55 protein-coding genes and 1 pseudogene (2 of these 56 cut by a window edge) are annotated in these 55,703 nt (G+C 67.5%); 34 read left to right on the top strand and 22 right to left on the bottom strand.

What is annotated here, in order from left to right; genetic code table 11:
• Positions 1-725 carry the 3' portion of a pentapeptide repeat-containing protein gene (locus ACP696_RS07065; protein WP_426010935.1) on the top strand. 547 nt of this gene lie to the left of the window's left edge, so the window shows 725 of its 1,272 coding nt (coding positions 548-1,272); its start codon lies beyond the left edge, outside the window; it ends in the stop codon at positions 723-725.
• 294 nt (positions 726-1,019) lie between these two features.
• Here the strand turns inward: ACP696_RS07065 and ACP696_RS07070 are convergent, their stop codons facing one another.
• On the bottom strand, positions 1,020-1,874 hold the full coding sequence (locus ACP696_RS07070; RefSeq protein ID WP_426010933.1) for a crotonase/enoyl-CoA hydratase family protein: 855 nt from the start codon (positions 1,872-1,874) through the stop codon (positions 1,020-1,022).
• A gap of 99 nt (positions 1,875-1,973) precedes the next feature.
• On the opposite strand from ACP696_RS07070, the gene ACP696_RS07075 reads away from it, so the two are divergent.
• Entirely contained in the window at positions 1,974-2,765 is a 792-nt protein-coding gene (locus ACP696_RS07075) for an SH3 domain-containing protein (RefSeq protein ID WP_426010931.1), read from the top strand.
• A 131-nt stretch (positions 2,766-2,896) separates the two neighbouring features.
• Here ACP696_RS07075 and odhB read toward each other — a convergent pair whose 3' ends face one another.
• The 7 genes from odhB to ACP696_RS07110 form a co-directional block, all read right to left on the bottom strand.
• The gene (odhB, locus tag ACP696_RS07080; RefSeq protein WP_426010930.1) at positions 2,897-4,132 is read right to left on the bottom strand and encodes a 2-oxoglutarate dehydrogenase complex dihydrolipoyllysine-residue succinyltransferase; all 1,236 of its coding nucleotides are present in this window, start codon (positions 4,130-4,132) and stop codon (positions 2,897-2,899) included.
• Between the two features lie 60 nt (positions 4,133-4,192).
• Positions 4,193-7,156, bottom strand: coding sequence for a 2-oxoglutarate dehydrogenase E1 component (locus tag ACP696_RS07085; RefSeq protein ID WP_426010929.1), 2,964 nt, complete (start codon positions 7,154-7,156; stop codon positions 4,193-4,195).
• A 168-nt stretch (positions 7,157-7,324) separates the two neighbouring features.
• A complete protein-coding gene (sucD, locus tag ACP696_RS07090) occupies positions 7,325-8,209 on the bottom strand; it encodes a succinate--CoA ligase subunit alpha (protein WP_426010927.1) in 885 nt (294 codons plus the stop codon).
• Positions 8,210-9,409: an ADP-forming succinate--CoA ligase subunit beta gene (gene sucC / locus ACP696_RS07095; RefSeq protein ID WP_426010925.1), complete on the bottom strand. Its 1,200-nt coding sequence runs from the start codon at positions 9,407-9,409 to the stop codon at positions 8,210-8,212.
• A 242-nt stretch (positions 9,410-9,651) separates the two neighbouring features.
• Entirely contained in the window at positions 9,652-13,008 is a 3,357-nt protein-coding gene (locus tag ACP696_RS07100; RefSeq protein ID WP_426043607.1) for a glycosyltransferase, read from the bottom strand.
• Positions 13,009-13,095: 87 nt separating this feature from the next.
• Positions 13,096-13,800, bottom strand: coding sequence for a TetR family transcriptional regulator (locus ACP696_RS07105; protein WP_426043608.1), 705 nt, complete (start codon positions 13,798-13,800; stop codon positions 13,096-13,098).
• 79 nt (positions 13,801-13,879) lie between these two features.
• Positions 13,880-14,434: a DUF2306 domain-containing protein gene (locus ACP696_RS07110; RefSeq protein ID WP_426043609.1), complete on the bottom strand. Its 555-nt coding sequence runs from the start codon at positions 14,432-14,434 to the stop codon at positions 13,880-13,882.
• Between the two features lie 86 nt (positions 14,435-14,520).
• On the opposite strand from ACP696_RS07110, the gene ACP696_RS07115 reads away from it, so the two are divergent.
• Positions 14,521-15,336, top strand: coding sequence for a LytTR family DNA-binding domain-containing protein (locus ACP696_RS07115; protein ID WP_426043610.1), 816 nt, complete (start codon positions 14,521-14,523; stop codon positions 15,334-15,336).
• A 16-nt stretch (positions 15,337-15,352) separates the two neighbouring features.
• Here the strand turns inward: ACP696_RS07115 and ACP696_RS07120 are convergent, their stop codons facing one another.
• Both ACP696_RS07120 and polA read right to left on the bottom strand, forming a co-directional pair.
• Positions 15,353-17,281, bottom strand: coding sequence for a methyl-accepting chemotaxis protein (locus tag ACP696_RS07120; protein WP_426043611.1), 1,929 nt, complete (start codon positions 17,279-17,281; stop codon positions 15,353-15,355).
• A 294-nt stretch (positions 17,282-17,575) separates the two neighbouring features.
• On the bottom strand, positions 17,576-20,506 hold the full coding sequence (polA, locus tag ACP696_RS07125) for a DNA polymerase I (RefSeq protein WP_426043612.1): 2,931 nt from the start codon (positions 20,504-20,506) through the stop codon (positions 17,576-17,578).
• 139 nt (positions 20,507-20,645) lie between these two features.
• On the opposite strand from polA, the gene ACP696_RS07130 reads away from it, so the two are divergent.
• The gene (locus ACP696_RS07130; protein WP_426043613.1) at positions 20,646-21,995 is read left to right on the top strand and encodes an energy transducer TonB; all 1,350 of its coding nucleotides are present in this window, start codon (positions 20,646-20,648) and stop codon (positions 21,993-21,995) included.
• Here ACP696_RS07130 and ACP696_RS07135 read toward each other — a convergent pair.
• Positions 21,992-22,795 (bottom strand): isocitrate lyase/PEP mutase family protein, encoded by an 804-nt coding sequence (locus tag ACP696_RS07135; protein ID WP_426029940.1) that lies wholly within the window; start codon positions 22,793-22,795, stop codon positions 21,992-21,994. The two genes, ACP696_RS07130 and ACP696_RS07135, sit on opposite strands and share 4 nt — an antisense overlap.
• Positions 22,796-23,074: 279 nt before the next feature.
• Here ACP696_RS07135 and ACP696_RS07140 point away from each other — a divergent pair, with 279 nt between their 5' ends.
• From ACP696_RS07140 to ACP696_RS07185, 10 genes and pseudogenes are all read left to right on the top strand, one after another.
• A complete protein-coding gene (locus ACP696_RS07140; RefSeq protein WP_426010910.1) occupies positions 23,075-23,269 on the top strand; it encodes a hypothetical protein in 195 nt (64 codons plus the stop codon).
• A gap of 55 nt (positions 23,270-23,324) precedes the next feature.
• Complete coding sequence (gene trmD / locus ACP696_RS07145) at positions 23,325-24,062, top strand: tRNA (guanosine(37)-N1)-methyltransferase TrmD (RefSeq protein ID WP_426010909.1); 738 nt, start codon at positions 23,325-23,327, stop codon at positions 24,060-24,062.
• A gap of 3 nt (positions 24,063-24,065) precedes the next feature.
• Positions 24,066-24,461: a 50S ribosomal protein L19 gene (gene rplS / locus ACP696_RS07150; RefSeq protein WP_426010908.1), complete on the top strand. Its 396-nt coding sequence runs from the start codon at positions 24,066-24,068 to the stop codon at positions 24,459-24,461.
• 402 nt (positions 24,462-24,863) lie between these two features.
• Positions 24,864-25,796, top strand: coding sequence for an iron-containing redox enzyme family protein (locus ACP696_RS07155; RefSeq protein ID WP_426043614.1), 933 nt, complete (start codon positions 24,864-24,866; stop codon positions 25,794-25,796).
• Between the two features lie 144 nt (positions 25,797-25,940).
• The gene (leuC, locus tag ACP696_RS07160; protein WP_426029944.1) at positions 25,941-27,395 is read left to right on the top strand and encodes a 3-isopropylmalate dehydratase large subunit; all 1,455 of its coding nucleotides are present in this window, start codon (positions 25,941-25,943) and stop codon (positions 27,393-27,395) included.
• Positions 27,395-28,003 carry a 3-isopropylmalate dehydratase small subunit gene (gene leuD, locus ACP696_RS07165; RefSeq protein WP_426029946.1) on the top strand — a complete coding sequence of 203 codons (609 nt, stop codon included), beginning with the start codon at positions 27,395-27,397 and terminating at the stop codon, positions 28,001-28,003. Before leuC ends, leuD begins: the two co-directional genes overlap by 1 nt.
• A gap of 4 nt (positions 28,004-28,007) precedes the next feature.
• Positions 28,008-28,310: a putative quinol monooxygenase gene (locus ACP696_RS07170; RefSeq protein WP_426029948.1), complete on the top strand. Its 303-nt coding sequence runs from the start codon at positions 28,008-28,010 to the stop codon at positions 28,308-28,310.
• 12 nt (positions 28,311-28,322) lie between these two features.
• Positions 28,323-29,375 (top strand): 3-isopropylmalate dehydrogenase, encoded by a 1,053-nt coding sequence (gene leuB / locus ACP696_RS07175; RefSeq protein WP_426043615.1) that lies wholly within the window; start codon positions 28,323-28,325, stop codon positions 29,373-29,375.
• A 111-nt stretch (positions 29,376-29,486) separates the two neighbouring features.
• Complete coding sequence (locus ACP696_RS07180) at positions 29,487-29,843, top strand: hypothetical protein (protein ID WP_426010899.1); 357 nt, start codon at positions 29,487-29,489, stop codon at positions 29,841-29,843.
• A gap of 67 nt (positions 29,844-29,910) precedes the next feature.
• A pseudogene (locus ACP696_RS07185) lies at positions 29,911-30,245 on the top strand (AMP-binding protein); the annotation flags it as partial.
• Between the two features lie 171 nt (positions 30,246-30,416).
• Here the strand turns inward: ACP696_RS07185 and ACP696_RS07190 are convergent.
• Positions 30,417-31,049, bottom strand: coding sequence for a lysoplasmalogenase family protein (locus ACP696_RS07190; protein WP_426043616.1), 633 nt, complete (start codon positions 31,047-31,049; stop codon positions 30,417-30,419).
• Positions 31,042-31,464 (bottom strand): YkvA family protein, encoded by a 423-nt coding sequence (locus tag ACP696_RS07195; protein WP_426043617.1) that lies wholly within the window; start codon positions 31,462-31,464, stop codon positions 31,042-31,044. Before ACP696_RS07195 ends, ACP696_RS07190 begins: the two co-directional genes overlap by 8 nt.
• 55 nt (positions 31,465-31,519) lie before the next feature.
• Between ACP696_RS07195 and ACP696_RS07200 the strand changes: the two genes are divergently transcribed.
• Entirely contained in the window at positions 31,520-32,302 is a 783-nt protein-coding gene (locus ACP696_RS07200) for an SDR family NAD(P)-dependent oxidoreductase (RefSeq protein WP_426010894.1), read from the top strand.
• 42 nt (positions 32,303-32,344) lie between these two features.
• Here ACP696_RS07200 and ACP696_RS07205 read toward each other — a convergent pair whose 3' ends face one another.
• The 3 genes from ACP696_RS07205 to ACP696_RS07215 form a co-directional block, all read right to left on the bottom strand.
• Positions 32,345-32,974: a CC0125/CC1285 family lipoprotein gene (locus ACP696_RS07205; protein WP_426043618.1), complete on the bottom strand. Its 630-nt coding sequence runs from the start codon at positions 32,972-32,974 to the stop codon at positions 32,345-32,347.
• Positions 32,975-33,073: 99 nt separating this feature from the next.
• Positions 33,074-33,706: a LysE family translocator gene (locus tag ACP696_RS07210; protein WP_426043619.1), complete on the bottom strand. Its 633-nt coding sequence runs from the start codon at positions 33,704-33,706 to the stop codon at positions 33,074-33,076.
• A 43-nt stretch (positions 33,707-33,749) separates the two neighbouring features.
• Positions 33,750-34,154 carry an MAPEG family protein gene (locus ACP696_RS07215; RefSeq protein ID WP_426010888.1) on the bottom strand — a complete coding sequence of 135 codons (405 nt, stop codon included), beginning with the start codon at positions 34,152-34,154 and terminating at the stop codon, positions 33,750-33,752.
• Between the two features lie 164 nt (positions 34,155-34,318).
• Between ACP696_RS07215 and ACP696_RS07220 the strand changes: the two genes are divergently transcribed.
• The gene (locus ACP696_RS07220; protein ID WP_426010886.1) at positions 34,319-34,519 is read left to right on the top strand and encodes a KTSC domain-containing protein; all 201 of its coding nucleotides are present in this window, start codon (positions 34,319-34,321) and stop codon (positions 34,517-34,519) included.
• Between the two features lie 47 nt (positions 34,520-34,566).
• Positions 34,567-35,280 carry a cation diffusion facilitator family transporter gene (locus ACP696_RS07225; protein WP_426043620.1) on the top strand — a complete coding sequence of 238 codons (714 nt, stop codon included), beginning with the start codon at positions 34,567-34,569 and terminating at the stop codon, positions 35,278-35,280.
• Positions 35,281-35,328: 48 nt separating this feature from the next.
• Here ACP696_RS07225 and ACP696_RS07230 read toward each other — a convergent pair whose 3' ends face one another.
• Both ACP696_RS07230 and mtgA read right to left on the bottom strand, forming a co-directional pair.
• Positions 35,329-35,874, bottom strand: coding sequence for a GNAT family N-acetyltransferase (locus ACP696_RS07230; RefSeq protein ID WP_426010882.1), 546 nt, complete (start codon positions 35,872-35,874; stop codon positions 35,329-35,331).
• 9 nt (positions 35,875-35,883) lie between these two features.
• Positions 35,884-36,591, bottom strand: coding sequence for a monofunctional biosynthetic peptidoglycan transglycosylase (gene mtgA / locus ACP696_RS07235; protein ID WP_426010880.1), 708 nt, complete (start codon positions 36,589-36,591; stop codon positions 35,884-35,886).
• A 77-nt stretch (positions 36,592-36,668) separates the two neighbouring features.
• Between mtgA and ACP696_RS07240 the strand changes: the two genes are divergently transcribed.
• Together ACP696_RS07240 and ACP696_RS07245 are read left to right on the top strand one after the other, a co-directional pair.
• Positions 36,669-37,334, top strand: coding sequence for a nitroreductase (locus ACP696_RS07240; RefSeq protein WP_426010878.1), 666 nt, complete (start codon positions 36,669-36,671; stop codon positions 37,332-37,334).
• Positions 37,335-37,407: 73 nt separating this feature from the next.
• On the top strand, positions 37,408-38,151 hold the full coding sequence (locus tag ACP696_RS07245; protein WP_426010876.1) for a copper homeostasis protein CutC: 744 nt from the start codon (positions 37,408-37,410) through the stop codon (positions 38,149-38,151).
• Between the two features lie 265 nt (positions 38,152-38,416).
• Here ACP696_RS07245 and ACP696_RS07250 read toward each other — a convergent pair whose 3' ends face one another.
• Positions 38,417-39,439, bottom strand: a complete 1,023-nt coding sequence (locus ACP696_RS07250; RefSeq protein WP_426029957.1) for a WD40 repeat domain-containing protein — start codon at positions 39,437-39,439, stop codon at positions 38,417-38,419.
• 223 nt (positions 39,440-39,662) lie between these two features.
• Between ACP696_RS07250 and ACP696_RS07255 the strand changes: the two genes are divergently transcribed.
• Together ACP696_RS07255 and ACP696_RS07260 are read left to right on the top strand one after the other, a co-directional pair.
• Positions 39,663-40,112: a biopolymer transporter ExbD gene (locus ACP696_RS07255; RefSeq protein ID WP_426010872.1), complete on the top strand. Its 450-nt coding sequence runs from the start codon at positions 39,663-39,665 to the stop codon at positions 40,110-40,112.
• Positions 40,113-40,266: 154 nt separating this feature from the next.
• On the top strand, positions 40,267-40,701 hold the full coding sequence (locus tag ACP696_RS07260) for a biopolymer transporter ExbD (protein ID WP_426043621.1): 435 nt from the start codon (positions 40,267-40,269) through the stop codon (positions 40,699-40,701).
• A gap of 76 nt (positions 40,702-40,777) precedes the next feature.
• Here ACP696_RS07260 and ACP696_RS07265 read toward each other — a convergent pair whose 3' ends face one another.
• Together ACP696_RS07265 and ACP696_RS07270 are read right to left on the bottom strand one after the other, a co-directional pair.
• The gene (locus ACP696_RS07265; RefSeq protein WP_426010869.1) at positions 40,778-41,890 is read right to left on the bottom strand and encodes a CobW family GTP-binding protein; all 1,113 of its coding nucleotides are present in this window, start codon (positions 41,888-41,890) and stop codon (positions 40,778-40,780) included.
• Between the two features lie 183 nt (positions 41,891-42,073).
• Positions 42,074-42,700, bottom strand: coding sequence for a hypothetical protein (locus ACP696_RS07270; protein ID WP_426010868.1), 627 nt, complete (start codon positions 42,698-42,700; stop codon positions 42,074-42,076).
• A gap of 208 nt (positions 42,701-42,908) precedes the next feature.
• Here ACP696_RS07270 and rplU point away from each other — a divergent pair, with 208 nt between their 5' ends.
• The 3 genes from rplU to ACP696_RS07285 all read left to right on the top strand — a co-directional run bounded on the left by rplU (position 42,909) and on the right by ACP696_RS07285 (position 44,512).
• The gene (gene rplU, locus ACP696_RS07275; RefSeq protein WP_426010867.1) at positions 42,909-43,424 is read left to right on the top strand and encodes a 50S ribosomal protein L21; all 516 of its coding nucleotides are present in this window, start codon (positions 42,909-42,911) and stop codon (positions 43,422-43,424) included.
• 79 nt (positions 43,425-43,503) lie between these two features.
• Entirely contained in the window at positions 43,504-43,776 is a 273-nt protein-coding gene (gene rpmA / locus ACP696_RS07280; protein ID WP_426010866.1) for a 50S ribosomal protein L27, read from the top strand.
• Positions 43,777-43,978: 202 nt separating this feature from the next.
• Complete coding sequence (locus ACP696_RS07285; protein ID WP_426010865.1) at positions 43,979-44,512, top strand: GNAT family N-acetyltransferase; 534 nt, start codon at positions 43,979-43,981, stop codon at positions 44,510-44,512.
• 4 nt (positions 44,513-44,516) lie between these two features.
• On the opposite strand, the gene ACP696_RS07290 is transcribed toward ACP696_RS07285, so the two are convergent.
• Positions 44,517-45,476, bottom strand: coding sequence for a hypothetical protein (locus ACP696_RS07290; protein ID WP_426010864.1), 960 nt, complete (start codon positions 45,474-45,476; stop codon positions 44,517-44,519).
• Positions 45,477-45,690: 214 nt separating this feature from the next.
• Here ACP696_RS07290 and obgE point away from each other — a divergent pair, with 214 nt between their 5' ends.
• The 10 genes from obgE to ACP696_RS07340 form a co-directional block, all read left to right on the top strand.
• A complete protein-coding gene (gene obgE / locus ACP696_RS07295) occupies positions 45,691-46,755 on the top strand; it encodes a GTPase ObgE (protein ID WP_426010862.1) in 1,065 nt (354 codons plus the stop codon).
• Positions 46,756-47,916 carry a glutamate 5-kinase gene (gene proB / locus ACP696_RS07300; protein WP_426010860.1) on the top strand — a complete coding sequence of 387 codons (1,161 nt, stop codon included), beginning with the start codon at positions 46,756-46,758 and terminating at the stop codon, positions 47,914-47,916.
• Positions 47,917-48,361: 445 nt separating this feature from the next.
• Positions 48,362-49,669: a glutamate-5-semialdehyde dehydrogenase gene (locus tag ACP696_RS07305; RefSeq protein ID WP_426011297.1), complete on the top strand. Its 1,308-nt coding sequence runs from the start codon at positions 48,362-48,364 to the stop codon at positions 49,667-49,669.
• Complete coding sequence (locus tag ACP696_RS07310; RefSeq protein WP_426010858.1) at positions 49,635-50,300, top strand: nicotinate-nucleotide adenylyltransferase; 666 nt, start codon at positions 49,635-49,637, stop codon at positions 50,298-50,300. Before ACP696_RS07305 ends, ACP696_RS07310 begins: the two co-directional genes overlap by 35 nt.
• A 269-nt stretch (positions 50,301-50,569) precedes the next feature.
• Positions 50,570-51,013, top strand: coding sequence for a ribosome silencing factor (gene rsfS / locus ACP696_RS07315; protein ID WP_426011296.1), 444 nt, complete (start codon positions 50,570-50,572; stop codon positions 51,011-51,013).
• A gap of 68 nt (positions 51,014-51,081) precedes the next feature.
• Complete coding sequence (gene rlmH, locus ACP696_RS07320; protein WP_426010856.1) at positions 51,082-51,546, top strand: 23S rRNA (pseudouridine(1915)-N(3))-methyltransferase RlmH; 465 nt, start codon at positions 51,082-51,084, stop codon at positions 51,544-51,546.
• Between the two features lie 100 nt (positions 51,547-51,646).
• The gene (locus tag ACP696_RS07325; protein WP_426010855.1) at positions 51,647-52,690 is read left to right on the top strand and encodes a murein hydrolase activator EnvC family protein; all 1,044 of its coding nucleotides are present in this window, start codon (positions 51,647-51,649) and stop codon (positions 52,688-52,690) included.
• 111 nt (positions 52,691-52,801) lie between these two features.
• Positions 52,802-54,196, top strand: coding sequence for a S41 family peptidase (locus ACP696_RS07330; RefSeq protein ID WP_426043622.1), 1,395 nt, complete (start codon positions 52,802-52,804; stop codon positions 54,194-54,196).
• A gap of 118 nt (positions 54,197-54,314) precedes the next feature.
• Positions 54,315-55,502 carry a divergent polysaccharide deacetylase family protein gene (locus ACP696_RS07335; RefSeq protein ID WP_426010852.1) on the top strand — a complete coding sequence of 396 codons (1,188 nt, stop codon included), beginning with the start codon at positions 54,315-54,317 and terminating at the stop codon, positions 55,500-55,502.
• Positions 55,499-55,703: the beginning of an RNA pyrophosphohydrolase gene (locus ACP696_RS07340; protein ID WP_426010850.1), read on the top strand. Its footprint extends 296 nt past the window's final position; 205 of the gene's 501 nt are visible here — the first part of the coding sequence; its start codon is at positions 55,499-55,501; the stop codon falls past the right edge of the window. Before ACP696_RS07335 ends, ACP696_RS07340 begins: the two co-directional genes overlap by 4 nt.

The raw sequence follows: 55,703 nt of genomic DNA on the forward strand, positions 1-55,703 counted from the left end.
GCCTGCAGGGCGCGCGGCTCAACCACGCGATGCTGGACGGTGCCAACCTCTCGCGGGCCAATCTCTACAACGCCGACCTGAGCGGGGCCTCATTGCGCAAGGCCGTGCTGGTCGGCGCCGACCTGGCCGGGACCAGCTTCGAGGACGCCGACCTGACGGGGGTGCTGCGCGCCCCGCCGCCGCTGATCTATGTCGATGACGAGCCGCTGCACGACATTCTCGAACTGCACGAGTTGCACATCGCCACCCAGGGCCGCGACGGCGCGGCCGCCAGGATCCCGATGGTCGATTTCAGGCCGCTGAAGCGATTGAAGGGCCGCAAGCTCAGCGGTCTGTCGGCGCCGGGCGCGACCTTCTTCGGCATGGACCTTGAGGGCGTGCATCTGCAAGGCGCCAACCTGGCCGAGGCCGACCTGCGGGGCGTCAACCTGCGGGGAGCCGACCTGCGGGGCGCACGTCTGGTCGGCGCTCAATTGGCTCGGGCCGACCTGAGCGGCGCCAGGCTGGGTCCCCTGACCATCAGCCAGGGCCGGATCCTGCGCACCGACCTCAGCCGCGCCAACCTCCGTAACGCCAACCTGACCGGGGCCAGCGCCCGCCGCGCCCGCTTCATCGACGCCGATCTCGGCCGCTGCAAGCTGGACGGCTGCGACCTGACCAGCGCCGAGCTGCCGGAAGGGTTCGCGGGCTATCCGCCGCCCGATGCGGCGGTGAAGGCGCGCTGATAGGCGGGCCGCGCCCCCCCCGCGAGCGACATCGGCCGCCAGATTCGGACAGGCCTCCAGGATCCCCGATCCCGTCAATCTGCGCAGAGCGGTCACCATCATCCGGTCGCCAGCGCTGAAGACCCCGTCGAACCAGTCGCCGTCGTCCAGGCGCGCGGAAAGCTGGTTCAGCCGGTCACGGACGCGTTGATCGCGGCGTCAAATGCAGGCGGTTTCGGCAGTCCCGGATCCGCAGCTCTGCGGGCCTTGTCCGGGATGACAACCGTTACACGGCCTGAACAGCGCTCCCCAGAGCTACATGCGCTTTCGCAGCGGCACGAGGTCGGGATAGACCGGTTCGCGGCCCTGGGCCTTGGCCTGGAAGGCTTCCATCATGTGCGGCGGCGAGAACATGCCGGTCTGCCAGGTGGCGATATAGTCCAGCCCGTCCCGGATCGAATGGTCGCGGGCGTAGTTGATCATCACCTTGCTGCCAGCCACGGCCAGGGGCGACTTGCTGGCGATTTCGCGGGCGGTGGCCAAGGCGTGGGCGACCACCTCTTCGTGGGTGGCGAACACCTCGTTGACCAGGCCGATGTCACGCGCCCGCGCGGCGGGCAGCCGCCGGCCCGTATAGGCCAGCTCGCGCACCCAGCCCTCGGGGATCAACTTGCACAGGCGCGGGAAGGTGCCGACATCGGCGGTCATGCCGATATTGATCTCGTGGATCGTGAAGAAGGCGTCGGCGGTGGCGTAGCGAATGTCGCAGGCGCTGGTGAAGTCCACCGCCCCGCCGATGCAGCCGCCCTGGATGGCGACGATCACCGGCATCCGGGCCTCGTCCAGGCAGTTGAACGTGTCCTGCAGGTGATGCACGTGGCGGCGGAAGCTCTCGGCCGCCACGAAACGGTCGGCGGGTTCTCCCCCGGTCACCCCCTCACCGTCGGTGAACACCGACAGGTCCATGCCGGCGCAGAAATGCTTGCCGGTCGAGGAGATGACGATGCAGCGGGCGCGGGCGTTGTCATCGATGTCGCGAATGATCGCCGGCAGTTCGTTCCAGAACGCGCGGGTCATGGTGTTCAAGGCCTCGGGGCGCTTGAGGATCAGATGGGCGACACCCGCCTCGATCTCGACGTCAAAGCAGCTATAGTCCAACTTGTCGTGCACGTGCCTTCCTCCCTTATCGTTGATTAGTTGTATCACGAGAGCCAGGCGCGCCAACCAATCTCAAGCTTTCAACGCTTTTCAACCGAAGGAACATCGCCCATGACCAGACATCAAATCGCCGCCGCCCTCTCGGTCACGGCCATGCTCGGCTCGCTTGTCGCAGCCCCCGCCCCCGCCATGGCCCAGTCCAAAGGATTGGGCGGGCTGTTCTCCTGCGAAGGCTCGGGCAAGAAGCAAGAGGGCGGCGCCTTGGTCGGGGCCGGCCTCGGCGCTTTGCTGGGCAGCAAGATCAGCAAGAACGAAAAGACCCTGGGCGCCCTGGTCGGCGCGGCGGCCGGCGCGGCGGCGGGCTCCTATATTGGCTGCCGCATGCAGTCGACCGACACCGCCCTGGCCCAACAGGCCACCAAGCGCGCCCTGGAAGAGGGCCGCTCGCAGACCTGGAACAACCCGCGCACCGGGGCCTCGGGCCGGATCGACGTGGTGTCGTCGTCCTACGGCCCGCCGCTGAGCGGCGATGGCCTGCGCTTCGAGCGCAATGTCAAGGTGCTGGACAGCTATGACGCCGTGAGCGGCGACTATACCGCCCGCTCGACCGCCAACCTTCGGGCTGGCCCGTCCACCCGTTCGGCGGTGGTCGGCAAGCTGTCGGCCGGCGATCGGGTCGAGGTCCTGGGCGGCGTGCCGTCGAGCAACTGGCTGCTGGTCGGCCGCGGCGGCTATGGCGCCGGCTATGTCTCGACCTCGCTGCTGGCCCAGAATGGCTACGGCCCTGCCCCCGGCTGCCGGGTGATCGCCGCCTCGGTCAGCACCTCGGGCGATCGTCCGACCACGGAGCGCTACAGCGCCTGCAAGGATACGCGCGGCGAGTGGCAGCTGACCCAGGCCTAAAACTAGGGCCGCAGGCCCTTCTCTATCCGTCTTCCCGGCCTTCGCTGGGAAGACGGATAGAGGCAGACATGGAAACGGCGTGCGGGCCAGGCCCGCACGCCGTTTTCTTGATCAACCCTGAAGGCGGCCGACTACAGTTCGAGCAACAAACGCTGCGGATCTTCCAGGGCTTCCTTGACCTTGACCAGGAAGGTCACGGCGCCCTGGCCGTCGACCACGCGGTGGTCGTAGCTCAGCGCCAGGTACATCATCGGCCGGACCTCGATCTTGCCGTTCACCACCATGGCCCGCTCCTTGATCGCGTGCATGCCGAGGATCCCCGACTGCGGCGCGTTGAGGATCGGGGTCGACATCAGCGAGCCGTAGATGCCGCCATTGGTGATGGTGAAGGTGCCGCCCTGCATGTCGTCGATCGACAGCTGGCCGTCGCGGGCCTTCTTGCCCAGGGCGCCGATGGCCTTTTCGATCTCGGCCAGGCTCAGGGTGTCGGCGTCGCGGACGACCGGAACCACCAGGCCCTTCTCGGTGCCGACCGCCACGCCGATATCGTAGTGGTTCTTGTAGACGATGTCGGTCCCATCGATTTCGGCATTGACGTCCGGCACGGACTTCAGGGCGGCCACGACGGCCTTGGTGAAGAACGACATGAAGCCCAGCTTCACGCCGTGCTTCTTCTCGAAGATGTCCTTGTACTGACCGCGCAGGGCCATCACCGCCGTCATGTCGACCTCGTTGAAGGTCGTCAGCATGGCGGCGTTGTTCTGGGCTTCCTTCAGGCGACGGGCGATTGTCTGACGCAGGCGCGTCATCTTCACCCGCTCTTCGCGCTCATGGATGGCGCGCGGCGCGGCCGGGGCGGCGGCCGGAGCCGGGGCGTTGGCGCGGGTTTCGAGGGCGGCCAGGGCGTCGCCCTTGGTCACCCGGCCGTCCTTGCCGGTGCCGGCGACCTTCGACAGGTCCAGATTGTTCTCAGCGGCGATGCGGGCCGGGGCCGGGCTGACCGGGGCGACGGTGGTCGCAGCCGGGGCTGCGGCGGCGACCGGAGCGGGCGCCGGCGTCAGCGCGGGAACAGCGGCCGGAGCCGGAGCAGCAGCGGCAGGCGCGGCGGCGGCCGGAGCGGCGGTCGCGGCGGCGCCTTCGGTCACCACGCCCAGCACGGTTCCAGGAACCACGGTGGCGCCTTCCTCAGCGCCGATCGAGGACAACACGCCATCGGTCGGAGACACGACCTCGAGGCTGACCTTGTCGGTTTCCAGTTCGACGAGAAGTTCGTCCTTCTTCACCGCCTCACCGGCCTTCTTGGTCCAGCGCGCGACCGTCGCTTCGGTGACGGATTCGCCGAGGGCGGGGGTCATGATGTCGGCCATGTGGGGTTCCGATGTCTCTGGTTTGGTCGGCGGGTTCAGGGTCGAGGCGAAGCGAAGCGGTCAGGCGAACGCTTCGGTCAGGAAGGCTTCGAGTTCTTTCAGGTGGCGGCTCATCATGCCGGCGGCCGTGGAGGCCGAGGCGGGACGACCCACATAACGCGCGCGCTTGGCCTTGACGTCCAGCTTGGCCAGGCTGAGCTCGATCCACGGATCGACAAAGGTCCAGCCGCCCATGTTCTTGGGCTCTTCCTGGCACCAGACCAGCTCGGCGTTCTTGAAGCGGCCCAGCATGCCCAGCACCGACTTCAGCGGCCAGGGATAGAACTGCTCCAGGCGCACGATATAGACGTCGTCGCGGCCCGACTTGGCGCGAGCGTCGATCAGGTCGTAATAGACCTTGCCCGAGCAGAAGATGACGCGGTTGATCTGATCGTCGCTCTTCAGCTTGATCCCGCCGACGTCGCAGCCGGCTTCGGCCCCGTCGATCATCACCCGGTGGAAGCTGGAACCCTCGGTCATGTCGGCCAGGTTCGAGACGGCCTTCTTGTGACGCAGCAGGCTCTTGGGCGTCATGACGATCAAGGGCTTGCGGAACTCGCGGTGCATCTGGCGACGCAGGGCGTGGAAATAGTTGGCCGGGGTGGTGCAGTTGACCACCTGCATGTTGTCCTCGGCGCACGACTGCAGGAAGCGCTCGAGGCGCGCCGAGCTGTGCTCGGGACCCTGGCCCTCATAGCCGTGCGGCAGCAGCATGGTCAGGCCGCTCATCCGCAGCCACTTGCGCTCGCCCGAGCTGATGAACTGGTCGATGACCACCTGGGCGCCGTTCACGAAGTCGCCGAACTGGCCTTCCCAAAGGGTCATGGTGTTGGGGTCGGCCAGCGAGAAGCCGTATTCGAAGCCCAGAACCGCCTCTTCCGACAGGGCCGAGTCGATCACCTCGTAATGGGCTTGGCCGGGGCGGATGTTGTTGAGCGGCGTGTAATGTTCTTCGGTCGTCTGGTCGATGACGTCCGAATGGCGCTGGGTGAAGGTGCCGCGCACGCTGTCCTGGCCGGACAGGCGGACGGGGAAGCCCTCGTCGAGCAGGGTGGCGAAGGCCAGGTGCTCGGCCGTGCCCCAGTCAATGTTCTCGCCCTTCTCGATCGCCTCGCGGCGATTGTCGATCACGCGCTTGACGGTCTTGTGGGCGTTGATGCGGTCGGGAACGGTGGTGATCTGGCGACCGATCTCCAGCAGCCGGGTCGCGGCGACGTCGGTCTTGCCCTTGCGCTCTTCGTCCCCGGCCAAGGCCAGGCCCTTCCACTTGCCGTCCAGCCAGTCGGCCTTGTTGGCCTTATAGGCCTTGCCGGCGTCAAATTCCTTGTCGAGGAAGTTCTCGAACTCGGTGACCCAGCCCTCGGCCTCGGCCTGGGTGGCCACGCCCTCGGCGATCAGGCGGCGGCTATAGATTTCGCGGGTCGAGACGTGATCCTTGATCTTGGCGTACATCAAGGGCTGGGTCATCGTCGGGTCGTCACCTTCATTGTGACCGAACCGGCGATAGCAGAACATGTCGATGACCACGTCCTTGCCGAACATCTGGCGATATTCGGTCGAGACCTTGGCCGCGAAGACCACGGCCTCGGGGTCGTCGCCATTGACGTGGAAGATCGGGGCCTCGACCATCAGCGCCACATCCGAGGGATAGGGCGAGCTGCGCGAATAGCGCGGGTTGGTCGTGAAGCCGATCTGGTTGTTGACGATGAAGTGTATGGTGCCGCCCGTGCGGTAGCCCTTCAGGCCCGACAGGGTGAAGCACTCGGCCACCACGCCCTGGCCCGCGAAGGCCGCGTCGCCGTGCAGCAGCAGCGGCAGCACGTGGCCGCGGCCAGCGTCGGGCTGTTCGCGCAGGGCGAAGGCCTGCTTGGCGCGGGCCTTGCCGATCACCACCGGATTGACGATTTCCAGGTGCGAGGGGTTGGCGGTCAGCGACAGGTGGACGCTGTTATCGTCGAACTCACGGTCCGATGAGGCGCCCATGTGGTACTTGACGTCGCCCGAACCCTCGACGTCCGAGGGCAGGCTGGTGCCGCCCTGGAACTCGTGGAAGATCACGTGATAGGGCTTGCCCATCACGGCGGCCAGCACGTTGAGGCGGCCGCGGTGCGGCATGCCCAGCACGATGTCCTTCACGCCCAGCGCGCCGCCGCGCTTGATGATCTGCTCCAGGGCCGGGATGCAGGCCTCGGCGCCATCGAGGCCGAAGCGCTTGGTGCCGGGGAAGCGCTTGTGTAGGAAGCGTTCGAAGCCCTCGGCCTCGATCAGCTTCTTCAGGATGGCGATCTTGCCCTCCTTGGAGAACACGATTTCCTTGTCTCGACCCTCGATGCGCTCCTGCAGCCAGGCCTTCTCGGTCGGATCCGAGATGTGCATATATTGCACGCCGACATTGTCGCAGTAGGTGCGGCGCAGGATCGACAGGATCTCGCGGATCGACGAGATTTCCAGACCCAGCACGAAGTCGAGGAAGATCGGGCGATCGTAGTCGGCTTCGGCGAAGCCGTAGGTCGCGGGGTCCAGCTCGGGGGCCGAGGCCTTGGGCTCCAGGCCCAGCGGGTCGAGATTGGCGGCCAGATGGCCGCGCATCCGGTAGGCCCGGATCATCATGATGGCGCGCAGGCTGTCCAGCGTGGCGGCGCGAACGGCTTCCGACGACGAGCCCGGCGACTTGGCCTCGATGGCCTTGGTCATCTTGGCTTCGACGGCGGGCGCGACCGAGGGCCACTGGCCGTCGATCGCCGACAGCCATTCGGGACGCACGATCGGGGCGGCCTTGGGCGTCCAGGACGGATCCAGCGCGGCGCGCTTGACCTGGTCGGCCTGGTCCTGAAGCGTGGCGAAGAAGGCGGCCCAGGACGGCTCCACCGATCCGGGGTTCTCGGCCCACCGGGCATAGAGGTCCTCGACGAAGGCCGCATTGGCTCCGTAGAGGAACGAGGTCTCGGTCAAGACCTGATTGATGATACCCGCGTCGTCCGCCATCGTTTTCGCCTTAGATCCCTTACGGCACCGGTAGCCCAGGACCGTAAATATAGTCTCTCAATCACCCGGGCGCCCGCCATGTCCGGCGGGGCCCAGGTGATTTTTTCGGATCGTCGACTGGCGGTCGCAAAAAACCTGGGCCCCGCAGGGCGGGGTCTCGGTGTCGTTTTAGCCCTTGAGGACCTCAAGCAAGGTCTCGCCCAGACGGGCCGGCGAGGGCGAGACGCGGATGCCCGCGGCCTCCATCGCCGAGATCTTGTCTTCCGCGCCGCCCTTGCCGCCCGAGATGATCGCGCCGGCATGGCCCATGTGGCGGCCGGGAGGGGCCGTGCGGCCGGCGATGAAGCCGACCATGGGCTTGCTGCGGCCGCGCTTGGCCTCGTCGGCGATGAACTGCGCGGCTTCTTCCTCGGCCGAGCCGCCGATCTCGCCGATCATCACGATCGACTTGGTGGCTTCGTCGGCCAGGAACAGCTCCAGAATGTCGATGAACTCGGTGCCCTTGACCGGATCACCGCCAATGCCGACCGCCGTGGTTTGGCCCAGGCCCGCATTGGTGGTCTGGAACACCGCTTCATAGGTCAGGGTGCCCGAGCGCGAGACGACGCCCACGCTGCCGGCCGAGAAGATGCCGCCCGGCATGATGCCGATCTTGCACTGGTTGGGGGTCAGGACGCCGGGGCAGTTGGGGCCGATCAGGCGCGACTTGCTGCCTTGCAGGGCCTTCTTGACCTTGACCATGTCCAGCACCGGGATGCCTTCGGTGATGCAGATGATCAGCGCGATCTCCGCGTCGATGGCTTCCAGGATCGAGTCGGCCGCGAAGGGCGGCGGGACGTAGATCACCGAGGCGTCGGCGCCGGTGGCCTCCTTGGCTTCGCCGACCGTGTCGAACACCGGCAGGCCGATGTGCTGCTGGCCGCCCTTGCCGGGGGTGACGCCGCCGACCATCTTGGTTCCGTAGGCGATGGCCTGTTCGGAGTGGAACGTGCCCTGGGCGCCGGTGATGCCCTGGCAGATGACCTTGGTTTCAGAACCGATAAGGATCGACATTTAGCGAGCACCCTTCACGGCGGCGACGATCTTTTCGGCGCCGTCGGACAGATCATTGGCGGCGATGACGTTCAGGCCGCTTTCCGAGATGATTTTCTTGCCGAGTTCGACATTGGTGCCTTCCAGGCGCACCACCAGCGGAACCTGCAGGCCGACTTCCTTCACCGCGGCGATCACGCCCTCGGCGATGATATCGCAGCGCATGATGCCGCCGAAGATGTTGACCAGTATGCCTTTGACGGCCGGGTCGGCGGTGATGATCTTGAAGGCCGCGGTGACCTTCTCCTTGTTGGCGCCGCCGCCGACGTCGAGGAAGTTGGCCGGCTCGGCGCCGTACAGCTTGATGATGTCCATGGTGGCCATGGCCAGGCCCGCGCCGTTGACCATGCAGCCGATTTCGCCGTCGAGGGCGATATACGCAAGGTCATACTTCGAGGCTTCGATTTCCTTGGGGTCTTCTTCGCTCTCATCGCGCAGGGCGCGGATGTCCGGCTGGCGATAGAGGGCGTTGCCGTCGAACGACACCTTGGCGTCCAGAACCTTCAGGTGATCATCCGCCGTGACGATCAGCGGGTTCACTTCCAGCATGGCCATGTCCTTGGCCAGGAACGCCGTATAGAGCTGGGTGAGCAGGGTGGCGGCTTCCTTGGCCAGGCCGCCGGTCAGGCCCAAGGCCTTGGCCAGGGCGCGCGCGTGGGTCGGCCAGACGCCGGTCGCCGGATCGATCGAGAAGCTGTGGATTTTCTCGGGAGTGTCGTGGGCGACGTCCTCGATGTCCATGCCGCCTTCGGTGGAGGCGACCACCGAGACCATCGAGGTCTCGCGGTCGACCAGCAGCGACAGGTAGAATTCCTTGGCGATGGCCGCGCCTTCCTCGATGTAGAGGCGGTTTACCTGCTTGCCCTTGGGGCCGGTCTGGTGGGTCACCAGCACGCGACCGAGCATCTCGGCGGCGTTGGTCTTGACGTCTTCCACCGACTTGACGACGCGAACGCCGCCCTTGGCGTCGGGGCCCAGGCCCTCGAACTTGCCCTTGCCGCGGCCACCGGCGTGGATCTGGCTTTTGACGACAAACACCGAACCACCCAGCTTTTCAGCGGCGGCTACAGCCTCCTCGACGGTGAAGGCGGGGTAGCCGCGCGGAACGGGGACGCCGAACTCCGCGAGGACGGCTTTGGCTTGGTGTTCGTGAATGTTCATGAGGGACCGGTCTCGGGGCGACGGCTTCTGAAATGTGGCCGGGTTATAGGAGTGCTATTTGGCAGGCGCAACCGCGCGCGGACCGATTAGGCCGCTCATGTGAAAAAGTGGGCCGGCCTTGCCCAACCCCGACACGGCTTGGACTTTTCGGCGCACATCCGCTTTTCAGGAGGCCTGGCCGGTCCGCGGCGTCGCATAAAAGGTACCGCTACCAATAACTTGACCGAATGAAAACCTTGTCATCACCCGGCCCTCACCGTCGCCGAGCCCCGCCGCTCCAGCTTGCCCCAGCCGACCCGGCCGCCCCGCGCGGCGGTCAGCACCGACTTGACCACCACATAGTACATCAGCTGGCGATAGCCGAAGCGCTGCACGGGCAGGTACGGAAGGTCGGCCCAGGGCGCGCGCTTCTCCAGCGCCATGCCCAGCGCCCCGGCCGATAGGTCCACCAGGATGAACACCGCCCAATAGAGCAGGCCCCGGATGGTGTCGTCGGGTGACCATTCCACCGGGTGGGCGATGGCGCCGTACAGGCCGGAGATCAGCCCCCAGACCACCGCCAGATCAACCAGGGGGGCGGCGACGGCCAACAGGATCTGGAAAAGCCAGATCTGCGGCAGGGCCACAAAACCCAAGGCGGGTGTCTTGGGGCTGAACAGCGCCGCGCGATGCTTCCACACGCACTGAAGGGTGCCGAACGACCAGCGGAAGCGCTGCTTGAGCAGGCCCGCCACGGTGTCGGGGGCCTCGGTGAAGGCCTGGGCGGCGGGATCGAAGGCCACCTTCCAGCCGGCGCGCTGACAGGCGATGGTCAGGTCCTGGTCCTCGGCCAGGGTGTCCGAGGGATAGCCGCCCAGGTCGTCCAGCACGCTCTTGCGCCAGGCGCCGACCGCGCCCGGCACCACCGTCACCGCGCCCAGGGTCGCCAGGGCGCGGCGTTCGAGGTTCTGGGCGGTGACATATTCCAGGGCCTGCCAGCGGGTGACGGTATTGACCCGGTTGCCGACGATGGCGTTGCCGGCCACCGCTCCGATGGTCGGATCCTGGAACCAGCGCACCAGGCGCCCGATGGTCTTGGGCGGAAACAGCGTGTCGGCGTCCAGCGCCACCACATACTCGCCCTTGGCGACGGCCAGGCCGCGATTGACCGCCCGCGCCTTACCGCCGTTCGGAAAGCTCAGCAGGGTGACGCGCGGATTGTCGCCGTGGGCCTTGCGCACCTCGTCGGCCGTAGCGTCCGACGAGCCGTCGTCGAGCACCAGCACCTCGAGGTTCTTCCACTCCGACTCCAGGATCCGCGCCACCGAGGCGGCGATGACCTTCTCCTCGTTGAAACAGGGTATCAGCACGCTGACCAGCGGACCGGTTTCGGGATCGAGGTTCTGCGGGCTTTGATGCGTCGAGCGGTGAACCAGGGCCAGTCCCGCCAGGAACACCAACCGCGCCATGCCCAGGGCGATGGCGGTGATGAACAGGGCGGCCAAGCCCGCCTTCACCCCGCGAAACAGGCCAAAACCGACGCGGTCCAGCGCCAGGGCCACCGGGTCGCGATCGCTGACCGGCATGACCTGGGCTGGCGTCATCCCGGCCAGTTCGCCGACCGTCACCAGGCGGTAGCCCCGGGCGCGGATGGCGTCGATCAGGCCCGGCAGGGCCGCGACGGTCCGCGACCGGTCGCCGCCGGCGTCGTGCAGCAGCACCACCTGACCCGGCCGGTCGCCCGGATGGTCGAGCCGCTCCAGGGTGCGGTCGATGATCGTCTGGGGCGTTGGCTTCTGCCAGTCGTCAGGGTCGATGCGGAGGCCAACGACCAGATAGCCCAGGGTCTGGGCGATCACCAGCGGCGCCACCTCGTGCGGGGTCGAAGGCTCGGCGTCACCGAAGAACGGCGGGCGGAACAGGCGCATCGAGCGGCCGGTGATCACCTCGAACAGGCGCTGGGTGGCGTTCAGCTCGACATCGGTCTGGGCGATCGGCGTCTCGCCGATATTGGGGTGGGTCCAAGTGTGGCTGCCCACGTCATGGCCCTCGGCGACCTCGCGCTTCACCAGATCGGGCCTCGTCTGCATGTTCTCGCCGATCACGAAGAAGGTGGCCGCGGCGTTCTTGTCCTTCAGGACCTTGAGGATCTTCGGCGTCCAGCGGCCGTCGGGGCCGTCATCGAAGGTCAGGGCCACCAGACCGGGCTTCTGGCCGTAGCGCTCGATCACGTAGGAACTGGGTAGGGTGTCGTAGGTCTGGCCGGAGATCAGGCCGGTGTCGGGATCGAACTCCAGGGTGCGTTTGCCGGGCGTGGGCAGGGCCGAGACCCGCAGCACCTCGCCGCCGCCGTCGAAATCGACGCTCTGGCCGGCCGGGATGCGGGTCAGGCCGGCGGCCGAGACCTGCCCATAGGGCTTGCCCAGCACGCTCCAGACACCCGGATCCTCCATGCCCATCCGCCACAGGCCGTAGCCCCGCGGTCGCCACTGGTCGGTGACCTTGACCGCGTTGAACAGGGTGGTGGCGTCAAGGAACCAGACGACATGCTGGCCGCCGCCGTCGTCCTCATAGCCATAGGTCGGGTTCAGGGCGTCGTCGTCCATGTCGATGGTCGCACCGGCGTCCTGGGCGTTGCGCATGGCCTCGTGGAAGGTGACCGCGTCACCGGCCGCCGGCTTGCCATCCTTTTTGATGGTCCAGTCGTAGCCGTAGGCGCCCAGGGCCATGATCGTGCGGGCGGGATCCAGCTTGGCGAACCGCTTGGCCAGTTCGGACTCGTACCAGTCCTGGCCGGCGTTGGGTCCCGGATCGCCGAAGGCGTAGTGCTGGTCATAGGCCATCAGCACCAGGGTGTCGGCGGCGTCCTGCAGACGCTTGAGCGGCCAGCCCTCCTCGTCGAACGGCGCGGTGACCCACACCTCGCGACCCTGAGGCTTCAAGGCCGCGCGGGCCTCGTCCAGCAGCTTGGGATAGTTCGCCAGACCCTTGGGCCCCAGGTTCTCCAGGTCGAAGACATAGCCGCCATAGCCGCGCTTGACCGCCAGATCGGCCAGGGTGGTCACGAGCTTGTGGCGGGCGGCGGGATCAGCCAACAGGGCGTCGGCTAGCGGGCCGTTGAAGCTGGCATTGGCCGAGTTGTGGACCAGGGGAAGCACCGCAGGATGGTTGGGCGCGGCGGCGATCCGCGCCACGCCCTGCGGGTCGTCGTCGACTGTCACGTCGCCGGCCGAGCTCTTCAGCGCCACCCACTGGGGCGACACCACGTCCAGCTTGTCGATATTGCGCCGCAGGGACTCGCGGGAGTCCTCGTCCCAGCTGACATAGAAGCCGACGCTGATCGGCCGGGCCGGGCCGATCCCCGCCGCCGCGGCGGGGCGGGGAACCTTGCGCCAGGCCAGGGTGGGCTTCAGCCGATGGGCCGTTTCCTTGTGCAGCGACGACAGGATGTGCGGGTCCCGCAGGATCACCGACGGCAGGCGCGGGGCGAAGGCCAGGGTGGCCAGGAAGGCCGCGACGATCGCCGCCAGCGCCGACAGGCCGATCCCCAGGATCAGACGCATCCGCCGGTCCCGCTTGCCGGTGGGATCGTGGAAGATGTGCCGGTCGTCGCCGCTCATGGTCAGGGTTCCGCGTTCCTCAGCGCTCTTGTAGCCCGAAATGGGCGGAACGGTGGCGCTCCGTCGAACGGCGTCTATTCCGGAAAATCAAGCCTTCGCCGCCCGCGCGATCACCGCCTCGAAGCCGGCGGCGCAATAGGCGAACAGCCGGGCGCGTACCGCGCCGAGGTCGCTGGAATGGCACTGCCCCTCGGACAGCGAGTCGATGCGGCCAGTCTCCGACAGGGCCAGCATCATCGAGCCGGTCAGGAACTGGTAGCTCCAGTACAGGTCGCGATATTCAGCGTCCGGACGAACGACCTTCAGGGTTTCGACCAGGCGGTGGACGACGGGGTCGAAGAACCGCGCCATGGTCTCGCCGCCCCAGGCCGGAGTGTTGTTGACCTGGGCCACCAGGGCGAAATAGCTCTTCCAGCCCTGACCGCCGTCCTGCGAGATGCGCAGCAGCGGTTCGATGAAGGCCTCGATCACGCCCTCGACGGTCATATCGCCCGCATGAACCCTCTCATAGGCGTCCATCGACAGGCCGCGGGCGGTGTTGAGGATTTCGGCCCGGCGCAAGAACACCGCGTCGAACAGCTCGCGCTTGGCGCCGAAATAATAGTGGATCAGGGCGGTGTCGACGCCGGCCTCTGCGGCCACCTGGCGGATGGTCACCCCGTGGAAGCCGTGTCGCGCGAACAGCCCCTCGGCGGCGTCGAGGATGGTTTCCTTCAGGTCCCGGCCGGTGGCCTTGGAGGGACGGCCGCGCCCGGCCGTCTTGGCGCGAGGAGCTCGAACTGGCGACGTCATTTTTCTGCGATCCGCGCGTGGCTTGACCGTTCGTAGGCCCTGCCTTGGCCGGGTGGCAAGCGTGGCGCGCGCACCGTCCCTAGCCGAACACCATCTGCCACATCAGCCGACCGGGCAGGAAGGCGGCGGCCCCGGCGATCAGCAGGCCGCCGACGAACAGGCCGGTCATGGTCCGGCCGTGCAGGCGGACATTGTGCTTGCGGGCCGCGAACACCCCCATCGGCAGGGCGATCAGGGTCCAGCCGGCGAACAGGTGCAGGAAGCTGAAGTTCCCGTTGGTGCGATGGATGAACAGCGACGAGATCGCCGCCGTGGCCATGGCGATGACCCAGACCCACCCGAGGGTGCGGTGCAGGGTGTCGCCCTTCAACCCCAGCATCAGCGCCACCCCCACCAACAGCGCCGTGCTGACCGCCGCGACATGAAGGCGGATCTGGATGGGCGCCATCGCCAGGAGCTCCAAATGCGGCGCATGCAGATGGCCTGGCAGGCGCAGGAAGCGGTTCGCGATGGCGGCGGGCCCGACGCCGTGGACCGCGCCGGCGGCGAGGATCAACACCACCGCCACGGCCAGGCCGATGAAGATCGTGCGCATGAAGTGAGCCGGACCGATGGATGGGCTTTGGTCGGACATCTTGTTTCTCCCGAAGCGATCAGGCCGTGGTAGGCCGATCAAGGCTGGTCCGGCTTAGGGCCAGCGGTTTGGGGGGTCATCGGCAGGTGCGTGAGAAAGCGTCGGGAGTTCGTGAACGGCGCCCGGGCGCCATTGGCGAAGCGCCAACGGACACCGCCAAAAGCGGCCGGCTGGCGGCCTTCCTGAAGAGCTTCGCCCGGCCGATCGCCGTCGCGGCGGCGGCCGGAGCCTTCCTGGCCCTGATCGGCGCGCTCGGGAGCGGCGCCATGCCGATCGTCCCCCGCCTGGCCTATTGGATCGGCCTGTGTGTGCTGGGCGCGGTGCTAGGCAGCCTGGTCGCCCGTCTGGTCACGCGGTTGCGACCGGATATCGACGCGCCCTGGCTGCGGGGCCCTGTCATCGTCGCCGTGCTGACGCCGCTGTTCACCCTGCTGGTCTGGGTCGCCGGCGGTCGCCAGGCTCTGACCCCGCGCATCGTCGCCACCTATCTTGGCGCCACCCTGGTGGTGACCAGCGGCATGACAACCCTGATGCTGCTGGCCACCCAGCGGCGGGTCGAAACCCACGCCGCCCCGCCGGAAGCCGCCCCGCCCCGCTTCCTTGAACGCCTGCCGCCTCGCCTGCGCGGAGCCGAGATCCACGCCGTCGAGGCCGAGGACCACTATCTGCGGCTGCACACCTCCAAGGGACAGGACCTGATCCTGCTGCGCCTGTCCGACGCCGTGGCGGAGCTCGAGGGCATCGAGGGCGCCCAGACCCACCGCTCATGGTGGGTGGCCCGCGACGCCGTCGAGACCGCCAAGCGCGGCGACGGCCGCGCGACCCTCACCCTGAAGGGCGGCGTCGAGGTTCCGGTCAGCCGGGCCTATGCGCGGGGGCTGCGGGAAGCGGGATGGTTCTGAATCTGACTTTGGCCGCCTAGAACTCTTCCCACTCGTCGGCCTTCATCGCGACGGCCGTGTTTCCGCGCGACGCGGGGGCGGAACGTCCTGGACGGACGGCCGTGTTGGGACGAGCGGGCGCCGGCGAGCGCCGGGCCGGTGCGAAGGCCGCTTCGGCGCCGACCTTGAAGCGCCCGACCAAGGCCGACAGTTCGGTGGCCTCGTCTTTCAGCGAGTGGGTGGCGGCGGTGGCTTGCTCGACCATGGCGGCGTTTTGCTGCACCACCTGGTCCATCTGGTTCACGGCGGTATTGACCTCGTGCAGGCCGGTCGATTGTTCGGTGGCCGAGGCTGAGATCTCGGTGACCAGGGCGTCTATCGACGCCACCTGCTCGACGATGCGGCGCAGGGCCTCGCCGGTCTGGCCGACCAGATTGACGCCGGCCTCGACCTGCTGGGTCGAGGTCGAGATCAGGGTCTTGATCTCCTTGGCGGCGTCGGCCGAGCGTTGGGCCAGGGCCCGCACTTCCTGAGCGACGACGGCGAAGCCGCGGCCCGCGTCACCGGCCCGGGCGGCTTCGACGCCGGCGTTCAGGGCCAGCAGGTTGGTCTGGAAGGCGATCTCGTCGATGACGCCGATGATCTGGGCGACCTGGGCGGACGAGGTCTCGATCTCGGTCATGGCGCTGACCGCCTGGCTGACGATCTTGCCGGATTTCTCGGCGTCGACGCGGGCCACGGCAACCACGCTGGAGGCCTCCTTGGCGCCGGCGGCGGTCTTGCGGACGGTGGCGGTGATCTCGTCGAGGGCGGCGGCGGTCTCCTCCAGGCTGGCGGCCTGCTGCTCGGTGCGGCGCGACAGGTCATCCGAAGCGCTGGCGATCTCATCGGTCCCGCTGTTGACCCCGCCCGTGGCGGCGGCGATGGCCTTCATCGCGTCCTGCATGCGGTCCGCAGCGGCGTTGAAATTGGCCTTCAGGCTCTCGGCCTTGGGCGAGAAGGGAATGACGATCCGGTGGGTCAGATCGCCGCCGGCCAGATGATCCAGGGCCTCGTTCAGGGCGCCGAAATTGACGGCGTCGCTGCGCTCGACCTGAGCCTTCTCGTCCGCCACGGCGGCGCGTTCGGTCTCGGTGGCGCGACGCTGGCTGGCGGCGGCGCCCTCGATGCCAATCTTCTCGATGGCGGCTTCCTTGAAGGTGAGGACGGCGGCGGCCATCTGCCCGATCTCGTCCTTGCGGCCGATCGCCGGAACCTCGACGCTGTTGTCGCCCGAAGCCAGGCGGCGCATGGCCGCGGTCATGGCGGCCACGGGTCCGACTATGGCGCCCGACAGCAGCAGGCCGCCCCCCAAGGCGATGGCGATGGTCACGGCGGCGCCGATGGCCAGGGCCAGGGTGGTTGCCAGCGAGGCCTTCTTCTGCGCGGCGGCCTCGGTGGCCAGCACGGCTTCGGAATCCTCGACGATGGCTTCGATGGTGTCCTCGACCGGCGTCACCGCCTGGTCGGCGACGCCGTCGTGCTTGACCAGTTCGACGGCCTGCGGGCGGGTCAGCGGATCGCGGCCCAGGGCCTCGCCCGGCTCGATGGCAAGCTTGCGATAATCGGCATAGGCGGCGTCGACTGCGGCGATGCGGGCCAGGTCGGACTCGTCGCCCTTGGCCAGGACGCGCAGCTTGTCGAGGGCGGCCATGAATTTCGGCTTGTGAGCTTCTTCCAGGCGCTTGACGTAGTAATCGTCGCCAGAGAGCAGGAAACCGCGCAGCGAGTTCTCCTGCCGCGTCAGACGGAAGGCGGCGGTGTCAGCGGCGCGCAGCGACTCGTAGGCCTGCTCGGTGCGATCGACCGAGCTCTCGTACTCGTGCTGGTTCACATAGAGAGTGGCGGTCATCACGGCGATCGCGGTCAGCATGACGGCGAAAACCGTCATCAGCTTGTGGGGGATCTTTAAATCGCCAAAGTTCATGGCCGCTCTCCGGTGTTGGGCGGCGAGCACGGGAGCCTTCAGATCGACAGGTATCTAAACCGCAGCTGAAGCGCCCGCGTCGCACTCCATTTGTGCGGAGAAGACGGTTTCCACGACCTTAACTGTACCGTGACCCAACGTCGCAGCGCCTGGTGGGACGGGTAGCGGAAATTACAATACCGGTAGCATTTCTATGTTTGAGCTTGCGTCTAGCGGGCATCCAGGTTTCCGCAGCGGAAGCACTCCACCCCAGGCGGTGAGGCGCACGTGCAAAAATAATTCGTGCAATAGCGCTTAGTGCGCCTCGTCCCAGTTGACGGCGGCTCTGGCCTCGACGGTCAGCGGCACCGAGATGTCCACCGCCGGCGCGGCCGCCCCCTCCATGACCTCGCGGGCGACAGCGATGGTGGCCTGCGCCTCGGCCTCGGGGGCCTCGAAGACCAGTTCATCGTGCACCTGCAGCAGCATCCGGGACGACAGCCCCGCGGCCGTCAGCGCGCTCGGCATGCGGATCATGGCGCGACGCATGACATCGGCCGCGGCGCCCTGGATCGGGGCGTTGATCGCCGCCCGCTCGGCGAACTGCCGGTGAGCCACCGACTTGCCGCCGATGTCGGGAATGTTGATCTTGCGGCCAAAGATGGTGGTGACATAGCCGTGCTGGCGCACAAAGGCCTTGGTCGTTTCCATATAGGCCTGGATGCCGGGGAAGCGCTCGAAATAGGTCTTGATATAGGCCCCCGCCTCGCCCTGCGGGATGGACAGCTGGTTGGCCAGGCCGAACGCCGAGATGCCGTAGACAATGCCGAAATTGATCGCCTTGGCCCGGCGGCGCACCTCGCTGGGCATGCCCTCGATCGGTACGTTGAACATTTCCGACGCGGTCATGGCGTGGATGTCCAAGCCCTCCTGGAAGGCGATCTTCAGCTGCGGGATGTCGCCGATATGGGCCAGCAGGCGCAGCTCGATCTGGCTGTAGTCGGCGCTGATCAACACCTTGCCCGGCGCGGCCACGAAGGCCTTGCGGATCTTGCGGCCCTCCTCGGTGCGGATCGGGATGTTCTGGAGGTTGGGGTCCGACGACGACAGCCGGCCCGTCGTGGTTGCCGCCAGGGCGTAGGAGGTGTGGATGCGATTGTCTCCGCCCGGCGCGATGGCGGCGATCAGGTTGTCGGTATAGGTGCCCTTCAGCTTCGAAAGCTGGCGCCAGTCGAGCAGCACGCGCGGCAGCTCGTGCTCCAGGGCCAGGCTTTCCAGCACGTCGCTGTCGGTCGACCACTGGCCGGTCGCGGTCTTCTTGCCGCCCTTCAGGGCCATTTCGCCAAACAGCACGTCGCCGATCTGCTTGGGGCTGCCGAGGTTGAACGGTCGGCCGACCAGTTCCTGGGCCTTGGCCTCGAACTGCGCCATGCGCATCGAGAACTCGTTGGACAGCCGGCGCAGGGTCTCGGGATCGACGCGAATGCCGTCGTTCTCCATGGCCGCCAGCACGGTGGGCAGCGGACGCTCCAGGGTCTCGTAGACCGTCAGCAGGCCCTCGCGCGCCAGGCGCGGCTTGAGCACAGTGTAGAGCCGCAGGGTGACGTCGGCGTCCTCGGCGGCATAGGCCGTCGCTTGATCGAGGGCGACGTGCTTGAAGCTGATCTGCGCCTTACCCGCGCCGGCCACCTGCTTGAAGGGGATCGGCTTGTGGCCCAGATGCAGCTCCGACAGCTCGTCCATGCCATGGCCGTGCAAACCGGCCTCCAGCACGTAGCTGATCAACATGGTGTCCTCGATCGGACCCACATTAATCCCGTAGCGCGCCAGCACGGCGATGTCGTACTTGGCGTTCTGGGCGACTTTCAGAACCGCGGGGTTCTCCAGCAGCGGCTTCAGCGCGGCGATCGCGTCTTCGAGTGAAACCTGCACCAGGTCGGCGGCGGCCTCCAGGGCCAGGCCGTCCTTCTCGCAGTGGCCGACTGGAATGTAACAGGCCTCGCCCGGCGAGATCGCCAGGGACACGCCGCATAGGCCGGCCGTGGCCGAGGAAAGGGCGTCGGTCTCGGTGTCGAAGGCGATGACGCCCTTGGCCGTGGCCTTGGCGATCCAGGCATTGAGGGTCTCCAGGTCCTGGATGCGCACATAGGCCGCGTGGTCGATGGACACGGGCTCGGCCACCGGATTGGCGGCCGCCCGCGCGGCGGCGGTCATGTAGGACACGCCCAGCACCGGCGCGGTCGGGGCGCTGGGGGGACGACCCCCAGACGGGCCCAGCGTGCGCGGCGCGGCCGAGGCGTTGCCGTCGCCGACCCGGCGGGCCAGGGAGCGGAACTCCATCAGCTCCAGGAAGTCGGCCAGCACCTGCTTGTCGGGCTCGCGCACCGTCAGGTCGTCGATCGGCTCCGGCAAGGGCGTGTCGCAGTCGAGTTTGACCAGCAGGCGCGACAGGCGGATCTGGTCGGCATATTCGATCAGGGTCTCGCGACGCTTGGGCTGCTTGATCTCGCCGGCCCGTTCCAGCAGCGTATCGAGGTCGCCATATTCGTTGATCAGCTGGGCGGCGGTCTTGATGCCGATACCGGGGGCGCCGGGAACATTATCAACGCTGTCGCCGCACAGGGCCTGAACATCCACCACCTTGTCGGGATAGACCCCGAACTTCTCGAACACCTGCTCGCGGTCGATGCGCACGCCCTTCATCGGGTCGAACATCGAGACGCCGTCGCCGACCAGCTGCATCAGGTCCTTGTCGGAGCTGACGATCACCGTCTCGCCGCCCAGCTCGCGCATCCGGCAGGCATAGGCGGCTATCAGGTCGTCGGCCTCGTAACCCGGCAGCTCGATAGCCGGCACGCCGAAGGCCAGGGTCGCCTCGCGCACCAGCGGGAACTGGGGGATCAGGTCCTCGGGCGGCGGCGGGCGGTGGGCCTTGTACTTGTCGTAGAGGGTGTTGCGAAACGTCTTTTCCGAATGGTCCCAGATCACCGCCAGGTGGGTGGGCGCGTCGCCCTGCATGTCGCGCAGCAGCTTCCACAGCATGTTGCAGAAGCCCTGCACCGCGCCCACCGGCAGGCCGTCGCTCTTGCGGGTCAGGGGCGGCAGGGCGTGATAGGCGCGAAACAGATAGGCCGAGCCGTCGACCAGGAACAGCCGGACGGTAGGACCGTCCTGGGTCAGGGGGCGGTCTGCCTCGGCCAGAGCGGCTTCAGCGGAGACGGCGGAATCGGCGAGCGTGTCGGTCATGGGGCCAAGATAGGCGGTCGAGAGGCGCGCGGGAACACCTCAGACGCCCAGCTTCATGCTGGCGCTTGCCGTGCCGACCGACTAGGCTCCACCCTAGGCTGCGAAACGTGGCGGCAGCTTAGCTCAACTCGGGGGATATATGAGGGCGGCACTTCTGACGGCGCTGGCCGTGGCGGCTTTGACGGGATTGGCGCCGACGCACGGCCGGGCGGCGGACGAGCCGCTAGCCCACCCTTCCTACATGCAGCGCGCCAAATCCGAGGATGTCGCCGCAGCCTATCCCAAGGCCGCCTTCGCCCAGAAGATTTCGGGCGATGTGGACCTCAATTGCACCGCTGACGCGGGCGGCCGATTATCCGGCTGCAAGGTGACCAAGGAAGAGCCCGCCGGCCTGGGCTTCGGTGACGCGGCCCTCGGGCTGTCGGCGAAGGATCGGGTCAAGGTCAAGGACGACAACGGCGCCGCGATTATCGGGCGACGGTTTGAGCGCAGCTACAGCTTCCTCGCGCCCGGCGATTCCAACCCCGACTGGCTGACCAAACCCTCCGCCGGGCAATTGATGGGCGTCTTTCCCGTCGCGGCGCGCGACAGGCCGCCGGCCAACGCCAGGGCGACAATCGTCTGCAAGGTCAATGAGGAAGGCTTCCTGCGCGACTGCAAGGTCGATCACCAGACGCCCGAGAACATGGGTTTCGGCGCGGCGGCGCTCGCGCTTTCGCCGCTATTTCGGCTGAAACCCAAGATCCGGGGCGGCAAGCCCGTGGAGACCGAGGCCACCATTCCCGTGGTCTGGGCAGGCTTCGAAAACATGCCCATGCCCAGCGGACCGGTCAAGAGCCTGGTGCTGGATCCGCCTTGGACCAGCACGCCATCGACTGCTCAGGTACGTGCGGCCTGGCCCGCCGACGCCAAAGGCGCGGTGACCGGCCAAGTCGCCCTGCGCTGCAACCTGAACAAAACCGGCGGCCTGACCTTCTGCAGCGTGCTGTCTGAAATCCCGACCGGCAAGGGTTTCGGCAAGGCCGCACGCTCACTGTCGCCGAACTTCAGGGTCGCCTTCGCCCCAGATCAGGTGAAGACGCTGAGCAGTTATACCGTCGATGTGCCGTTCCGTTTTCGCGATCCGGCGAGCCCCGACACCCGCAAGATCACCGCGCCCAAATGGACCCGAACCATGACCCCTGAGGGGATGGCGCTGGCCTATCCACGGGCGGCGATCAAGGCCGGGGTGGAGACGGGCCTTGGAGTGGTCGGCTGCGTAGTGGATATCCGAGGCGAGCTGACGGATTGTCAGGTGCGACACGAGGACCCTGTCGGTCTGGATTTCGGGGCTGCGGCGATCGAGGCGGCCAAGCTGATGGCGATGAATCCCTGGAGCAAGGAGGGCGAGCCGCTGGACGGCCTGCCGATCGTCCTGCCTATTCGGTTCAACTGGCAGGAGGCGGCTGCGGCGCCGCCTCCTGCCGCCCCGCCGGCCAAGAAGCCTTAGCCGAACCGCGCGTTGAGGTCGGGCAGGTCCCTGGCGAACGCCGCGTAGCCGGTGGTGTCGCCATCGACGAGGAAAGTCTTGGTCGCGCTCAGTATCGCGCCATAGGCCGCGCGGAACGGACCCGTCGCCGAGCTCAGCCGGCGCACGCCCAGCGCGGCGAGGCGCGTCGCCGGCGGCATGCCCGGTCGGCCCATGGCGTTCAGAGGCAGGGCGGTCGCGGCCGCGAGCGTCGAAAGCACGTCTTCCTCGATGGGCAGCGGCACGAAGATCCCGCTGGCGCCGGCCTCGGCGTAGAGCGCGGCCCGGCGCAACGTCTCGGCCAGGGCCGCCTCGCCCTGCGCCAGGCCGGCCAGATAGACGTCGGTGCGGGCGTTGATGAACAGCTTCACGCCGGCCGCCTCGGCGGCGGCCCGCGCCGTCTCGATCTTGCGGGCGTGGATGTCTGGATCGCGACGGCCGTCTTCGAGGTTGATCCCGACCGCTCCGGCCCCGATCACCGCCTTGACGGTCTCGGTCAGCTCGGTGAGGTCGTCGGTATAGCCGCCCTCGATGTCGGCGGTCAGCGGGACCTTGATCACCCGGCCGATGCCGGCGATCACATCGATCAGGGCCGAGACCGGCAGGGCGTCGCCGTCGGCATAGCCCCGCGCCCAGGCCACGGCGGCGCTGGAAGTGGCCACGGCGGCGGCCCCGGCGTCTTCCATCAGGGCCGCGCTGGCGGCGTCCCAGGCGTTGGGCAAGATCAGCACGTCCGGGCCGGCGTGCAGGGCGTGGAAACGGTCGGCGGTGGTCTGGGTCACGGGCGGGCTCACTGGCTGGACGGCGGGACTATGGTCCGGCACGGCGGCGTGCGTCTCGCGGAAATCGGACCCAATTGACCCGCTGCTGACAGGTTTCGGCGCCCTCGCCCGCCCTTGCGGCGCCGCCGCGAAATGCGGCGAACGCGTCGTAATGCCGCCTTGGCGAGGTCAATCGCTTCGCCTAGAGGCAGGAGGTCCGCCAAGGCCGCCTCCACGGGAACCTCCCCCGCTCCCGGGCTTTGGATTGAACGACCCGAAACGCAGGAAGACCCCTCGCCCATGATTTCATGGAAGAAGATTCGTGTCGGTGCGGCGCTCGCCGCCGCGACCCTGACCACCGCCGCCGTGCTGGCGGTGGCCCCCGTGCATCACGCCGCGCCGGCAGCCGACCCCACCCGCGAGCCGGTCAGGTTGACCCCGCCCTTGATGCCCGCCGAGGCCGGCAAGCCCCTGCCCAGGACCATCCTGACCTGATCGATGAGGGCCTGACCCTCTCGTCTTCGCGCACATGCGGCGCTACAGAGCGCCCATGCCGTTCACCGCCACCGTCTTGACCATGTTCCCCGAGGCCTTCCCCGGCCCGCTCGGCGTTTCGCTGATCGGCACGTCGTGGAAGGAGCAGGACCTGTGGCGTTTGGAAACACTGGACATTCGGGGCTTTTCCACAGATAAGCGCGGCTTCCTCGACGACACCCCCGCGGGTGGCGGCGCGGGAGCGGTACTCAAAGCGGACGTCATCGCCGCCGCGCTTGACAGCGTGGAGGTCGGTGAACGGCCGCTTTTGTACATGAGCGCCCGGGGTCGGCCCCTGACCCAGGCGCGTGTCAAGGAATGGTCGAAAGCTCCGGGCGTCATCGTCCTGTGCGGCCGTTTCGAGGGGGTGGACCAGCGGGTGCTCGACGCCCGGGGGTTCGAGGAGGTCTCGGTCGGAGACGCGGTGCTCGCCGGTGGCGAGGCGGCGGCGATGGTCGTGATCGAGGCGTGCGTTCGATTGGCTCCAGGGGTTCTGGGCAATTTCGAGAGCACGCAGGAAGAAAGCTTCGAGGACGGTCTCCTGGAGCATCCGCAGTATACTAGGCCGCGGACGTTCGAAGGACGGGATATCCCCGAGGTGCTGCTGTCGGGCGACCACAAGAAGGTGGCCCAGTGGCGGTCCAGTATGCGTGAAGAGACCACCCGCGAGCGGCGCCCCGATCTTTGGGAAGCGCATCTCGCCAATCAACAGGCAAAAGGCGGCCCGAAAACGGGTAAGCCCAAAGGAGATTGAGACATGGCTATCAATATCATCAAGGAACTCGAGCGCGTTGAATCCGAGCGTCTGCTCTCGGCCCGCGCCATCCCGGAATTCGAACCGGGCGACACCCTGCGTGTCAATGTCCGCATCAAGGAAGGCGAGCGCGAGCGCGTCCAGGCCTATGAAGGCGTCTGCATCGCCCGTTCGGGCGGCGGCATCCACGAGAGCTTCACGGTCCGCAAGATCTCGTTCGGCGAAGGCGTGGAACGTCTGTTCCCCCTGCTGTCGCCGAACATCGAAAGCATCGAAGTGAAGCGTCGCGGCGTCGTCCGTCGCGCCAAGCTCTATTATCTGCGCGACCGTCGCGGCAAGTCGGCCCGGATCGCCGAACGCGCCACCGTCCGCAAGGACAAGACCGTCATCGCCGAATAGGCCTGACCGTTTCTGCAAGATCGAACGAGGCCCCAGCGGAAACGCCGGGGCCTTTTTCTTCGAGCCCGCCCAAGGTCAAGCTTTAGTGCATCCGCACGTACATGTTGACAGAACATTGTTCTGGGGTGTTTGATGAATTACCCCCACCGCTTCGGCGACGGGCTTTCAGACCGCTCCCTTGCAGGGTGTGGCCGGCTTTAATGACCTCAGGTCTCGAAGCCAAATAACGATACGAGGGCGCGCCACCGAGCGCGCCCTCTTTCGTTGGCGTCTGCGACGCCGCCTCTGTCAGTCAAGTAACTCAGGAACACCTGGCCTGAAATCCCGTTACGTCTTCCCAAGATGAGTCTCGGCGCACCCTCGGTCGCCGTCTCGCCCCATGGATAGTCTACGGAGAGCAAGATGTTTGGTGGTCAACGCCTGGCGAACCTGGGTCTCTTCACCCCCGAATTTCCCGACGCCGAAGCCCTGCATCGCGGTCTGGCCCACTGGAACCATCGCCGAATGGCGGTGGCGACCCCCACCGCCGGCTGGCGCGCGGAAGTGGCTGAGGAAGCGCGCATGAAGCGGCTGGAAGGCGAGTTCGTCGAGCAGTTCCGCGCCTCTATCGCGCCCATGGTCGCCGACCTGCCGACCGATCCTGACGGCTTCATCGCCTGGTTCGAGGACCTCAAGGCGTTCGGCCCCGGCCAAGGCGATCCGCTGTTCGACTGGCTTGAGGTCGAGGCCAGCCTGGAGGACCTGAAGTGGTTCCTGACCCAGGAAGCCGCTGGCGAAGCCGGGTTCGACGACTTGGTCGCCCTGACCCAGGTCAAGCTGTCGGACCGCGCCAAGCTGGAACTGGCCCGCAACTACTGGGACGAGATGGGCCGCGGCAACGCCAATGGCATGCACGGCCCGATGCTGACCCGAACCACCGCGGTGCTCGGCCTGACGCCAACCATCGACTTCACCCTGTGGCAGTCCCTGGCCCTGGCCAACGCCATGACCGCCTTCGCCACCACCCGTCGCTACACCTACCAGTCGGTCGGCGCCCTGGGCGTGGTCGAGCTGACCGCCCCAGGCCGCGTGGCCCTGGTCGACTCCGGCCTCAAGCGGGTCGGCGTGGCGCCGGAGGTGCGCAAGTACTTCGCCCTGCACGCTGTGCTCGACGTCGAGCATTCCAAGGCCTGGAACGCCGAGGCCCTGATCCCGCTGGTCACCGAGAATCCCGACTGCGCCCGGCACATCGCCGAGGGCGCGGTGATGCGGTTGATCTGCGGCGAGCAGTGCTTTGATACCTACCGCGCCCACCTGTGGGCCCATGCCCACCCCCTGGTCTACGCTGCCGAATAGGCCATTCGAGGCAAGAAACTGCGCCATGGCGACTCGCACTGTGCCTCTGGGGGCACGAACGACCGCGAGCGCCGCGATCGACCTCGAATTTTGAGCGCTGGCAGCTTTACGCGCCCCCGCTCAAGGCCTAGATGCGCGGGTATCATGAGCTCCGCACCCAAGACCCTCCCCAAGACCCTCTACGACAAGATCTGGGACGCCCACGTCGTCAGTCAGCAGGACGGCGAGGCGATCCTCTATATCGACCTGCACCTGATCCACGAAGTCACCACGCCGCAGGCCTTTGCCGGCCTTCGCGCGGCGGGCCGCAAGGTGCGCCGACCCGACCGCACCCTGGCCGTGGCCGATCACAATATCCCGACGCAGGGCCAGGCGCTAGGCGTCGACGCGGTGACCGACGAAGAGGCGCGGCTGCAGCTCCAGACCCTGGCGCGCAACGTCCAGGACAACGGCATCGAGTTCTTCCCGATGGGCGACATCAGGAACGGCATCGTCCACGTGGTCGGTCCCGAGCAGGGCCGCACCCAGCCGGGCATGACCATCGTCTGCGGCGACAGCCACACCTCGACCCACGGCGCCTTCGGAGCCCTGGCCCACGGCATCGGCACCTCCGAGGTCGAGCACGTCCTGGCCACCCAGACCCTGCGCCAGGAAAAGTCGAAGAACATGAAGGTCCGCGTCGACGGCCAGCTTGGCCCCGGCGTCACGGCGAAAGATGTCGCGCTGGCCGTGATCGGCGAGATCGGCACGGCCGGCGGCACGGGCTATGTCATCGAATTTGCCGGCCCGGTCATCGAGGCCCTGTCGATGGAAGGTCGCATGACCCTGTGTAACCTGACCATCGAGGGCGGGGCCAAGGCTGGGCTTATCGCGCCCGACGACAAGACCTTCGCCTATATCCAGGGCAAGCCGTCGGCCCCCAAGGGCGCGGCCTGGGAGATGGCGCTGGCCCACTGGAAGAGCTTCGCCAGCGACGCCGCCGCCCATTTCGACCGCACCGTGGTGATCGACGGTTCGGCGCTCGTGCCGATGGTCACCTGGGGCACCTCGCCAGAGGACGTCATCCCGGTGACCGGCAATGTGCCCGACCCGGAAAGCTTCGCCACGCCGGGCAAGCGCGCCGCCGCCCACCGGGCGCTTGACTATATGGGCCTGACCGCCGGCCAGCCGATCAGCGCGGCCCGTATCGACCGGGTGTTCATCGGTTCCTGCACCAACAGCCGGATCGAGGATATGCGCGCCGCCGCCGCCGTGGTGCAGGAAGCCTTCCTGCACGGCCGCCTGGTAGCGCCCCACGTCACGGCCATGGTCGTGCCGGGCTCGGGCCTGGTCAAGGAACAGGCCGAGGAAGAGGGCCTGGACGCCATCTTCAAGGCCGCGGGCTTTGACTGGCGCGAACCGGGCTGCTCGATGTGCCTGGCCATGAACCCCGACAAGCTGCAGCCGGGCGAGCGCTGCGCCTCGACCAGCAACCGCAATTTCGAGGGCCGCCAGGGCCGCGCCGGCCGCACCCACCTGGTCTCGCCAGCCATGGCGGCGGCGGCGGCAATCGCGGGACATCTGGTCGATGTGCGCACCTTCCTGACGGAGACCGTCTGATGCAAGCCTTCACCCGTCTCGACGGTCGCGCGGCGCCGCTGTCGCTGGCCAATATCGACACCGACCAGATTATCCCCAAGCAGTTCCTGAAAACCGTCGAGCGGGAGGGCCTGGCCAAGGGGCTTTTCTACGACTTCCGCTTCGACGGCGAGGGCCGCGAGAACGCCGATTTCCTGCTCAATCGGGCGGAGTACAAGGGCTCGTCCGTGCTGATCGCCGGAGACAATTTCGGCTGCGGGTCATCGCGTGAGCACGCCCCGTGGGCGCTGATGGACTTCGGCATCCTGTGCGTGATCTCGACCAGCTTCGCCGACATCTTCAACAACAACTGCTTCAACAACGGCCTGCTGCCGGTGGTGCTGAAGCCCGAGGAGGTCGCCCAGTTGATGGACGAGGCCAAGGGCGGCAACCACATGGTCAGCATCGACCTGGCCGCCCAGACGGTGATCTCGCCGTCGGGCCGGAGCTTCCATTTCGACATCGATCCCGTGCGCAAGGACAAGATGCTGCGGGGCCTGGACTTCATCGGCGAAACCCTGATGCACGGCGCCGATATCGATGTGTACGAAGGCAAGCGGGCGCTGGATCGGCCGTGGCTGGAAGCCTAGGGCAGTGACCCTGATCCTCGCCGGCACGATCCGCGTCGCGCCCGAGCGCCTGGCCGACCTGCGGCCTCACCTGCAAGCCCAGGTCGAAGGCAGCCGAGCCGAACTCGGCTGCCTGGACTACGCCCTGACCGAGGACTCGCTCGACCCCGGCCTGATCCGGGTCTACGAGCATTTCGTCGACGAGGCCGCCCTGGCCTTCCACCGCGCCAGCCCGCACATGGCCGCCTGGCGGCTAAGCTGCGCCGAGCTGGGCGTCCACGACCGCAACATGGCGTCCTTCGACGTCTCCGCCTATCGCGCCATCTAAGAGAGCCCTCCGATGTCCACGCTCCTGCTCCTGCCCGGTGACGGGATCGGCCCCGAGGTCTGCGCGCAGGTGCGCCGCGTGGCCACCGCCCTCACCCCGGATCTGAAGATTGACGAAGCCCTCTATGGCGGCGCCAGCTATGACGTGCACGGAACGCCCTTGACCGACGCGGTGCGCGACGCGGCCCTGGCCAGCGACGCGGTGCTGATGGGCGCGGTCGGCGGTCCCAAATGGAAGGACGCCCCGCGCCACCTGCGACCCGAGGCCGGCCTGCTGCAGCTGCGCAAGGAGATGGACGTCTATGCCAACCTGCGCCCGGCCTATTGTTTCGAGGCCTTGGCCGACGCCTCCAGCCTGAAGCGCGAGCTGGTTTCAGGCCTGGACATCATGTTCGTCCGTGAACTGACGGGCGGGGTCTATTTCGGCCAGCCGCGCGGCATCGAGGATCTCGGAAACGGCCAGAAACGGGGCGTCGACACCCAGGTCTACACCACCGCCGAGATCGAGCGCGTGGCGCGGGTGGCCTTCGAGCTGGCGCGCGGCCGAAGCAACCGCGTGGCCTCAGCCGAGAAATCCAACGTCATGGAAAGCGGCCTGCTGTGGAAGCAGGTGGTCACCGAGCTGCACGCCCGCGACTATGCCGATGTCGAGCTGGAGCACATCCTGGCCGACAACTGCGCCATGCAGCTGGTTCGCGCGCCCAAGCAGTTCGACGTCATCGTCACCGACAACCTGTTCGGCGACATCCTGTCGGACGCCGCGGCCATGCTGACCGGCTCGTTGGGCATGCTTCCCTCAGCCGCGCTGGGCGCCAAGGGCAAGCCGGGCCTGTACGAGCCCATCCACGGCTCGGCCCCCGACATCGCCGGCCAGGGCGTGGCCAATCCCCTGGCCGCCATCCTGTCGCTCGAAATGGCCCTGCGCTGGTCGCTGGGCCGCCTTGAGGCGGCTGATGCGCTGCTGTCGGCGGTCAAGGCGGCGCTGGAAGGCGGAGCCCGGACACGGGACCTGGGCGGGGCGTTGACCACGGCTCAGATGGGTGATGCAGTGCTGCAGGGGTTCTAGGTTATGAAGCGGGCGCTAATGTGGATCGTTGCGGCGGCGGGCCTCGCCGGCTGCATCCGCGTTGAGGACGTCCGCCTGCCCCCCGACGCTGGAAGTCATGGAACGCCCGTCTTGTTCCAAGGCGCAGCCGACACGGTCTGCGTCTATGAGCCCCATCCGCCAGCGCTGGGGCGCCAGCTCAGCCATTCCGACCTCAAGGGCCTGCGCGCCCTGCTCGCCAAGCGATGCCCAGGCTGGCGTGACGAAGGCCTGACGGGTCATTGGGCGCCCTCGTTCGAGACCCTGGTCTTCCAGGTGCGCGACTGTCGGGTTGTCGCCACCCAGCGGGTCTTCGCCGGCGAGCGGATGATCGACACCGCGCAGGGGGACTTCTGCACATCCAAGGCCGATTTCGACATCGCGCCGACGGGCCAGCCTCCAACGCCAGTCTTCATCGACAAGGCCCGGGTTCGGCCTTACGCCGAATAGGCCCCAGGCCTTCCCTAACCTCTCCCAGGCCCCACCCTCCTCTCAACGATAAGAAGAGGGCGCGTCCATGATCCTGGGCCTGATGCAGACCACGCCGCTGCTGGTCAGCGGCATCCTGCGCTACGCGGCCAGCGCCCATGGCGGGCGCGAGGTGGTGTCCCATCTGATCGACCGCTCTGGCGCTACGACTATGAAAGCCTGGCCCGGCGCGCCGCCCAGGCGGCCAACGCCTTGACCCGGCTGGGCGTGAGGTCCGGCGACCGGGTCACCTCCCTGGCCTGGAACACCCACCGGCACCTGGAGCTGTTCTACGCCGTGCCCGGCCTGGGCGCGGTGCTGCACACCGCCAATCCCCGGCTGTCGGACGAGCAGATCGTCTTCACCATCAACCACGCGGCCAGCGTCCGGGCTGTGGGCGATCCAACGGTCGCCGTCGCGGGTCAGGTCCGCGCCAAGGCCGGCCGTCCATTTCGGGAAGGCTTCAGGCGGCTGAGCGAAAGCATAGACCTCGGCGGCGGCCCGGGCGATCGATACGGTGATCGGACGGGTCTCGAACAGGGCCATCACGCTCTCCTACCGCAACATGCCGTAGGCGATCAGCGCCTGGCCGCCGAAGTAGAGGAACCATACCGCCCAAGCCGTCAATCGGGTCGATCCCGCAAGCTTGGCGCCCTTGAACAGGTCGAAGGACAGGACGGCGTCGGACGTCATGAAGGCCAGGGCCCCCAGCGCGGCGGGCCAGCGGGCGTGGGGCAGCAGCAGGCTCAGCGTCACCATGGCGACGATCGCGGCCACATAGGCCACGACCGCCGGCCGCAGCGCTCCGAGCGAGGGCCAGAGCCGCCACAGCATGACCGCCGCGGCCGCCACGGCCAGCGGCGCTGTCGCCCAAAAGAGCGCGTCCGCCGTCCCGCGCTCTTTCCAGAAGAGCAGCGCATAGGCGACATGGCCAGCGAGGAAGGCGGCCAGGCCGAACGGGAGCCAGCGCTTGGGATCGCCGGCCAGGAAGGCGTCGCCCACCGCGCAGAGCGCCAGGGCGATGGCCAGCAGCGGTCCGCCACCCTGCCAATAGGCCAGCACCGCCAGGGCGCCAGTGGCCGCGGTCTTGACCACGGCGCGCATGAACGACGGCGGCCGCTCGACCAACAGCAGCCCATAGAAAAGCGCGCAGACGGCCGCCGTCGCCCACAGGCCGCTGTCAGTCATCGTCGCCCATCTTGGTCAGGAAGGCCTTGGCAGCATCCTTGTGACGGGCCTTGAGGTTTCGGCCGACGATGGCGATGACCGCCGCGATCACCGCAGCGTCGTCGGTCAGGCCGACGGCCGGGAGGATGTCCGGAATGGCGTCGGTCGGCAGCACGAAATAGGCCAGGGCGGCGAACATCATGCCCTTGGCCGAAGCCGGCGTCGTGGGATCCCGGGCGCACCACCAAAGCGACAGCGCCTCGGCCGCGAACGGCGCCTTGGAGGCCACCCTGCGGATCTTCGGCCAGAAGCCCCGCGTCACGCGCTGCTCGTTGACCCGCACGGTCGCGGGGACCAGAGCCTTCCTGGGATCCAGCACGTCGTCCGGCTTGAAACCCGGATTGACGTCGGGGGATGGTTTGGCGTCGGCGCTCATCGGGTTAAACCGCTCCTCAAGGTTCCAGTTAAACGCAACCAAAGAGGAAACGTCCATGAAACTCGACAACACCGTCGCCGCCGTCGTCACCGGAGGCGGTTCGGGCCTCGGAGAGGCCACCGCCCGCGCCCTCGCCGCCCAGGGCGTCAAGGTCGCGATCTTTGACATGAACGAGACCACCGGCGAGAAGGTCGCCGCCGAGATCGGCGGCGTGTTCTGCAAGGTCAATGTCACCTCGGACGCCGACGTCGACGCCGGGTTCGAGAAGGCCCGCGCCGCCCACGGCCAGGAACGCATTCTCGTCAACTGCGCCGGCACAGGTAACGCCGCCAAGACCGCTGGCCGGGACAAGGCCACCGGCGAAACCAAACACTTCCCGCTCGACGCCTTCAACATGATCATCCAGATCAACTTGGTGGGCACCTTCCGCTGCATCGCCAAGTCGGCCAAGGGCATGCTCGACCTGGCGCCGCTGGAAGACGGCCTGCGCGGCGCGATCGTCAACACCGCCTCGGTAGCGGCGGAAGACGGCCAGATGGGCCAGGCGGCCTATTCGGCGTCCAAGGGCGGCGTGGTCGGCATGACCTTGCCGATCGCCCGCGACTTGATGAGCGAAGGCATCCGCGTCAACTGCATCCTGCCGGGCATCTTCAACACCCCGCTGATGAACAACGCGCCCGAGGCGGTGAAGGCGGGGCTGGCGGCCTCGGTGCCGTTCCCCAAGCGCCTGGGCAACCCGGCGGAATACGCCCACCTGGCCCTGACGATGATCACCAACGACTATTTCAACGGCGAAGACGTGCGCCTGGACGGCGGCATCCGCATGGCGCCGCGATAGGCGCCAGCTTCCTTCTCCCCGCAAGGGGAGAAGGAAAGAAGGTTACTTCGCCACCGGCCGTTGAACGCTGGGCGTCAGGTTTTCCATGATCTGACGCGCGTCGTAGGCCCTCGGATCGCCACCCGGCTTGACGCCCTTGTGCATCACGATCTCGGCGCTGGCCTCGAACTTTTGGATGGTCCGGACCTCGGCCTGACTGGCGAAGAAGGGATCGCCCCAGTAGGGATCCCACGAACGCCAGCCACCGTAACCAGCGCCGTAATAGCGCCAGGCCGGACGCCAGTAGCCGTAGCCGCCGCCGCCGCCGCCGCCGCCGCCGCCGTAATAGCCGAACGGACGGCCGAAGGGATCACCTTCGATCACCGTGCGGGCGTCGCGATCGGTGCGGCGGTCGGCGGTCTCGAACCAGTCATAGCCCTGCTGGGTGGTGAGTTCGGCGGCCCGATACAGCAGATAGCGTTCGACGGTTTCCCGCGAGGTCAGGCTGTTGCCGGCGAAGGTGACCCGATAGCGGTCGCCCTCGAGGCGTTGGTCGGTGAAGCCGCCCGAGGCCGTCTGGCCGGGCAGGTTCGGCTGGTAGGGGGTAGCGGTGGCGCAGGCCGTCAAGAGGGCGGCGAGCGCCACGGCAGCGACCAGTCCGGCTTTTCCGGATATGGCCTTGCGAATCGTCATGGCGCGTTCCTTCGAAGGAGTCATTTCGTCCCATAAGACTCAATGCATGGCGCAGCTTTGTGGTTTCGCCAAGGCCGTAGCGTTTTAGCGACAACGCGATCAGCCGCGCGAGACGATCAGCCCGGCCGCCGTGATCAGCAGCACGCCGACCAGCAGGGCGAAGCCCCGGCGAAAGGTCGGCTCGTTCATCCGTGACGACAGCGCCGCGCCGCCCAGGCCATAAGCGCTCATGCTGACCAGGTCCATGCCAATGGTGGCCGCCGCGAACATCGCCAGTTGCGGAGCCAGCGGCCGATGGATGTCGATGAAGGGCGGCAGCACCGCGCCGAAGAACAGCAGGATCTTTGGATTGGCGATCTGTACGGCGAAACCGTCGCGAAACGCCGAACGGCTCATCTGGAAGGCGCGATGCTGGCCGGTATGGTCCGCTGGCTTCAACCCCGACCGGATGGACCTGATCCCCAGCCAGACCAGATAGGCCGCGCCGGCCCAGGCCAACAGATGAAAGGCCTGGGGGAAGGCGATAATCAGGGTCGCCAGCCCCAGAGCCGCCGCAGCGAACCAGGTCAAGGTCGCGGCGTTCATGCCCGCCACGCCGAGCAGGGCCGCAGCCTTGCCCTTCTGCATTCCTGTGGCGATAGCGAACAGATTGGCTGGCCCCGGCGTGATGGCCATGACGAACATGGTCACCAGGAAGGCGCTGTAGCGGGCGGGATCGACGGGCAGAGGCATGGCTTGCCCTATAGCCAGACCGCGCCCGCCGGGAAAGCCGGCTCTAGTTGCCGACCACCATCAGGATCCAGATGACCCGACCCAGGGCGCCGAACAGCAGCACGGCGGTGGCCAGGGCCTGGATGGTGAACCCGGTCTCGCGCTTGCCCGGATCCGCCACATAGCCGATGGCGTAGACGATTCGCCCGACAATCCAGATCACGCCCAGCACGGCGGCGACCAGATCACTCCAATAAACGGCGAACAGCCACAGCGACGGCAGGAACAGCGGCAGCCATTCCAGGGTGTTGGCCTGCACGCGGATATGCCGTTCCAGCACCGGATCACCGGTCATGGTGGGGGCGCTGATGCCGGTGCTTCTCCGGGCGCCCGCCACTCGCAGGACCATCCAGACATAGACGAGAAGAGCGACCAGCGTGACGATGGCGACCCAGGAATGCGGCTGCATGTGCGTTCTCTCCCCCAGCCCATCGAAGCGGGGCCTTGGCACCGGGGACTAGACCCTATTTCGCCGCGCCTTGCACCCTAAACGGCGCCAACCGTCCTTGGGAACCGCCGCCCTTCGCCGCGCGCTCTTATGGACAGACGCTCCTCATGCGGAGGCTTTCTGCCATGCGCGTTGACTCCACGGCGATCCGCCAAATCGACTACGAACCCGAGCACGGAAAACTGTTCGTCACGTTCAATGACGGCGACGAATACGTCTATGTCGGGGTGCCGCCCCGCGTCACCGAGGCCTTCGCCCGCGCCCCGTCCAAGGGTCGATTCTTTCAACGGATGATCCGCGACCGCTATCCCTACAACCGGGTGTAGACGCCGCGCTGACGGACCAGCGGCCCCCGCCGCCGCGTTCGGCCCGCATGGCCGCGACGGGATCTCATAAAGGTTCGACCACGGTCGTCTATGCGGCCTTGGCCGGGAACCTTGCGATCGCCGCCACCAAGTTCGTGGCCTTCGCCCTGACCGGCTCGTCGGCCATGCTGACCGAGGCCATCCATTCCAGCGTCGACACCGGCAACCAGGACTTGTTGCTCCTGGGCCTGGCTCGCGCGAAAAAGCCGCCTAGCGAGACCCACCCGTTCGGCTACGGCATGGAGGTCTATTTCTGGGCCTTCGCGGTGCTGCTGGACGACGGAGCGGCCCTGGCCGGTCTGGCCATCGCGGCGATGGGCGTGGCCGGCTCGACCTATCTCCATCTGCCCTGGGCGGACGGGGCGGCCTCGGCGGCGATCGGGGTGCTGCTGGTGCTGGTGGCGATCTTCCTGGCCAGCGAAACTCGCAGGCTGCTCACCGGCGAATCCGCCTCGCCGCGCGTCGTCGAGGACGTCCGCGCCATGCTGGCCGCCGACCTCCGGATCGACAGCGTCGCCGGGGTGCTGAGCATGCATCTGGGTCCCAGCGAGATCCTGCTGGGCGTCACCCTGGACTTCTGCCACACCCTGACGGCGGTCGATATCGAGACAGTCGGGGATCATTTCGCCGTGGCGATCCGGGAAATCGATCCGAGGATCACGCGGGTGTTCGTGCGGTCGGGGCGAGCCCGGGCGGCCTATGCCCGGCCGCTGGAAGGCTGATTTTTACACCGCTCATCCCGGCATTCGCCGGGATGAGCGGTTCAGGGTTTAGCCGCGCTGCGCCTTCCACTCATCCGCCGTTTGCCCCCACAGCTCGATCGGCGCGTCCTGGAACGGCTCCGGCAGCCGTCCGATTTCCAGGAACCGCGAGCCGATCTTCTCCGCCACCCGCATCGAAGGCGTATTGGCCGGGTCGATGCAGTGGACGATCCGAGTCCATTCCAGCGTGTCGACCGCGAAGTCGACGGCGGCGACCGCGGCCTCCACGGCGTAGCCCTTGCCCTGGGCGCGGGGATGCAGGCTCCAGCCGACCTCGGTGCCAGGCCAGCCCTCCGGCGCCCACGGTCCGATCCGGCCCTGCCACAGGCCCGTGTCCTTCTCGATCACCGCGAACATGCCAAAGCCGTTCAGCGCCCACGACCCGGCCATGGTCGCCATGGCCCGCCAAGCCTGCGACCGGGTCATGACCCCGCCGATATAGCGAGCGGCCACGGGGTCGGCCATCAGTTCGGCCCAGCAGTCGAGGTCCTCGGCGGCCGGGGGCCGCAGGATCAGGCGTTCTGTCTCAAGGGTCGGCCCAGGGGCGATGGCCATGGCGTCCTCCTAGGCCACGCAGGCCGACAGGCCCTTGCGGCGCACAGCGCCGGAGGCCTTGCCGATCCGGCTGGAGCGTTTCTTGACATAGCGGCCGGGGTCGACCGCCTTCCACTTTAGTGGGCTAGGCAGGATGGCGGCCAAGCGCGACGACTGCAGCGGCGTCAACTGGTCCGCGCCGACCTTGAAATAGGCCTGGGACGCGGCCTCCGCGCCATAGAGCCCCGGGCCGTATTCGATGGAGTTCAGATAGACCTCCATGATCCGCTTCTTGCCCCACAGGGTTTCGATCAGCACCGTGAAATAGGCCTCCAACCCCTTGCGTACATAGGAGCGGCCCGGCCACAGGAAGACGTTCTTGGCGGTCTGCTGGCTGATGGTCGACCCGCCGCGAATCTTGCCGCCCTTCTCGTTATTGGCATAGGCCTTCTGCAGGGCCTCGATGTCGAAGCCATGGTGATCGCAGAACTGGGCGTCCTCGGCGGCGATCAGGGCGCGCGGCAGGGTCGGCGAGACCTGGTCGATCGAACGCCAATGGTGGCTCCAGCCCTTGCCCTGGATGGCGCGGATGATCATCAGCGGCGTGGCCGGCGGCGGCACGAAGCGATAGACGATCACCGTCAGCACCGGCCCAGCCACGAGCACGATGAACAGGGCCAGAAGACTGTTACGCATCAGAACCCGCACGGATCGCCTCTTGCCCAAGGGCTCTTGCATTGACGTTGCGGCCGGATGCTAGCCAAGCCGGGACCGTCTGTCGCGAGCCTTAGCGCGCATCGGCCAGGGAGCTCGCGATGAACGTCACCGAAGCCGTCGAACGCCGCATGTCGGTCCGGGCCTTCAAGCCCGATCCGGTGCCAGGCGACGTCGTCCGTGCGTTGCTGGAAACCGCCGCCCGCGCGCCCTCGGGCGGCAACCTCCAGCCCTGGACGGTGCACGCCCTCAGCGGCCAGCCCCTGGCCGAGTTCAAGGCCCTGGTCGCCGGCCGGCTGATGGACCGCGACGAGCCAGAATATGATGTCTATCCGCCGAACCTGTGGGAGCCTCTGCGCACTCGCCGCTACCAGGTCGGCGAGGACCTCTATGGCGCCCTCGGCATTCCCCGCGAGGACAAGCTGCGGCGTCTGCAGCAGTTCGCCTACAACGCCGAGTTCTTCGGGGCCCCGGTGGCGCTGTTCTTCTCGGTGCACCGCAGATGCGGGCCGCCGCAGTGGTCGGACATCGGCATGTACATGCAGAGCCTGATGCTCCTGGCGACGGAGCGAGGGCTGGATACCTGCGCTCAGGAATTCTGGTCGGTCTACGGCAAGCTGGTCGCCGACTTCGTGGCCTTGCCCGAGGACCACATGCTGTTCTGCGGCATGGCCCTGGGCTACCGCGACGAGGCCAATCCTGTGAATAACTGGCGTTCGCGCCGCGACCCGTTCGAGGCCTGGGGGGTGATGCGGGGGTTCGAATAGGGCCCCTCCCCGTTTCGCCCGGGTTGTGCTCCAAGAGGCCCTTCGAGAGTCCACCGGTCCTGACGAGGCGAAGATGTCCAAGCGCGTGATCCTGGAAGTCTGTGTTGATACGCCGGCCGGACTGGCGGCGGCGATCGCCGGCGGGGCCGACCGGATCGAACTGTGCTCGGCCCTCGCCCTGCAGGGCCTGACGCCCGCACCGAGCCTGATGGCCATCGCCGCCGAGGCCGAGATCCCGATCTATCCGATGCTCCGCCCCCGCCACGGCGACTTCGTCTATGACGACCGCGACCTGGACGCCCTGTTTCGCGACATCGACGCCGTCCGCGACGCCGGCCTGGCCGGGGTGGTGATCGGCGCCAACCTGGCGTCAGGTGAACTGGACGTCGAGGCGCTGTCGATGCTGGTCGCCCATGCCGAGGGCCTGGGCGTGACCCTGCACCGCGCCTTCGACCTGGTCCCCGACCAGGCCGCGGCGCTGGAGTCGGCGATCGACCTCGGCTTCGAGCGCATCCTGACGTCCGGCGGCGCCCACAACGCCCTGGCCGGGGCGGAGCGCATCGCCGCCTTGGTGGCGCAGGCGGACGGCCGCATCGCCATCCTGGCCGGCGGCGGGGTCAATCCCGCCAATGTGGCCGAACTGGTGGCGCGGACGGGGGTCACCGAGGTGCACGGCTCGTTCAGCGGGCCGATGACCATGGGCGTGGCCGGGGGCCATGACGGCCTGGCCTACAAGCTGGGCTTCGTGCCGGACGGACTAAGAGATACGCACGAGGCGACCGTGGCGGCGGTGGTGAAGGTGCTGGCGGGGCTGTAAAAAACACTCCGCTCAGGAGTGGAGGGGATTGGCGGCGCGTGAGGACCGGCGTATGCGCCTGTCCTCACGCCCTAGTGGTGAGATTCCGTCGCTTGGAACCCGCCCAAATCCTTCTCGGGAAAGGGATCGAGCGATTTCCAGAGGGACTCAAGCGTCGCGTTCTATCCACTAGTGGTGAGATTCAGTCGCTTGGAACCCGCCCAAATCCTTCTCGGGAAAGGGATCGAGCGATTTCCAGGGGGACTCAAGCGTCGCGTTCTATCCACTAGAACCGCGTGTCCATCGCCGGGATCGCGATGATACCCGCCTCGCCGTCCTCGTCGCCCCAGGCCAGCCTCGTCCCGTCGGCGGAAACGGCCAGCGAGCTGATCGCCGCGCCCTTCTCGGCCTTCAAGGTGTCGATACGGCCCGAGCGCATGTGCGCGCCCCAGATCTTGCCGTTGTCCTGGCCGGCGATGGCGACCGGCAGGGCCTCGACGCCCGCCACCTGCACCACCAATGAGTCGCGCGAGAAACCGATCTCGGCGGCCTCCTTGCCCATCGGACCGTTCGCGCCGGCGAACGGCCAGACCACCGCGCCATTGGCGCCGGCCGTGACCATCAGATTGCCCTTGTCGAAGAAGGCCAGGCTCTTGATCTTGGCCGGGTAGCCGCCCATCCGCATGTCCTTGCCGTCGCTCAGCCGCCAGCCATGCAGCTGGCTTTCCTGCATCGAGGAAACCAGGAACTTGCCGTCCGGGCTGAACATCGCGGCGATATGGCTGCCGGCCCACTTCATCACCGTCGGCTTCTGACCCTCGATTCGGGCCCACCACAGCGACACCCCGCCATAGCCGGCCGTGGCCAGGCGCTTGCCCTTCGGGTCGAAGGCCAGGCCCGAAACGGTCTTGTCGTGGGTGAACACCCGCAGGAACTTGGCGTCCGTCGCGTCGCGGACGTGGGCCTCCTTGCCGGCGGTGAAGGCGATCAGGTTGGAGGCGGCGCTGGTGGCGACATTCTCGATCCAGCGGCCCTTGACCTCGGCGATAACGGTGGCGACCACCTCGTCGCCCTCGACCCGGCTCCAGACCACCTTGCCGTCATCGCCGCCGGTGATCACGCCCCGGCCCGACGGGTGGACGGCGGCGGCCAGCACGGCGCCGTCATGGGCCTCGACGGTGACGAAACCGCTCTCCCCGTTTTCCTGGGCCTCCTCGAATCGAACGGTGCCGTCACCCAGGGCGAAGGTCGCGCGGTCGGCGCGGTCGAACAGGGCGGCGGTGACATAGGCGTCGAACGAATAGATCATCCGCGCGCCATACCCCGCCTCGCTCCGGGCGCCTAGTCGCGTGGAAAGCGAGCCGGGACCCGGCAAAGGCCCGCCTGAACGGTGTTCGGTTAAAAAGACTCACAAAAGGGGTTGCCATTGCGCCGCGTCGTCGGGCTTTACTTCGTCGCCCGTCTGAGCCAGACGTGGCCATCTAACAATTGCGGGACCGCGCCTGTTGCGGCCCTTGGGAGACAGTCAGGCTATGGCGGCTAAACTCTCCGGCGGTGGTGGCGGTCGCTACTCCCTGGGCCAGAACTCCGAAATCAACGTCACTCCGTTCGTCGACATCCTGCTGGTGCTGCTGATCATCTTCATGGTCGCCGTGCCGATGGCGACCGTGGCGATCAAGGTCGACCTTCCGCCGGCGGTTCCGCCGCGCCCTGAAGATCCGAAGCCGAAGGAGCCGGTCTTCATCTCGATCCAGAAGTCGGGCGCGCTCTATGTCGCGGAAAAGCAGACCAGCCTCGACACCCTGCAATACGACCTGGAAGGCAAGTTCACCGCGAACGGCCAAGGCGGCAGCAAGGAAGACCAACGCGTCATGGTTCGCGCCGACGCCGACGTCATGTACGCCGACTTCATGGGCGTGCTGAACCAGCTGCAGACCTCGGGCTGGTACAAGGTCGGCCTGATCAACGAAGACATCCACTAGGGTCCTTCGACGATCGCCTAAAATAAGAGGTCGGGCATCAGCGTCCGGCCTCTTTTATTTGCTTCCAGGTTTTTACGCCCGTAGTTTTATTGCTTTACAGGGTCTTGAAAGCGCTTAAACTACGCCTGTAAGTTCTTCTTGCGGGAGGCGGGCGATGGCGGCGAAACTTTCGGGCGGCGGCGGGCGGCATACGGTGCGCCACAACGCCGAAATCAATGTCACGCCCTTTGTGGATGTGCTGCTGGTGCTGCTGATTATCTTCATGGTCGCCGTCCCCCTGGCCACCACCGATATCCGCCTCGACCTGCCGCCAGCCTCCAACGAGCCCTCGACGCGCGAGCCGGTGTTCATCGCCATCCAGGACGGGGGCGCGCTGTTCCTGGCGGGCCAGCCGACCAGCCTGAAGACCCTGGCCGGCGATCTCAGCGCGAAGTTCGTCGCCGAGGGTCAAGCCGGGGCCCGCAAGGAGCAGCGGGTGATGATCAGCGCCCAAGCCGATGTGCCCTATGAGGCGTTCATGGGCGTGATCAACGCGGTCCACACCGGAGGTTGGACCAAGGTCGGGATCATCAACGAGGATTTGCACTAGCCAGTGGGATAGTGCGACGGCGCACTTGCCCCCACCTGGCGACTGCGTCGCCAGGTGGGGGCAAGCCCGTGAGCTACTAAGCCGCCGTCGCCTCGAACCCGGCCTTCAGCTCGGCCTCGTCCAGGTCGCGGCCGATGAACACCATCCGGCTGTAGCGCTTGTCCTTCTCCGTCCACGGCCGCTGGAAGTCGCCTTCCAGGATCATGTGCACGGCCTGGAACACCAGGCGGCGCTCCTCGCCCTGGACGTCGATGATGCCCTTGGCGCGCAGGATGTCGGGGCCGCGCTTGGCGAGCAGCTCGTTGAGCCAGACGGTGATCTTCTGGCCGTCGATCGGACGGTCCAGGGTCAGGGAGATCCCCTTCACGCCGTCATCATGGATGTCGCTCTTGGCGCCGTGGTCGTGATGGTCATGACCGCAATGCTCGTCATGCACGTGGCCATGGTCGTGCCCGTGATCATGATGGTCGTGACCGCATTGCTCGTCGTGAACGTGACCGGCCTCGCCATGGCCCGGGTTCAGAAACTCCGGCTCCAACTCGGTGATCCGCTCCAGGTCGAAGCTGTGCTTGCCGATGATGGCGTCCAGCGGGACATTGGAGCGTTGGGCGCGGTGGATCGGGGCCAGGGGGTTGATCCGCTTGATACGAGCCTCGACGTGGCGCAGGTCGTCCTCCGAGACGAGGTCCGTCTTGTTGAGCACGATCTGGTCGGCGAAGGCGATCTGCTCGACGGCTTCCTTGGAGTCGCCCAGGCGCAGCAGGATGTGCTTGGCGTCGACCACGGCGGTGACCGAGTCGAGATAGGTGCGGGCCTTGACATCCTCGTCGACGAAGAAGGTCTGGGCCACCGGGCCGGGATCGGCGAGGCCCGTGGTCTCGACGATGATGGCGTCGAAGCCGCGCCCCCCTTGTGTTTTTTGGCGCTTCATCAGGCCCTGCAGAACCCGGATCAGGTCGCCGCGCACCGTGCAGCAGACGCAGCCGTTGTTCATCTCGAACACTTCTTCATCCGCGCCGACCACCAGGTCGTTGTCGATGCCGACCTCGCCGAACTCGTTGACGATGACGGCGTATTTCTTGCCGTGCTCCTCGGTGAGGATGCGGTTGAGCAGGGTGGTCTTGCCGGCGCCGAGATAGCCGGTCAGCACGGTGACGGGGATCTTGCCGGAGGGAGCGGTGTTGGTCATGGGCGCTATTTAGGAGCTGTGAGGGCTGGGGGGAAGCGGTGGGCTCAATTGCCTGTCGTCGCCGCCCACATCCGTCTTCCCGGCGCAGGCCGGGACCCAGGTTCATCCCGAGCGTTTGGTGGGTTTCACCGGGGCCCCGGCCTTCGCCGGGGAGACGGAAAAGGAGTGAACCGATTGAGCCCCTTAGGTCTTCAGAAACGCCACCGCCGCGCCGATGGCGATCAGCGCCACGCCGAGGATGGTCTCCTCATACTGCTCCAGTCGCGCCAGGCCCAGGCGGTTGAATCCCGCCAGGCTCAGGCCCGTGAACAGCAGCATGCCCGCTGAGGTGGCCGTCAGCAGCACGGCGCTGAGGACCAAAAAGCCGGCCAACCCGTGCTGCATCCCCGCCAGGTAATAGGGGAGGAAAGCCTCGCAAGGCGACAGGGTCAGCAGGACCACCAAGGCGGTGATCGCCGCCTTGTCGGAGGCGAACTTGCGGCTGGCGTCAATCGTCGCGTGCCTGTGGCGGCCCCGCAGCAGATAGAAGGCCCCGAACGCCGCCATCAGCCCGCCGATGATCCAGTGGAAATAGCCGCCCAGATGAGGTTCGGCGACTAGGCCGGCGGCCACAACCGCCAGGCCCAGCACGATGGTCAGGCCCACATGGCCCAGGCCCGCCAGCAAGGTGACGCCCAGGGTGCGGCCCGTGCTCCACTTCTGCGCCCGCCCGACCAGCACGAATGGCAGCCAGTGCGTGGGCAGGGCCGCGTGCAGGAAGGCCACGGCGAAACCGGTGGCGGCGACGGAGGCGAAGAAGGTCGTATTCACCCCCGACCCTCTAGCCTGTTATATTGTAACACGCTAGCCTCAAATGACTCCCGCATCCCGCCCTCGGCGTTGCTAACCGGCCACGGGAATGTCTCATCTCGCCGTTGACTCAACGGGCGCCGGCTGTATAAGTCCGCCCCCTCGCCCGCTGGGTTTCCTGGCGGGCGTTCCCTATTTTGCGAACGCACGTTTCTTAAGGCGCTAACCTATGTACGCGGTGATCAAAACCGGCGGCAAGCAGTACCGGGTCCAAGCCGGCGATCTGCTGGTTGTCGAAAAGCTCGACGGTGAACCGGGCTCGGAAGTCGCTTTCAGCGAAGTCCTGATGCTTGGCGAAGGCGAGGCCGTGACGATCGGCGCTCCCCTGATTGAAGGCGCGGTCGTGACCGGCGCCCTGCTCGAAACCCGCAAGGGCGAGAAGGTCAAGATCTTCAAGAAGATCCGCCGTCAAGGCTATCGCCGGACCCGTGGCCACCGCCAGACCGAGTCGGTCGTGCGGGTGACCTCGGTCGCTGGCGGCGGCAAGGAAACCAAGTGGGAAGGCGTCATCGACCTGACCCCCAAGGTCATCCTCAACGCCCGCGCCCGCGGCCTGGGTGACGCCGCCGTTCCGGCGACGATCCCGACCATGCCGGTCAAGGCGCAAGCCGAAACCACCGCTCCCAAGCCGAAGCCCGCGCCGAAGACGGCCGCGACCGAAGCCGCCCCGGAAGCGCAAGCCTGAGACCCTCGCGGGTTTCAATAAACGATCAGCTCGATCAAGGTCTCATTTGAGAAACCGGATCAGGACCTAGGAGGCCACTATGGCTCACAAGAAATCAGGCGGCTCTTCGAGCAACGGCCGCGACTCCGCAGGCCGTCGCCTTGGCGTGAAGAAGTTCGGTGGCCAGAAGGTGCTCGCCGGCAACATCATCATCCGGCAACGCGGCACCAAGTTCTATCCGGGCGCCAATGTCGGCATAGGCAAGGATCACACCTTGTTCGCCCTGATCGAGGGCGCGGTGGGCTTTATCACCAAGCGCAATAACCGAACCTACGTGAACGTAGCGGCTCCGGTGGCCCAGGCCGCCGAATAGCGCGAACCGCGTAGAGACCGGGTCGCGCTTTCCTCAAGAAAGACGATCCGGACAGACGAACCCAAGCGGGGAGTCCGGAACGCCGGGCTCCCCGCTTTTGTTTTGTCCGCGCTGTGGATTTCCCCGCCCCAATTTGAACCCGGGTCTGAAATCCAGGCGTCACGGTCCTGACCTAGAAGGGCCGAGCACGGGAGGCGCGCTGATGTGCGTGATCGATAGAGGGCAGGTCATCAAGACATCGCGGCTGACGCTGCGCATGCCGATGATCGACGACGCGGCGCGGATCAGCGACCTGGCCGGTGACTTCGCCATCGCCCGGATGACCACCCGCATGCCCTGGCCCTACAGCCGCGGCGACGCCGATGGCTTCGTGGCCCGCTGCCAGTCCCAGGATCCCAAGCTGCACGCCACCTTCGCCATCGAGCTGGAGAACGAAGGCGTGGTCGGGGTGCTGGGTTTCTTCACGCCGGCGATCGGCCATCTGGAGGTCGGCTATTGGGTCGGCCGCCCCTACTGGGATCGCGGCGTGGCCACGGAGGCCGCTCAGGCCGCCCTGGCCTGGGCCAAGACCGACTGGCGCAAGAAGCTGGTCGTCGCCGGCCACTTCGCTGACAACCCGGCCTCGGCCCAGGTGTTGATCAAGGCGGGGTTCCTGTACACCGGCGTGGTCGAGCACAAGCCCTCGACGGCGCGCGGCGAGGTGGTGCCGACGCGGATGATGGTGTGGCTGGCTTAGCGGACTAGGCCGCCCGATGCGTCGCGACGACCTTCTGCGGGCCTTCGCGGAAGCGCTTTTCGGCGACGACGATGCGTTCGCAAAGGGCGTCCAGGTCGCTGAGCAGCGAATAGGTCGCGTAGATGGGGATCTCCATCATCGCCACCTGGGCCCTCGGCATGAACTCGCAGTACTTTTTCCAGGCGATGTGGGTGTCGCGGGCGTTCATGGCCCGCTGACCTAACGGGCTCCACAGGCCAAGGCCCATCAGTTCGTCCCGGCATTCCTTCATCACCGGCAGGGCGATGTAGAGGAACAGGAAGGTCGGGGTGGCGGCGCGGCCGAACTGCGGCTGCACCTGCATGTGCCAGATGCGGAAGGCCTCGAAGAAGCCGGCCTTGCGCGCCGAATCCGGCGGCAGCCACTGGAGGTCCTGGTTGATCAGATCCTGGGCCGAGCTGGCGCGCTTGAGCAGCTCGTCGGCGCTGCGGCCCTCGGCCATGGTCTTGGATAGGGCCTGGACCGGGATGGCCAAGCGCTTGGCGACATCGGGGAAGCTGACCTGGCGGCCGGCCATCGGCGTCCACTGGCCGAAATTGGGAGCATTCGGCGCCTTGGCCCGCTGGATCGCGGCGGCCTGGTGCAGGATCTGCATTTGCTCGCGGTTCCTCGACGCCTGGTTGCGATCGAATTCCGCTTCGTGCGCCGCCTGTTCGTCCGGCGTCATCCAGCGCGCCCGGCCCGGGCCGTAGGTGCGCTCGTTGCGGTTCAGCAGGACAAGGCCGTGTTCAGGAGAGGGGCGTGGGCCGATGTCGGTGAGGAAGGATCGGAAGTCGCGCCAAGTCCCGGTCACGCCGGTGCCGCGGCTCATCAGGATGTTGCGATGCACCGAGGCTTCATTGGCGTACTTGCGGCAAAGAGTCGGCAGGGTCAGGTCAGCGAGATCCCGCTGCAATTCCTCTCTGACGTCCTGAATATTCGCCAACGCCAGCCTCCCTGCGCGATCGGACTCAGGCGGTTTCCCGCACAGGAACCTTTGTCGCACCGTCTGTTTTAATATTTCGTCACGACCGCGAAGGTCGGTTCGTGGGTCGCGGCGCCGCTTGCAGGCCGCGATTCTGGGTCGGCGAGGCCTTGGGAAGCCCACGAAAAGGCCGTTTCGGCTCGACGGGCAAGGCTGGTTGCGACAAAAGACGCTGATGAAATTCTTGGACCAGTGCAAAATCTATCTGCGCTCCGGCAACGGTGGCGGCGGGGCGGTCTCGTTCCGACGCGAGAAGTATATCGAATACGGCGGCCCCGACGGCGGTGACGGCGGCCGCGGCGGCGACGTCTGGATCGAGGCCGTCGATGGCCTCAACACCCTGATCGACTATCGCTACCAGCAACACTTCAAGGCCGGCACCGGCATCCATGGCATGGGTCGCGGCCGTCACGGCGCGTCCGGCGATGACGTGCTGCTCAAGGTCCCGGTCGGCACCCAGGTGCTGGAGGAGGACAAGGAGACCCTGATCGCCGACCTCGACACCGCCGGCATGCGCATTCGCCTGGCCAAGGGCGGCAACGGCGGCTGGGGCAATCTGCACTTCAAGGGTCCGGTCAACCAGGCGCCGAAATACGCCAATCCCGGCCAGGACGGTGAGGAGCTGTGGATCTGGCTTCGCCTGAAGTTGATCGCCGATGTCGGGCTGGTGGGCCTGCCCAACGCCGGCAAGTCGACCTTCCTGGCCGCCGCCAGCGCCGCCAAGCCGAAGATCGCCGACTATCCCTTCACCACCCTGACCCCCAATCTGGGCATGGTCGACCTGTCGACCAGCGAGCGCTTCGTGCTGGCCGACATTCCCGGCCTGATCGAGGGCGCCAGCGAGGGCGCGGGCCTGGGCACCCGCTTCCTGGGCCATGTCGAGCGCTCGGCGGTGCTCATTCACCTGGTGGACGGCACGCAGGACGATATCGCCTTGGCCTGGACCACGATCCGCGGCGAGCTGGAAGCCTATGGCGACGAACTGGCCGACAAGTCCGAGATCCTGGCGCTGAACAAGGTCGACGCCCTGGATCCCGAGACCCGCGAAGCCAAGCGTGCCGAACTGCAAGCGGTCTCCGGCGTCAAGCCGATGATGGTGTCGGGCGTTTCGGGCGAGGGCGTCACCGAGCTGCTGCGCGCCGCCTTCATCCAGGTGCGCATCCGTCGTGGCGAGACCCCCGTCGAGGCGGCGGTCGAAGAGGCGCCCGAAGCGGAAACCCCCGGCGGCTGGAACCCCTAGGTGTCGGCCCAAAATGCGACAGAGGGGGGGGGAGCGCTCAAGGCGGCCAGGCGGATCGTCTTCAAGGTCGGTTCGGCCCTGCTGGTCGACGCCGAGACCGGCGCGCCGAACCGCGCCTGGCTGAACGCCTTTTGCGGTGATCTCGCCGCCCTGCGGGCCCGGGGCCAGCAGGGGGTGGTGGTGTCGTCCGGCGCCGTGGCCCTGGGCCGCCGCCGCCTGGGCCTGACCTCTGAAAAGATGGGGGGACGCAAGTCTCTGACCCTGCCAGAGAAGCAGGCCGCCGCCGCCGCCGGCCAGTCGGTGCTGATGCGGGCCTGGGAGGAGGCGCTGGAGCCGCACGGCGTGGTCGCCGCCCAGATCCTGCTGACCCGCGACGACACCGAGACCCGTCGCCGCTGGCTCAACGCCCGCGCCACCGCCGAGACCCTGATCGCCCTGGGCGTGGTCCCCGTGGTAAATGAGAATGACACGGTGGTCACCGAGGAGATCCGCTACGGCGACAATGACCGGCTGGCGGCCCGGGTGGCCCAGATGGTCGGGGCCGACCTGCTGGTGCTGCTGTCGGACATCGACGGCCTCTACACCGCCGACCCGCGTCGCGACCCCGGAGCCCGCCATATCGAGCGGGTGACCGAGATCACCCCCGCCATCGCCGCCATGGCCGAGGGCGCCAACGCCGCCGCAGGCGTGGGCACCGGCGGCATGGCCACCAAGATCGCCGCCGCCCGCATCGCCCGAGCCGCCGGCTGCGCCACCCTGATCACCCTGGGCTCGCGCCCCCATCCCCTTCAGGCCATCGAGGCCGGGGCCCTGGCCACGGTGATCGAGGCCGTCGCGTCCCCCGCCGCCGCCTACAAGGCCTGGATCGCCGGGTCTCTTGCCCCCCAAGGCTGGCTGACCGTCGACGCCGGCGCCGCCGCCGCGTTGCAGACCGGCAAGAGCCTGTTGTGCGCCGGGGTCCGAGCCGTGGAGGGGCCGTTCGACAAGGGCGACGCCGTCCGGGTCCGCGACGAGACCGGGCGCGAGATCGCCCGAGGTCTGGTGCGCTATGACAGCGCCGACGCCCACCGCATCGCCGGCCTGCGCTCCGACGCCATCGAGGCCGAGCTGGGCTTCACCGAGGGCCCGCTGATCCATGCCGATGATTTGGCGGTGGGTTAACCGCTCGAGGCCCCCGCGAAGGGTCAGGCGGGGTAGGTGTTTTCTGGGCGCGCGCGCTCGTCCTGACGCGGTCAGCCGCGAGCATATGGAAAGGGTCGCGGAGCGCCGGACGACGTGGCTTACACAGGTCATGGCTCAAAGTGAGTCCGACGCGCGCGGTTGGGACCGTGAACACCGCTCCACATACCGCGCGGCAGCTCGCGAGTGGGCGGAACGGGTCAAGCGTCGTGCTTCTGCGCTTGAATTGACAAACGATGCGATCGCGACTGCCATATCTGCTTGCTGCCCGTTTGTTGGGGAAGACGTTATAGAGACCGCTTGATTTCGAGCCTGGCCTTGGCTCGGACCCATAGAGCTTTCCCCACCAGCCCCGCTAACACCCCCACCACCCTTTCCCCATTCCCCCACCGCCGCAAAGCGCCTAGGTAAGCCTCACTCTGAGCATATCGGGCGAGCCTATCCGGGATCGGATGAAGCGATGGACGACGCGGGCATGAGCTTGCAGGCGACGATGACGGCGATGGGGCAGGCGGCTCGGCAAGGGGCCGCGGCCCTGCGCGTCGCCACGCCGGACCAGCGCACCGCCGCCCTGCACGCCATGGCCGCCGCCATCCGCAGCGACGCCGTCGCGATCCTCGAGGCCAACGCGAAAGATCTGGCCAAGGCGGGAGCCGGCGGCCTGACCGCGCCGATGGTCGAGCGGCTGATGCTCAATCCCGAACGCCTCGAAGGCGTCGCCGCCGGGGTCGAGGCCGTGGCGGCCATTCCCGACCCGCTGGGCGTCGAGACCGCCCGCTGGACGCGGCCCAACGGCCTGGACATCGCCCGGGTTCGCACCCCGATCGGCGTGATCGCCATGATCTTCGAGAGCCGGCCCAATGTCACCGCCGACGCTGCGGCCCTGTGCGTGCGCTCGGGCAATGCGGTGATCCTGCGCGGCGGGTCGGAGTGCATCCACTCCAACCTCGCGATCCACGCGGCCATCGCCAAGGGGCTGAAGGCGGCGGGGATCTCGGCCGACGCGGTGCAGATCGTCCGCACCCCCGACCGCGACGCCGTCGGCGCCATCCTGTCGGGCCTGGACCGCACGATCGACCTGATCATCCCCCGGGGCGGCAAGAGCCTGGTGGCGCGGGTTCAGGCCGAGGCCCGCGTGGCGGTGCTGGGCCATTTGGAGGGATTGAACCACGTGTTCGTCCACGCCGCCGCCGACCCCAGGAAGGCCGTCGAGATCGTGCTGAACGCCAAGATGCGCCGCGTCTCGGTGTGCGGCTCGGCCGAGACCCTGCTCGTGGATCGGGCCGGGGCCAAGGCCCTGCTGCCGCCGATCGCCGACGCCCTGATCAAGGCCGGCTGCGAGCTGCGCGGCGACAGCCTGGCCCTGCAGATCGAGCCCGACATGAAGGCCGCCGTCGAGGCCGACTGGACCACCGAATATCTGGCCCCGATCCTGTCGGTGGCCGTGGTCGATGGGGTGGAGGGCGCGGCCGCCCACATCGCCGCCTATGGTTCGGGCCACACCGACGCGATCGTCACCGAGGATGAGGCGGCCGCCGAGCGGTTCATCGCCCTGGTGGACAGCGCCATCGTGCTGGTCAACGCCTCGACCCAATTCGCCGACGGCGGCGAGTTCGGGTTCGGGGCCGAGATCGGCATCGCCACCGATAAACTTCACGCCCGCGGTCCGGTCGGGGCCGAGCAACTAACGACATTCAAATATGTGGTTCGCGGGACCGGCCAGACTCGTCCCTGAGGCCGGCCGGCCCGCCGCGCAGAGGCTGGGGTTCCACTTGGAGCCCGGCATGCGCGTCGGCCTGTTCGGCGGCAGCTTCAACCCGGCGCACGAGGGCCACGCCCACGTCGCCGAGACGGCGCTGCGACGCCTGGATCTGGACCGGGTGATCTGGCTGGTTTCGCCGCAGAACCCGCTGAAGTCGGCGCATGAGACAAGGCCGCTGGCCGAGCGCCTGGCCGGCGCTCGGCGCTGGGCCCAAGGGGGCGGTTTGGGTGGCGGCATGATCGTCTCCGACGCCGAGACGCGTCTGGGCTCGAAATACACCATCGATACCCTACGGGTGTTGAAGGCCCGCTATCCGGGGGTGAAGTTCGTGTGGATCATGGGGGCCGACAGCCTGGCCACCTTCCATCGCTGGCGGGGCTGGACCCAGATCATGCGCGAGGTCCCGGTGGCGGTGATCTCGCGGCCCTGGGCTGCGCTGAAGGCCCGCACCTCGCCCGCCGCCCGCCGCTTCGCCTTCGCCCGACGTCCGGCCAGCGAGGCCGCGATCCTGGCCGACGCCGCGGCTCCGGCCTGGGTCTATCTGACGGGGCCCCTGAACTTCGCCTCGTCGACGGCGCTGCGGGGGCGGCAGACGCGGGGGTAGTTTCGTTCTCCCCTTGCGGGCGAGGGTGGCCTCGCGGAGCGAGGTCGGGTGAGGGGTCGATCGCCCTTTCGGCAGAAACGATCGCGCGCTCAATCGCGGCGGCTTTCGGTTGAGAGACCCCTCATCCGACCGCTTCGCGGCCACCGTCTCCCGCAAGGGGGAGAAGGACCATGACCGCCCGAATCGCCCCGATCCACGTTCCCCCTCATCTTTTCGAGTCATCCATGCTATGGGAGGGATTGCGCGACCCCCATCAAGGAGCATTTCCGCTGCGTAGCGACCCCGCGCCAAGTGCGCACGAGGACACGGCCTCCGCCGATACCTCGAAAAAAGCGACCTCGAGCACCGAGACCGCCCTGGACAAGAGCATCAAGGCGCTCGAGACCCTGATCCTGTCGCGTCTCGACGACGACAAGGCCCAGGACATCGTCCATATCGACCTGACGGACAAGAGCTCGGTCGCCGACAGCCTGATCGTGGCGTCTGGCCGGTCGCACCGTCACGTCGGCGCCCTGGCCGACCACATCATCCGTGCCCTCAAGGAAGAGGGCTTCGGCAAGGCGCGGGTCGAGGGCCTGCCGCATTGCGACTGGGTGCTGATCGACGCCGGCGACGTGGTGGTCCACCTGTTCCGGCCCGAAGTCCGCTCGTTCTACAACATCGAAAAGATCTGGGCCGTCGACGCACCGCACCGGATCGCGGCGGCAAACTAAGACGCCTCGCCCCTGACGTCACCGCTCGCCCGCCAAATCTCGCGTGTAGGGCGGTGACGGGATCGCCCATGAAGATCACCCTCCTCACCGTCGGAAAGCTTGGCCGCATGGTCGAGGCGCAGTTGGCCGTGGACTATGCGTCCCGGGCCACGGCGTCGGGCCGCGCCCTGGCGATCGGGCCGGTCGAGATCGTCGAGGTCGAGGCGCGCAAGCCCGGCAAGGCCGCCGAAGCCGAAGTGCTGCGCCCGCATCTGGAAGGCGCCCATGTCATCGCCTGCGACGAGCACGGCAAGGTGCGGCCTAGCCGGGCCTTCGCCGAGCACATCGGCCGGCTGCGCGACGACGGGCGCCGCAAGGTCGTGTTCCTGATCGGCGGCGCCGATGGCCTGGATCCCTCGATCCTGGCCGAGGCGAACGAGACCCTGGCCTTCGGGCCCCAGACCTGGCCCCACGCCTTGGCCCGCGTCCTGCTGGCCGAGCAGGTCTATCGCGCCGTCACCATCCTGGCGGGCTCGCCCTATCATCGCGATTGATTTTAATCCGCTGGTCCCGGCATTCGCCGGGATCAGCGGAGGTGGGGCAGGTCGGGAGAACCAGTTGTCGCTGCGACCCAATACAGGCATTGATCGGCCTATGCGCCGCGTCACGCTGATCACCACCAGCCTCCTGGTCGCCCTGCTGGGCGCCGGGGGTCTTGTCGCGGCCGCCCAAGTCGCTGGGGTCACCCAGCGCGCCAAGGACGAGCAGGCCGCCGCCGACACCCGCCGCGAGATCGTCGACCTGCGAGGCGAGCTGGACGCCCTGGGCCAGAGGCGCCTGGTCACCGGCGACGATGTCGGTGAGAAACGCGCCCGGCTGGAAGCCCTGCACCAGCGCGAATCGGCCCTGGTGGCCGAGCTGGGTCGCGATCGCGGGCAGCTGTCGCGGCTGCTCTCGGCCCTGCAGCTCTTCCGCCGTGATCCGCCGCCGGCCCTGCTGGTCAGCCCCGGTGACGCCCGCGACGCGGTGCGGGCCGCCATCCTGATCCGCGCCATGACCCCTGAACTCCAGAACAGGGCCGAAGGCTACGCCCGCCAGGCCCGCGCCGTCTCGGCCCTGCGCCGTGAGGCCGCGGCCGCCTCCGAGCAGCTGTTCACCGCCGAGAGCCTGGTCGCCGACCGCAAGGGCGAGCTGGAACGGATGATCGTCGAAAAGACCCAGCTGGAGCGCGCCTACGCCCAGGAGGCGATGACCGGAGACCAGGCCCAGCTGGGGGCCCTGACCGACGGCCTGGCCGTCAAGCCCGCCACGGGCCCCCTGGTGCTGACCGCGCCCACATCCGGCGTGATGACCCACCGGTTCGGCCAGGCCATGCCCCTGGGCGGCCGGGCCAACGGCCTGACGATCCGCACGGAAAAGGGTCACGCCATCGCCAGTCCCGCCGCCGCCACGGTCGAATACGCCGGACCGCTGAATGGCTGGGGCGTCGTCTTGATCCTGCGGGCTCAAGGCGCCTACCATCTGGTGTTGGCGGGAATGGACCAGATTTCCGTCGCCCCCGGACAATCTGTCGCGCCCGGTCAGGCGGTTGGCAGGATGGCCGGGCATGGATCTTCCGATCCGGAACTCTATTTTGAAGTGCGAGAAGATGGCGCTTCGGTCGATCCAGAGCGTTGGCTCAAGCAGGGGTCGCGATAAACGGCATTTTCAGCGATGATGGCCGTCAAATGAACAAAGGTTCCGCTACTACTGGCGGACAACAAGTTTGAACGCGGCGCGAGAGCGTCGTCAGGGAGCCTTCCAGGCCACATGCGCAAGTACCTGCTCATCGGTGTTTCGGCCTTCGTCCTCGGCGCGGGGACCATGGCCTATGTCAGCCCCATCGCCCAGGCGACCAACGCCACCAAGGGCGAGACCTACAAGATGCTCGAACTGTTTGGAGACGTGCTCCAGACGGTCGACACCCAGTACGTCTCCGAGGTCGACAACAAGAAGCTGATCGAGGCGGCGCTGGACGGCATGCTGACCAGCCTGGATCCGCATTCCGGCTATCTGTCGCCCGACAGCTTCGAGGACATGAACGACACCACCCACGGCGAATACGGCGGGCTGGGCATCGAGGTGACCAGCGAGGACGGCGTGGTCAAGGTGATCTCGCCGATGGACGGCACCCCCGCCGCGCGGGCCGGCATCCAGGCCGGCGACTATATCACCGCAGTCAATGGCCAGTCGGTGCTGGGCCTGACGGTCAACGAGGCGGTCAAGCAGATGCGCGGCGCGGCCGGCGAAGGCGTCACCCTGACCATCGCCCGCGACAAGACCGACCCGTTCGACGTCAAGCTGGTGCGCGAGGTGATCAAGCCCAAGGCCGCCATCGCCCGGATGGAAGGCGACTACGGCTATGTGCGCCTGCCGGGCTTCACCGAAAAGTCCACCGACGCCCTCAGCGCCTCGATCACCGACCTGAAGGCCAAGAACCCCAAGATGAAGGGGCTGATCCTCGACCTGCGCAACAATCCCGGCGGCCTGCTCGACCAGGCCCGGGGCGTGGCCGACCTGTTCCTGGACGGCGGCGAGGTGGTGAGCCAGCGCGGCCGCGACAAGCGCGACATCCAGCGCCTGAACGCCACCCCCGGCGACCTGCTGAACGGCCTGCCGATGGTGGTGCTGATCAACCAGGGCTCGGCCTCGGCGGCGGAAATCGTCGCCGGCGCCCTGCAAGACCGTCATCGCGCCGAGTTGGTGGGCATCACCAGCTTCGGCAAGGGTTCGGTCCAGACCGTGATCCCGCTGCGCGGCGGGGCCGACGGCGCCGTCAAGCTGACCACGGCCCGCTATTTCACGCCGTCGGGGCGCTCGATCCAGAAGACCGGCATCGAACCCGACCTGGAGGTGGCCCAGACCAAGGACCAGGCCCAGGACATCGCCAACCGCGTGTGGTTCAGTGAGGCCAGCTTCAAGAACGCCCTCAATGCCGACGAGGGCAAGACCCGCCAGGGCGTCCACACCCCGGCCGAGGCCCCGCCCCCCGGCTTCGACGAGAAGAAGGGCGACTTCCAGCTGGAACGCGGCTTGGCCGTGCTGAAGGCCGGCTCGGTCGAAGCCGTGCCCAAACTGCCCAAGCCCCAGGCCAAGATCGCCGAAGTCACGGCCAAGGCTGCGGCGGCGGCGGCGGGTAAAGGCCCGGCGGTGGAGAAGAAGTAGGGGGCTGGTTAAGAGACCCTCTCCCAGAAAGAGAGGGTTCCGAAATGGCCCGCTCCGCCCATTCCGTCGCACCCTTCGTTAACCATATATTCGGCGCTGACCGGCTAGCCTCGCGCCCATGGCCGTGTCGTTTTCCCGCAAGCCCGCCTTTAGCCACGCCGCCTCCGCCTTGGGCCGCGGTGACGCCCCGGACCTGCGCGCCAAGCTGCTGGCCGCGGCGGCCAATCCCTATATCGGGGCCAGCGCGGCGGCGTTCCTGTTCCTGCTGAGCCTGTGCGCCCTGATCCTGTTGACCGGCGACCCCAACAAGGGCTCGCCGCTGATCCGGGTGCAGCTGGCCAAGATCGGCGCCACGCTCAACGCGCCCCAGGGCTGGCGCGAGGCGCTGGTCAACGAATCCGACCACGAGGCGCCGCTGACGCCGGGCGCCCTGGACCTGTCGGCCCAGCCCTTCGCCGAGCATCCGGACGAGGCGACCATCACCGTGGCCGGCGACATCGCCGCGCCGCCGCCTGTCGCCGCGCCCGGGGGGCCGCTGCTCCAGGCCCCGTTCGCCGGCCTGTCGACGCCCGGTCCCGGCGGCGGCCTGCTGCCGGTGATCGCCGGCGACGGTCGCACCGCCGCCGAGGCCTATGCTCGCCCCTTCACCGCCGACGGGCGGCCGCGCGTGGCCCTGGTGATCGGCGGGCTGGGCCTCAACCCCCAGACCACCCGCGCCGCCATCGAGACCCTGCCGCCCGAGATCACCCTGTCCTTCGCCCCCTATGCCGAGGGCCTGCAGGGCTGGATCGACCTGGCCCGCAACCACGGCCATGAGGTGCTGCTGGAAGCCCCCATGGAGCCGGTCGACTACCCCGCCAATGATCCGGGCCCCTTCACCCTGATCACCGCCAATCGGCCGGAAGACACCGTCCGCAAGATGGAATGGCTGATGTCGCGGGCCACCGGCTATTTTGGACTGACCAACTATCTGGGCTCGCGCTTTGTCACCAATGACGCGGCCATGACCACCTTCACCCTGACCCTGAAGGCGCGCGGCCTGGCCTTCATCGACGACGGGCAGGCGTCCCTGCGCGGCGGTCCGATCCCCCGCGCCTCGGCCGACCGGATCATTGACGACGAACTGGCGGCAGGCGCCATCGACGGCCAGTTGAAGATGCTTGAGACCGGCGCGGCCGGGCGCGGCCAGGCCCTGGGCTCGGGGTTCGCCTATCCGGTGACCATCAACCAGGTGAAGATCTGGGCTGCGGGCCTGTCCGGGCGGGGTTTGCAACTGGCCCCCGCCTCGGCCATGGCCAAGCGATGAACGCCAGCCAGCCCGCCGACGACGCGTATCCCGATCATCGCCCCAATGTCGGCGTCGTGCTGTTTCATGCCGATGGCCGCGTTTGGCTGGGCAAGCGCCATAGGCAGCCCGCGCCATATAACTGGCAGTTCCCGCAAGGCGGCGTCGATGACGGCGAGGACCTGCTGGAGGCGGCGCGGCGCGAGCTAAAGGAAGAGACTG

Source organism: Caulobacter sp. DWR3-1-2, assembly GCF_049896225.1.
Taxonomy (GTDB): Bacteria; Pseudomonadota; Alphaproteobacteria; order Caulobacterales; family Caulobacteraceae; genus Caulobacter.

What these genes read in the sequence shown, in the direction of transcription:
- ACP696_RS07075 (WP_426010931.1), top strand. Translation starts at nt 1,974, where the DNA reads ATGACCAGACATCAAATCGCCGCCGCCCTCTCGGTCACGGCCATGCTC.
- odhB (WP_426010930.1), bottom strand. Translation starts at nt 4,132, where the DNA reads ATGGCCGACATCATGACCCCCGCCCTCGGCGAATCCGTCACCGAAGCG.
- ACP696_RS07085 (WP_426010929.1), bottom strand. Translation starts at nt 7,156, where the DNA reads ATGGCGGACGACGCGGGTATCATCAATCAGGTCTTGACCGAGACCTCG.
- sucD (WP_426010927.1), bottom strand. Translation starts at nt 8,209, where the DNA reads ATGTCGATCCTTATCGGTTCTGAAACCAAGGTCATCTGCCAGGGCATC.
- sucC (WP_426010925.1), bottom strand. Translation starts at nt 9,409, where the DNA reads ATGAACATTCACGAACACCAAGCCAAAGCCGTCCTCGCGGAGTTCGGC.
- ACP696_RS07100 (WP_426043607.1), bottom strand. Translation starts at nt 13,008, where the DNA reads ATGAGCGGCGACGACCGGCACATCTTCCACGATCCCACCGGCAAGCGG.
- ACP696_RS07105 (WP_426043608.1), bottom strand. Translation starts at nt 13,800, where the DNA reads ATGACGTCGCCAGTTCGAGCTCCTCGCGCCAAGACGGCCGGGCGCGGC.
- ACP696_RS07110 (WP_426043609.1), bottom strand. Translation starts at nt 14,434, where the DNA reads ATGTCCGACCAAAGCCCATCCATCGGTCCGGCTCACTTCATGCGCACG.
- ACP696_RS07120 (WP_426043611.1), bottom strand. Translation starts at nt 17,281, where the DNA reads ATGAACTTTGGCGATTTAAAGATCCCCCACAAGCTGATGACGGTTTTC.
- polA (WP_426043612.1), bottom strand. Translation starts at nt 20,506, where the DNA reads ATGACCGACACGCTCGCCGATTCCGCCGTCTCCGCTGAAGCCGCTCTG.
- ACP696_RS07130 (WP_426043613.1), top strand. Translation starts at nt 20,646, where the DNA reads ATGAGGGCGGCACTTCTGACGGCGCTGGCCGTGGCGGCTTTGACGGGA.
- ACP696_RS07140 (WP_426010910.1), top strand. Translation starts at nt 23,075, where the DNA reads ATGATTTCATGGAAGAAGATTCGTGTCGGTGCGGCGCTCGCCGCCGCG.
- trmD (WP_426010909.1), top strand. Translation starts at nt 23,325, where the DNA reads ATGCCGTTCACCGCCACCGTCTTGACCATGTTCCCCGAGGCCTTCCCC.
- rplS (WP_426010908.1), top strand. Translation starts at nt 24,066, where the DNA reads ATGGCTATCAATATCATCAAGGAACTCGAGCGCGTTGAATCCGAGCGT.
- ACP696_RS07155 (WP_426043614.1), top strand. Translation starts at nt 24,864, where the DNA reads ATGTTTGGTGGTCAACGCCTGGCGAACCTGGGTCTCTTCACCCCCGAA.
- leuC (WP_426029944.1), top strand. Translation starts at nt 25,941, where the DNA reads ATGAGCTCCGCACCCAAGACCCTCCCCAAGACCCTCTACGACAAGATC.
- leuD (WP_426029946.1), top strand. Translation starts at nt 27,395, where the DNA reads ATGCAAGCCTTCACCCGTCTCGACGGTCGCGCGGCGCCGCTGTCGCTG.
- leuB (WP_426043615.1), top strand. Translation starts at nt 28,323, where the DNA reads ATGTCCACGCTCCTGCTCCTGCCCGGTGACGGGATCGGCCCCGAGGTC.
- ACP696_RS07190 (WP_426043616.1), bottom strand. Translation starts at nt 31,049, where the DNA reads ATGACTGACAGCGGCCTGTGGGCGACGGCGGCCGTCTGCGCGCTTTTC.
- ACP696_RS07195 (WP_426043617.1), bottom strand. Translation starts at nt 31,464, where the DNA reads ATGAGCGCCGACGCCAAACCATCCCCCGACGTCAATCCGGGTTTCAAG.
- ACP696_RS07200 (WP_426010894.1), top strand. Translation starts at nt 31,520, where the DNA reads ATGAAACTCGACAACACCGTCGCCGCCGTCGTCACCGGAGGCGGTTCG.
- ACP696_RS07205 (WP_426043618.1), bottom strand. Translation starts at nt 32,974, where the DNA reads ATGACGATTCGCAAGGCCATATCCGGAAAAGCCGGACTGGTCGCTGCC.
- ACP696_RS07210 (WP_426043619.1), bottom strand. Translation starts at nt 33,706, where the DNA reads ATGCCTCTGCCCGTCGATCCCGCCCGCTACAGCGCCTTCCTGGTGACC.
- ACP696_RS07215 (WP_426010888.1), bottom strand. Translation starts at nt 34,154, where the DNA reads ATGCAGCCGCATTCCTGGGTCGCCATCGTCACGCTGGTCGCTCTTCTC.
- ACP696_RS07220 (WP_426010886.1), top strand. Translation starts at nt 34,319, where the DNA reads ATGCGCGTTGACTCCACGGCGATCCGCCAAATCGACTACGAACCCGAG.
- ACP696_RS07225 (WP_426043620.1), top strand. Translation starts at nt 34,567, where the DNA reads ATGGCCGCGACGGGATCTCATAAAGGTTCGACCACGGTCGTCTATGCG.
- ACP696_RS07230 (WP_426010882.1), bottom strand. Translation starts at nt 35,874, where the DNA reads ATGGCCATCGCCCCTGGGCCGACCCTTGAGACAGAACGCCTGATCCTG.
- mtgA (WP_426010880.1), bottom strand. Translation starts at nt 36,591, where the DNA reads ATGCAAGAGCCCTTGGGCAAGAGGCGATCCGTGCGGGTTCTGATGCGT.
- ACP696_RS07240 (WP_426010878.1), top strand. Translation starts at nt 36,669, where the DNA reads ATGAACGTCACCGAAGCCGTCGAACGCCGCATGTCGGTCCGGGCCTTC.
- ACP696_RS07245 (WP_426010876.1), top strand. Translation starts at nt 37,408, where the DNA reads ATGTCCAAGCGCGTGATCCTGGAAGTCTGTGTTGATACGCCGGCCGGA.
- ACP696_RS07250 (WP_426029957.1), bottom strand. Translation starts at nt 39,439, where the DNA reads ATGATCTATTCGTTCGACGCCTATGTCACCGCCGCCCTGTTCGACCGC.
- ACP696_RS07255 (WP_426010872.1), top strand. Translation starts at nt 39,663, where the DNA reads ATGGCGGCTAAACTCTCCGGCGGTGGTGGCGGTCGCTACTCCCTGGGC.
- ACP696_RS07260 (WP_426043621.1), top strand. Translation starts at nt 40,267, where the DNA reads ATGGCGGCGAAACTTTCGGGCGGCGGCGGGCGGCATACGGTGCGCCAC.
- ACP696_RS07265 (WP_426010869.1), bottom strand. Translation starts at nt 41,890, where the DNA reads ATGACCAACACCGCTCCCTCCGGCAAGATCCCCGTCACCGTGCTGACC.
- rplU (WP_426010867.1), top strand. Translation starts at nt 42,909, where the DNA reads ATGTACGCGGTGATCAAAACCGGCGGCAAGCAGTACCGGGTCCAAGCC.
- rpmA (WP_426010866.1), top strand. Translation starts at nt 43,504, where the DNA reads ATGGCTCACAAGAAATCAGGCGGCTCTTCGAGCAACGGCCGCGACTCC.
- ACP696_RS07285 (WP_426010865.1), top strand. Translation starts at nt 43,979, where the DNA reads ATGTGCGTGATCGATAGAGGGCAGGTCATCAAGACATCGCGGCTGACG.
- obgE (WP_426010862.1), top strand. Translation starts at nt 45,691, where the DNA reads ATGAAATTCTTGGACCAGTGCAAAATCTATCTGCGCTCCGGCAACGGT.
- ACP696_RS07310 (WP_426010858.1), top strand. Translation starts at nt 49,635, where the DNA reads ATGTGGTTCGCGGGACCGGCCAGACTCGTCCCTGAGGCCGGCCGGCCC.
- rlmH (WP_426010856.1), top strand. Translation starts at nt 51,082, where the DNA reads ATGAAGATCACCCTCCTCACCGTCGGAAAGCTTGGCCGCATGGTCGAG.
- ACP696_RS07325 (WP_426010855.1), top strand. Translation starts at nt 51,647, where the DNA reads ATGCGCCGCGTCACGCTGATCACCACCAGCCTCCTGGTCGCCCTGCTG.
- ACP696_RS07330 (WP_426043622.1), top strand. Translation starts at nt 52,802, where the DNA reads ATGCGCAAGTACCTGCTCATCGGTGTTTCGGCCTTCGTCCTCGGCGCG.
- ACP696_RS07335 (WP_426010852.1), top strand. Translation starts at nt 54,315, where the DNA reads ATGGCCGTGTCGTTTTCCCGCAAGCCCGCCTTTAGCCACGCCGCCTCC.